At 65.4% G+C, this 54,866-nt stretch carries 56 protein-coding genes and 1 tRNA gene (1 of these 57 running past the window's edge); 33 read left to right on the forward strand and 24 right to left on the reverse strand.

Annotation, left to right across the window (positions count from 1 at the left end; all coding sequences use genetic code 11):
* Positions 1 to 221: the 5' portion of a DUF128 domain-containing protein gene (locus DIC75_RS04030; protein WP_250986713.1), read on the reverse strand. The gene continues 526 nt to the left of window position 1, outside the view; the window shows 221 of its 747 coding nt (coding positions 1-221); the start codon lies at positions 219 to 221; the stop codon falls past the left edge of the window.
* A 205-nt stretch (positions 222 to 426) separates the two neighbouring features.
* Between DIC75_RS04030 and DIC75_RS04035 the strand changes: the two genes are divergently transcribed.
* Together DIC75_RS04035 and DIC75_RS04040 are read left to right on the forward strand one after the other, a co-directional pair.
* Positions 427 to 1,392: a hypothetical protein gene (locus DIC75_RS04035; protein ID WP_250986714.1), complete on the forward strand. Its 966-nt coding sequence runs from the start codon at positions 427 to 429 to the stop codon at positions 1,390 to 1,392.
* 6 nt (positions 1,393 to 1,398) lie between these two features.
* Entirely contained in the window at positions 1,399 to 2,718 is a 1,320-nt protein-coding gene (locus DIC75_RS04040; RefSeq protein WP_250986715.1) for an FAD-dependent oxidoreductase, read from the forward strand.
* Between the two features lie 15 nt (positions 2,719 to 2,733).
* Here DIC75_RS04040 and DIC75_RS04045 read toward each other — a convergent pair whose 3' ends face one another.
* Positions 2,734 to 4,356 carry a putative manganese-dependent inorganic diphosphatase gene (locus tag DIC75_RS04045; RefSeq protein WP_250986716.1) on the reverse strand — a complete coding sequence of 541 codons (1,623 nt, stop codon included), beginning with the start codon at positions 4,354 to 4,356 and terminating at the stop codon, positions 2,734 to 2,736.
* Between the two features lie 130 nt (positions 4,357 to 4,486).
* Here DIC75_RS04045 and DIC75_RS04050 point away from each other — a divergent pair, with 130 nt between their 5' ends.
* The 12 genes from DIC75_RS04050 (at position 4,487) to DIC75_RS04105 (ending at position 15,905) form a co-directional block, all read left to right on the forward strand.
* Positions 4,487 to 5,623, forward strand: a complete 1,137-nt coding sequence (locus DIC75_RS04050) for a COG1361 S-layer family protein (protein ID WP_250986717.1) — start codon at positions 4,487 to 4,489, stop codon at positions 5,621 to 5,623.
* The gene (locus DIC75_RS04055; protein ID WP_250986718.1) at positions 5,620 to 6,294 is read left to right on the forward strand and encodes an ABC transporter ATP-binding protein; all 675 of its coding nucleotides are present in this window, start codon (positions 5,620 to 5,622) and stop codon (positions 6,292 to 6,294) included. The genes DIC75_RS04050 and DIC75_RS04055 overlap by 4 nt, the downstream gene beginning before the upstream one ends.
* Positions 6,294 to 7,493, forward strand: coding sequence for an ABC transporter permease (locus DIC75_RS04060; RefSeq protein WP_250986719.1), 1,200 nt, complete (start codon positions 6,294 to 6,296; stop codon positions 7,491 to 7,493). The genes DIC75_RS04055 and DIC75_RS04060 overlap by 1 nt, the downstream gene beginning before the upstream one ends.
* Before the next feature lie 16 nt (positions 7,494 to 7,509).
* Positions 7,510 to 8,703, forward strand: coding sequence for an ABC transporter permease (locus DIC75_RS04065; RefSeq protein ID WP_250986720.1), 1,194 nt, complete (start codon positions 7,510 to 7,512; stop codon positions 8,701 to 8,703).
* A 94-nt stretch (positions 8,704 to 8,797) separates the two neighbouring features.
* Positions 8,798 to 9,052 carry a DUF3303 domain-containing protein gene (locus DIC75_RS04070; RefSeq protein ID WP_250986960.1) on the forward strand — a complete coding sequence of 85 codons (255 nt, stop codon included), beginning with the start codon at positions 8,798 to 8,800 and terminating at the stop codon, positions 9,050 to 9,052.
* A gap of 323 nt (positions 9,053 to 9,375) precedes the next feature.
* A complete protein-coding gene (locus DIC75_RS04075; protein ID WP_250986721.1) occupies positions 9,376 to 10,554 on the forward strand; it encodes a hypothetical protein in 1,179 nt (392 codons plus the stop codon).
* A 58-nt stretch (positions 10,555 to 10,612) separates the two neighbouring features.
* Entirely contained in the window at positions 10,613 to 11,263 is a 651-nt protein-coding gene (locus DIC75_RS04080; protein ID WP_250986722.1) for a MarC family protein, read from the forward strand.
* Positions 11,264 to 11,266: 3 nt separating this feature from the next.
* Positions 11,267 to 12,241, forward strand: coding sequence for a phosphatase PAP2 family protein (locus DIC75_RS04085; RefSeq protein ID WP_250986723.1), 975 nt, complete (start codon positions 11,267 to 11,269; stop codon positions 12,239 to 12,241).
* A 32-nt stretch (positions 12,242 to 12,273) separates the two neighbouring features.
* Positions 12,274 to 12,864 (forward strand): flagellin, encoded by a 591-nt coding sequence (locus DIC75_RS04090; RefSeq protein WP_250986724.1) that lies wholly within the window; start codon positions 12,274 to 12,276, stop codon positions 12,862 to 12,864.
* Between the two features lie 47 nt (positions 12,865 to 12,911).
* The gene (locus tag DIC75_RS04095) at positions 12,912 to 13,367 is read left to right on the forward strand and encodes an NfeD family protein (protein WP_250986725.1); all 456 of its coding nucleotides are present in this window, start codon (positions 12,912 to 12,914) and stop codon (positions 13,365 to 13,367) included.
* Between the two features lies 1 nt (position 13,368).
* Positions 13,369 to 14,460, forward strand: a complete 1,092-nt coding sequence (locus DIC75_RS04100; RefSeq protein ID WP_250986726.1) for an SPFH domain-containing protein — start codon at positions 13,369 to 13,371, stop codon at positions 14,458 to 14,460.
* A gap of 182 nt (positions 14,461 to 14,642) precedes the next feature.
* Positions 14,643 to 15,905, forward strand: coding sequence for an ABC transporter substrate-binding protein (locus DIC75_RS04105; protein ID WP_250986727.1), 1,263 nt, complete (start codon positions 14,643 to 14,645; stop codon positions 15,903 to 15,905).
* Between the two features lie 162 nt (positions 15,906 to 16,067).
* Here the strand turns inward: DIC75_RS04105 and DIC75_RS04110 are convergent, their stop codons facing one another.
* A complete protein-coding gene (locus DIC75_RS04110; RefSeq protein WP_250986728.1) occupies positions 16,068 to 17,399 on the reverse strand; it encodes a site-2 protease family protein in 1,332 nt (443 codons plus the stop codon).
* A 40-nt stretch (positions 17,400 to 17,439) separates the two neighbouring features.
* Entirely contained in the window at positions 17,440 to 18,069 is a 630-nt protein-coding gene (gene rnhB, locus DIC75_RS04115; protein ID WP_250986729.1) for a ribonuclease HII, read from the reverse strand.
* A 53-nt stretch (positions 18,070 to 18,122) separates the two neighbouring features.
* On the opposite strand from rnhB, the gene DIC75_RS04120 reads away from it, so the two are divergent.
* Entirely contained in the window at positions 18,123 to 18,788 is a 666-nt protein-coding gene (locus DIC75_RS04120) for a potassium channel family protein (RefSeq protein WP_250986961.1), read from the forward strand.
* Here DIC75_RS04120 and DIC75_RS04125 read toward each other — a convergent pair.
* A complete protein-coding gene (locus tag DIC75_RS04125) occupies positions 18,780 to 19,976 on the reverse strand; it encodes an NAD(P)/FAD-dependent oxidoreductase (protein ID WP_250986730.1) in 1,197 nt (398 codons plus the stop codon). The genes DIC75_RS04120 and DIC75_RS04125 overlap by 9 nt on opposite strands.
* Positions 19,966 to 20,142 carry a 4Fe-4S binding protein gene (locus tag DIC75_RS04130; protein WP_048104707.1) on the reverse strand — a complete coding sequence of 59 codons (177 nt, stop codon included), beginning with the start codon at positions 20,140 to 20,142 and terminating at the stop codon, positions 19,966 to 19,968. Before DIC75_RS04130 ends, DIC75_RS04125 begins: the two co-directional genes overlap by 11 nt.
* Before the next feature lie 188 nt (positions 20,143 to 20,330).
* Here DIC75_RS04130 and cbiT point away from each other — a divergent pair, with 188 nt between their 5' ends.
* Genes cbiT through DIC75_RS04170 form a run of 8 tightly spaced genes read left to right on the forward strand, consistent with a single transcriptional unit; the run spans position 20,331 to position 26,001 of the window.
* Positions 20,331 to 20,861, forward strand: coding sequence for a precorrin-6Y C5,15-methyltransferase (decarboxylating) subunit CbiT (gene cbiT / locus DIC75_RS04135; protein ID WP_250986731.1), 531 nt, complete (start codon positions 20,331 to 20,333; stop codon positions 20,859 to 20,861).
* Positions 20,852 to 21,469: a cobalt-factor II C(20)-methyltransferase gene (locus DIC75_RS04140; protein ID WP_250986732.1), complete on the forward strand. Its 618-nt coding sequence runs from the start codon at positions 20,852 to 20,854 to the stop codon at positions 21,467 to 21,469. The genes cbiT and DIC75_RS04140 overlap by 10 nt, the downstream gene beginning before the upstream one ends.
* On the forward strand, positions 21,462 to 22,178 hold the full coding sequence (locus DIC75_RS04145; protein WP_250986733.1) for a cobalt-precorrin-4/precorrin-4 C(11)-methyltransferase: 717 nt from the start codon (positions 21,462 to 21,464) through the stop codon (positions 22,176 to 22,178). Before DIC75_RS04140 ends, DIC75_RS04145 begins: the two co-directional genes overlap by 8 nt.
* The gene (gene cbiG / locus DIC75_RS04150) at positions 22,175 to 23,047 is read left to right on the forward strand and encodes a cobalt-precorrin 5A hydrolase (protein WP_250986734.1); all 873 of its coding nucleotides are present in this window, start codon (positions 22,175 to 22,177) and stop codon (positions 23,045 to 23,047) included. The genes DIC75_RS04145 and cbiG overlap by 4 nt, the downstream gene beginning before the upstream one ends.
* The gene (gene cobJ, locus DIC75_RS04155) at positions 23,016 to 23,810 is read left to right on the forward strand and encodes a precorrin-3B C(17)-methyltransferase (RefSeq protein WP_250986735.1); all 795 of its coding nucleotides are present in this window, start codon (positions 23,016 to 23,018) and stop codon (positions 23,808 to 23,810) included. The genes cbiG and cobJ overlap by 32 nt, the downstream gene beginning before the upstream one ends.
* On the forward strand, positions 23,758 to 24,438 hold the full coding sequence (locus DIC75_RS04160; protein ID WP_250986736.1) for a precorrin-8X methylmutase: 681 nt from the start codon (positions 23,758 to 23,760) through the stop codon (positions 24,436 to 24,438). The genes cobJ and DIC75_RS04160 overlap by 53 nt, the downstream gene beginning before the upstream one ends.
* Positions 24,419 to 25,432, forward strand: coding sequence for a cobalt-precorrin-5B (C(1))-methyltransferase (locus DIC75_RS04165; RefSeq protein ID WP_250986737.1), 1,014 nt, complete (start codon positions 24,419 to 24,421; stop codon positions 25,430 to 25,432). The genes DIC75_RS04160 and DIC75_RS04165 overlap by 20 nt, the downstream gene beginning before the upstream one ends.
* Entirely contained in the window at positions 25,429 to 26,001 is a 573-nt protein-coding gene (locus tag DIC75_RS04170; RefSeq protein WP_250986738.1) for a cobalt-precorrin-7 (C(5))-methyltransferase, read from the forward strand. Before DIC75_RS04165 ends, DIC75_RS04170 begins: the two co-directional genes overlap by 4 nt.
* 3 nt (positions 26,002 to 26,004) lie before the next feature.
* Here the strand turns inward: DIC75_RS04170 and DIC75_RS04175 are convergent, their stop codons facing one another.
* The 3 genes from DIC75_RS04175 to DIC75_RS04185 form a co-directional block, all read right to left on the reverse strand.
* The gene (locus tag DIC75_RS04175; protein WP_250986739.1) at positions 26,005 to 26,328 is read right to left on the reverse strand and encodes a transposase; all 324 of its coding nucleotides are present in this window, start codon (positions 26,326 to 26,328) and stop codon (positions 26,005 to 26,007) included.
* Positions 26,329 to 26,416: 88 nt separating this feature from the next.
* Positions 26,417 to 27,352 carry a DNA adenine methylase gene (locus tag DIC75_RS04180; RefSeq protein ID WP_250986740.1) on the reverse strand — a complete coding sequence of 312 codons (936 nt, stop codon included), beginning with the start codon at positions 27,350 to 27,352 and terminating at the stop codon, positions 26,417 to 26,419.
* 127 nt (positions 27,353 to 27,479) lie between these two features.
* Positions 27,480 to 28,583 carry a DNA-methyltransferase gene (locus DIC75_RS04185; protein ID WP_250986741.1) on the reverse strand — a complete coding sequence of 368 codons (1,104 nt, stop codon included), beginning with the start codon at positions 28,581 to 28,583 and terminating at the stop codon, positions 27,480 to 27,482.
* A gap of 176 nt (positions 28,584 to 28,759) precedes the next feature.
* Here DIC75_RS04185 and DIC75_RS04190 point away from each other — a divergent pair, with 176 nt between their 5' ends.
* Together DIC75_RS04190 and DIC75_RS04195 are read left to right on the forward strand one after the other, a co-directional pair.
* Entirely contained in the window at positions 28,760 to 31,183 is a 2,424-nt protein-coding gene (locus DIC75_RS04190) for a PAS domain-containing protein (protein WP_250986742.1), read from the forward strand.
* 155 nt (positions 31,184 to 31,338) lie between these two features.
* Positions 31,339 to 33,477 (forward strand): SpoIIE family protein phosphatase, encoded by a 2,139-nt coding sequence (locus DIC75_RS04195; protein ID WP_250986743.1) that lies wholly within the window; start codon positions 31,339 to 31,341, stop codon positions 33,475 to 33,477.
* Between the two features lie 214 nt (positions 33,478 to 33,691).
* On the opposite strand, the gene DIC75_RS04200 is transcribed toward DIC75_RS04195, so the two are convergent.
* The gene (locus DIC75_RS04200; protein ID WP_250986744.1) at positions 33,692 to 34,534 is read right to left on the reverse strand and encodes a cache domain-containing protein; all 843 of its coding nucleotides are present in this window, start codon (positions 34,532 to 34,534) and stop codon (positions 33,692 to 33,694) included.
* Between the two features lie 91 nt (positions 34,535 to 34,625).
* Positions 34,626 to 35,342 (reverse strand): small multi-drug export protein, encoded by a 717-nt coding sequence (locus DIC75_RS04205; protein WP_250986745.1) that lies wholly within the window; start codon positions 35,340 to 35,342, stop codon positions 34,626 to 34,628.
* Positions 35,343 to 35,455: 113 nt separating this feature from the next.
* On the opposite strand from DIC75_RS04205, the gene DIC75_RS04210 reads away from it, so the two are divergent.
* A complete protein-coding gene (locus DIC75_RS04210) occupies positions 35,456 to 35,722 on the forward strand; it encodes a hypothetical protein (protein WP_250986746.1) in 267 nt (88 codons plus the stop codon).
* Here DIC75_RS04210 and DIC75_RS04215 read toward each other — a convergent pair.
* Positions 35,697 to 36,950, reverse strand: coding sequence for a hypothetical protein (locus tag DIC75_RS04215; protein WP_250986747.1), 1,254 nt, complete (start codon positions 36,948 to 36,950; stop codon positions 35,697 to 35,699). The genes DIC75_RS04210 and DIC75_RS04215 overlap by 26 nt on opposite strands.
* Before the next feature lie 119 nt (positions 36,951 to 37,069).
* On the opposite strand from DIC75_RS04215, the gene DIC75_RS04220 reads away from it, so the two are divergent.
* The gene (locus DIC75_RS04220) at positions 37,070 to 37,618 is read left to right on the forward strand and encodes a diacylglycerol/polyprenol kinase family protein (RefSeq protein ID WP_250986748.1); all 549 of its coding nucleotides are present in this window, start codon (positions 37,070 to 37,072) and stop codon (positions 37,616 to 37,618) included.
* Between the two features lie 75 nt (positions 37,619 to 37,693).
* Entirely contained in the window at positions 37,694 to 38,377 is a 684-nt protein-coding gene (locus DIC75_RS04225) for a hypothetical protein (protein ID WP_250986749.1), read from the forward strand.
* Positions 38,378 to 38,390: 13 nt separating this feature from the next.
* Here DIC75_RS04225 and DIC75_RS04230 read toward each other — a convergent pair whose 3' ends face one another.
* The 6 genes from DIC75_RS04230 to DIC75_RS04255 form a co-directional block, all read right to left on the reverse strand.
* On the reverse strand, positions 38,391 to 39,389 hold the full coding sequence (locus tag DIC75_RS04230) for a cation diffusion facilitator family transporter (protein WP_250986750.1): 999 nt from the start codon (positions 39,387 to 39,389) through the stop codon (positions 38,391 to 38,393).
* A gap of 75 nt (positions 39,390 to 39,464) precedes the next feature.
* Positions 39,465 to 40,964 (reverse strand): pyruvate kinase, encoded by a 1,500-nt coding sequence (gene pyk, locus DIC75_RS04235; protein ID WP_250986751.1) that lies wholly within the window; start codon positions 40,962 to 40,964, stop codon positions 39,465 to 39,467.
* A gap of 113 nt (positions 40,965 to 41,077) precedes the next feature.
* Complete coding sequence (locus DIC75_RS04240; RefSeq protein WP_250986752.1) at positions 41,078 to 42,283, reverse strand: energy-coupling factor ABC transporter ATP-binding protein; 1,206 nt, start codon at positions 42,281 to 42,283, stop codon at positions 41,078 to 41,080.
* Entirely contained in the window at positions 42,280 to 43,056 is a 777-nt protein-coding gene (cbiQ, locus tag DIC75_RS04245; protein WP_250986753.1) for a cobalt ECF transporter T component CbiQ, read from the reverse strand. The genes DIC75_RS04240 and cbiQ overlap by 4 nt, the downstream gene beginning before the upstream one ends.
* A gap of 39 nt (positions 43,057 to 43,095) precedes the next feature.
* Positions 43,096 to 43,395, reverse strand: coding sequence for an energy-coupling factor ABC transporter substrate-binding protein (locus DIC75_RS04250; RefSeq protein WP_250986754.1), 300 nt, complete (start codon positions 43,393 to 43,395; stop codon positions 43,096 to 43,098).
* On the reverse strand, positions 43,392 to 44,084 hold the full coding sequence (locus tag DIC75_RS04255; RefSeq protein WP_250986755.1) for an energy-coupling factor ABC transporter permease: 693 nt from the start codon (positions 44,082 to 44,084) through the stop codon (positions 43,392 to 43,394). The genes DIC75_RS04250 and DIC75_RS04255 overlap by 4 nt, the downstream gene beginning before the upstream one ends.
* A gap of 131 nt (positions 44,085 to 44,215) precedes the next feature.
* On the opposite strand from DIC75_RS04255, the gene DIC75_RS04260 reads away from it, so the two are divergent.
* Positions 44,216 to 45,547 carry a cobyrinic acid a,c-diamide synthase CobB gene (locus tag DIC75_RS04260; protein ID WP_250986756.1) on the forward strand — a complete coding sequence of 444 codons (1,332 nt, stop codon included), beginning with the start codon at positions 44,216 to 44,218 and terminating at the stop codon, positions 45,545 to 45,547.
* A gap of 49 nt (positions 45,548 to 45,596) precedes the next feature.
* Here the strand turns inward: DIC75_RS04260 and DIC75_RS04265 are convergent, their stop codons facing one another.
* Positions 45,597 to 46,232 (reverse strand): cupredoxin domain-containing protein, encoded by a 636-nt coding sequence (locus DIC75_RS04265; RefSeq protein WP_250986757.1) that lies wholly within the window; start codon positions 46,230 to 46,232, stop codon positions 45,597 to 45,599.
* A 262-nt stretch (positions 46,233 to 46,494) separates the two neighbouring features.
* Here DIC75_RS04265 and DIC75_RS04270 point away from each other — a divergent pair, with 262 nt between their 5' ends.
* The 3 genes from DIC75_RS04270 to DIC75_RS04280 all read left to right on the forward strand — a co-directional run bounded on the left by DIC75_RS04270 (position 46,495) and on the right by DIC75_RS04280 (position 49,883).
* Entirely contained in the window at positions 46,495 to 47,343 is an 849-nt protein-coding gene (locus DIC75_RS04270; protein WP_250986758.1) for an aldo/keto reductase, read from the forward strand.
* A 109-nt stretch (positions 47,344 to 47,452) separates the two neighbouring features.
* Positions 47,453 to 48,664 (forward strand): MFS transporter, encoded by a 1,212-nt coding sequence (locus DIC75_RS04275; RefSeq protein WP_250986759.1) that lies wholly within the window; start codon positions 47,453 to 47,455, stop codon positions 48,662 to 48,664.
* Positions 48,665 to 48,734: 70 nt separating this feature from the next.
* A complete protein-coding gene (locus tag DIC75_RS04280) occupies positions 48,735 to 49,883 on the forward strand; it encodes a CPBP family intramembrane glutamic endopeptidase (RefSeq protein ID WP_250986760.1) in 1,149 nt (382 codons plus the stop codon).
* Between the two features lie 53 nt (positions 49,884 to 49,936).
* Here DIC75_RS04280 and DIC75_RS04285 read toward each other — a convergent pair whose 3' ends face one another.
* The 4 genes from DIC75_RS04285 to DIC75_RS04300 form a co-directional block, all read right to left on the reverse strand.
* Complete coding sequence (locus DIC75_RS04285) at positions 49,937 to 50,593, reverse strand: CDGSH iron-sulfur domain-containing protein (RefSeq protein WP_250986761.1); 657 nt, start codon at positions 50,591 to 50,593, stop codon at positions 49,937 to 49,939.
* Positions 50,594 to 50,840: 247 nt separating this feature from the next.
* Positions 50,841 to 50,927 (reverse strand) — tRNA-Ser (locus DIC75_RS04290).
* Positions 50,928 to 51,017: 90 nt separating this feature from the next.
* A complete protein-coding gene (locus DIC75_RS04295; RefSeq protein ID WP_250986962.1) occupies positions 51,018 to 51,938 on the reverse strand; it encodes an RNA-guided pseudouridylation complex pseudouridine synthase subunit Cbf5 in 921 nt (306 codons plus the stop codon).
* A gap of 5 nt (positions 51,939 to 51,943) precedes the next feature.
* A complete protein-coding gene (locus DIC75_RS04300; RefSeq protein WP_250986762.1) occupies positions 51,944 to 52,624 on the reverse strand; it encodes a uroporphyrinogen-III synthase in 681 nt (226 codons plus the stop codon).
* A gap of 89 nt (positions 52,625 to 52,713) precedes the next feature.
* Between DIC75_RS04300 and DIC75_RS04305 the strand changes: the two genes are divergently transcribed.
* Positions 52,714 to 53,925 (forward strand): tripartite tricarboxylate transporter permease, encoded by a 1,212-nt coding sequence (locus tag DIC75_RS04305; RefSeq protein ID WP_250986763.1) that lies wholly within the window; start codon positions 52,714 to 52,716, stop codon positions 53,923 to 53,925.
* 8 nt (positions 53,926 to 53,933) lie between these two features.
* On the opposite strand, the gene DIC75_RS04310 is transcribed toward DIC75_RS04305, so the two are convergent.
* Positions 53,934 to 54,857 (reverse strand): calcium/sodium antiporter, encoded by a 924-nt coding sequence (locus tag DIC75_RS04310; RefSeq protein WP_250986764.1) that lies wholly within the window; start codon positions 54,855 to 54,857, stop codon positions 53,934 to 53,936.
* Positions 54,858 to 54,866: the final 9 nt, after the last annotated feature.

Here is a 54,866-nt window from a genome sequence, read left to right on the forward strand (position 1 = left end):
CCGTCGACCTGCTCCCCCGGCCCGGCGACCAGGAGCCGGTCGCTGATGGTGATGCCCGCTGTGTGGGCCTCTTTCATGATGGAGAGCGTGAAGTCGAGGTCCGGGCTCTCGATGAGCGAGAGGTTGTAGATGATCGTCCCGGTGTCCTCCTCCGGGCGGTAGGTCACCCTGAGCGCGTACTCCTCGATACGGTGATTGGTGAACTTCAGGGGGACATGCATTATCAGATCTCTCGCACGGCAGGGGAAAAAGTGTTGCCTTCGGAGTCCGGCATATGCGCCCGGCAGGAGGTTCCGGGGCGACCCGGTGCAACCCGGTTTTCGCCGGTTGCGGCTCACACCCGGCGGACTCCCGGGACCTGCCCCCCGGCCCGATCTCCCGCAGAAGGGAAAAGTTGTTCTACCTCACTGTGGTATTGTACGGTGAATGGAGAGTGGGACTCGGGAAAAAGCCCGGAACGTACTGAAGCGGATCCTGATTGCGGCCTCCTACGACGTCGAGGAAGTCGGCGACCCGCTGGATCTCTCCGCAATCGGGAGTGAAGACGCCCTGGTGGTGCTCTGCTCGGACGACCCGGAGACGATTGAAAATTTCGATTCGATGACCTATCGCCTGCGCACCGGCGACGACGACTGGGTCTGCAGGAAACTACTCTTCGCCCTCGATCCGGAGGTGCAGACGGAGGACTGCATCCGGTGGGGTGCGGACGAGTTCGTCCGTTACGCGGGCAGGGCCGCGCTTGCGGAGGTGCTCGGGCAGAGCCTCGTCCTGGATCTCCCCGGACCGGTCCGGGCGATCCGGCGCGAGACGGCGGAGGCCCCGCACGCGACGGTGGAGGAGGGGCCGGCCGAGGGGCCGGAGTTGCCCCACCTCCCGGTGCAGGTCACCGAGAAGCGTGCCTGCGGCATCGCCGGGCTGCACGGGTCGGCGAAGTGCCGGTTCATCCCGTACTGGAACTACCGCTACGTGAGCAACGGCGAGCGCGAGGTGAAGGACCGGCTGATCTCCTTCGACGCCGAAGGAGCCGGGGCCGTCAACGCCATCAACGGCATAAAGATGGAGATCGACCCCGACACCATCGAGCGGGGACCGGTCCCGTTCGGCTCCGAGATCGTGCCCGCCCGGCTCGTGCGGGAGGACGTCGAGGAGCAGCTCGTGCGCGATGTCGTCGACCGGCTCACCCAGCGGGTGCGGTTCCGCTACGAGAAGGGCGATGCCATCTTCTACGAGGAAAAGACCCTCAAACCCGACCGGAACAACATCAGGGTCGAACTCGAGACTGTCTACGTGCCGGTCTGGCAGGTGCGGGGCGGGAGCAAGATCGTCGAGGTCAACGGGTTCACCGGCGAGGTTCTCTTGATGCCGATGGACGAGGGTGTCGAACTGCTGTAGGTAACCATGATCGTTGTCATCGGTGGCGGGCCCGCGGGAAGGCTCGGGGCGATGCATCTCGCGCAGGCCGGGGCGGAAGTCCGGCTCGTTGAGCAGCGCAGCATCGGCGGACAGTGCCTCCACGAGCGGTGCATGACCATCTGCGCCTTGAACGACGTCGCCCGGCTCATCGAGTATGCCCGGACCCAGAAGGACCTCGGGATCCTCGACTCGGTTCCGGCCGTCTCCTACCCGGCGATCCGGAGACGGATCTGCGAGGTCCAGGAGAAACTCTCCTCAGTCCTCGACGTCGAGACCCGCCGGAGCGGGGTCGAGGTCGTCTACGGCGCCGAAGGCCGCCTGGAAGGCAACCGGGTATTCATCGGCGACGAGGAGGTCCGGGCCGACGCGGTCCTCGCGGCCACCGGGTCGCGGCCGGCAGTCCCCGGGTTCCCCGGCACCGATATTCCGGGCGTCTACACCTACCAGACGCTCCCCGCGATGCCCGACCTCCCGCGCCGCATGGTCGTCGTCGGCGGCGGGGTGGTGGCGGCGGAGTTCGCCCACATATTCCGGGCGTTCGGGTCCGAAGTCGAGATCGTCGCCCGGCACAGGCTGCTCGGGGACCTCGATCCGAAGATGCGCTCCGCCGCGCTACGCGACCTCGCCGGGGTTGGCATCCGCGAGCAGGCCGCCGTCGCAAGCATCGAGGGCGGCGCCCGGGTCCGCTCGGTTCTCCTCGCCGACGGCGAAGAACTGGCGGCCGATGCCGTCCTGCTTGCCACCGGACTCGTCCCCCGGTCGGAGTCGCTTCAGGGTCTTGAGAAGGGCCCGGACGGCGCCGTCGTCGTCGACTCGAGGATGCGCACGAGCGTGAAAAATGTCTACGCAGCCGGAGACGTCATCGGCCCGCCCTACCTCACCCCCGCCGCTCGCCGGGAAGGCGTGGTGGCGGCCGAGAACATCCTCGGCCGCGAGACCGTCATGGACTATGAGGGCATCCCCCAGGCGATGAGCCTCCGCTACGACTACGCTTTCGCCACGGTCGGCGCCGACGGGGGCGTCACCCTCTCGGCGCCCGCCCCCGCAGGCCCCGGCTCGTTCTGGGACGTGGCCGGGGGCTGGGCGGGGCTTGCACAGATCCGGGTCGATCCCGGGAGCGGCCGGCTCATCGGAGCCGCTGCCGGTGTTCCCGGAGCATCTACCCTCCTTTCCTACCTCGGCTACCTGATGAAACAGGGCGTCACCGTCGGCGACTTCGACGATATCGTCGAGGTCCACCCCTCGACCGACGGCGTCTACGGGCTCGCCCGCTACGCTGCGGGGATGCTCAAGAAGAAAGAATGAACCGTCCCGGCGGCGTCAGAGCTGCCGGAACATCTGCCCGAACTTCGGGATAAAATCTTTTTTCCGGGACATGACGCCCTCGAGCCGGACGGGCTGGTCCCGTAGGTCCAGTTTGGTGATGCAGGCCTCGTCCCCGGCGGCGAAGAGGTCGCTTGCGTTACTAAAGACGTTCGTGAAGAGGGCGAAGAAGCAGTCGACCCCCATCGTCGTCCGCAGGCGGTCGAGTTCGGCCCGGATCTCCTGTGCGTGGGTCTCTGAGAACGCAAACGACGACGTCATCACCTGCGAGACCATGATGCTCCGGCCGAAGAGGTTGTAGCGCTTCATATCCCGGGTGAGGAGTTCTTCCTTCGGGAGGGCGTCGAGGTCCATGCCCTTCCGGATCAGTTCCGGCCCGAACTCGGCCGGGTCGACCCCTGCGATGTCCGCGAGGTGGTCCGCCGCCCGGATGTCCGCGGGCGTGGTCGTCGAGAGTTTCATCACCATCGTATCCGAGAGGATCCCCGAGAGAAGGAGCCCGGCGGTCGACGGCGTTGGCTCCACGCAGGCCTCGATGAACTTGTTCGCGACAATCGTCGAGGTCGACCCCACGGGGTCGTTGAGGAACCGCACCGGCTTTAAGGTGGAGATCGCGCCGAGGCGGTGGTGGTCGATGATCTCGAGGATGTCCGCCTGCTCGATCCCGTCCACGGCCTGGGAATACTCGTTGTGGTCGAGGAGGATCACCGACTTCTGGACGTCCTGCATCAGCGTCGTCCGGGATATGAGCCCGATGTGCTGCCTCTCTTCCCCGACGACGCAGGCCGTCCTGAACTTGGAGTTCGAGACGACGCTTTTTGCGTACTCGAGCGAGTCCTCCGTCCGCACCGTGGGAACGTCGGTCTCCATGATCATGCTCGCGGGGAGAGAGAGGCTGATCATCTTGCCGACGCTGAAAGCGTCGAGCGTCGTCGCGAGCACCGAGGCACCTCTCGTCCGGGCGGCGTCGATCACCCGCTCGCCCACCGGCGCCCCTTCGGCGATGATGAGCGCGGCGACCCCCGCCGATATCAGGGCGAGCTGGGCCGGCTCGTTGTCCCCGACGATCGCGATGTCGTCGGGCGTCATCCGGGAGAGGGTGACGTGCAGGGCGTCGATCACCGTGTAGACCCGGCCTTCCCCGAGCACCTCGCGCGCCGGCACGACCGTCCGGGCGTCGAGGATGCGGGCGAGGGTCCCAAGCGGCATCGGGACGAGCGAGAGCTGCTCCCGGGGGTTCTTCCGGACGTAGGCCCGGGCGAGGCCGTACTCGCTGACGAGGCCGACCAGGGTCTCGTTCACGTCCGTGATCGGCATGTTCCGCATATCGTAGGTGTCCATCAGGGCGGCGACGTCGACCGTCGGGACGTCCTGCCGGACGCTCCGGGTATCGAGCGGTATATCCGATACGGTGGGCTCGACGCTCGCTATGTAGACCGGAGCCTCGGCGCCGAACGTCTCGAGCGCGAACCTCGTCTCCGGGCTCACCTCCCCGCACCGGGCAGGGATGTACTTCCCCGGTTCGGCGTGGTTCAGGAGCTCGGCGTAGCCGATGACGCTGCAGATGCTGTCGGTGTCGGGCTGCCTGTGCCCGATGATAACGATCTTGTTCTGTCCCATGCTCTCCTCGGATCCCCGGCAGGGGAACGGTTGTCTCCAGAGGTATCGCCCTCTGCCGTCAAAGGTTTTATGCCGGCCCCCGGGCACTGCGGGGGTAACGTTGAAGTAGAGGCTCTCTCCATTCTTCCACGTGGGAACCGATCGTCCCGGCCCAGTTCCGGCCCTGCTCATCCTGGCATGCCTCCTCGTCTCCCCGGCACTGGGAGCCCCGGGAGACGTGACGGTGACGTCCGTCGCGGTCGACCCGGAGGTCCTGATGCCGGGCGATGAGGGTTTCGTCACGGTCGCCGTGCAGAATACCGGCCCCTCGACCGTCCCGCTCGGCGGGGCCCGCCTCTACGAGGACGGTGTCGTCCCGACGGGCGAACCCTACCCTTCGGTCGGGAATATCGGGGCGGGCCTCAGCCGGACGTTCACCTTCGCCGTCCGGGCGGATGCTCCCGACGGGACCTACTACCCCCGTTTCTCCCTCGACCTCCGGGAGAACGGGACTCTCAGCCACCCGGTCCCGGTCCGGGTCGACGGCACCCCGCTCAGCGCGTCGGTGGTCGAAAAACCGGATGCCTTCGTCGAAGGCCGGACGGCCGCCATCACCGTTCTGGTCGGCAACCCCCGCCCGAACGCTGCCTCCGCCGTCCAGGTCGTCCCGCAGGGGCCGGGCTTCTCCGTCACCCCGTCGAGCGCCTTCATCGGCGCCCTCGAGCCGGACACGTCCGGGGCCGTCACCTTCAACCTGACCCCCGCCGCGGAGACGAACGTCACGTTCCAGGTAGTCTGGCGGAACGGCATCAACACCCGCACCGCCGACCTGGTGCTGCCGGTCGCGTTCGGCGAGGACAGGCGGCAGGCCGACCCCGTCATCACCAACGTCGAGGTCGTGATGGAAGGCGACGTATACCGGGCGACGGGCGACGTCATGAACGCGGGCCTCGAGCCCGCGCGGTCGGTGCTGATCACCCCCGGCGCGCCCGCGACCCCCACCGACCCGTTCCGGGTCTACGTCGTCGGGACCCTCGACCCCGACGACATCTCGACGTTCGAGGTGACGTTTACGGCCGGTGCCGGCGTGACCGAGGTCCCGCTCGTCGTCGAGTACCGGGACGACGACGGCAACCTCTACACCGCCGCACGGCCGATCTCGCTTGAGAACCGCACCGGAGAGGAGGAAGGGGATGGCGGGATAGCGGTCCCGGCCGCCGTCGCGGTGGTGCTGATCGTCGCCGCCGGCCTGGTGATCTTCTGGTACATCCGGAGACGGCGGCGATGAACGGCGAGCCCATTCTCAGGTTCGAGGATGTCACCAAGGTCTATCCCCTCCCGGCCGGCGACGTCGTGGCGCTCGACCATGTCTCCCTCACCGTTGACGCGGGCGAGTTCATCGCCGTGATGGGCCCCTCAGGCTCCGGGAAGTCGACGCTCTTAAACATGATGGGCTGTCTCGACGTCCCGACTACCGGGAAGATCTACCTCTCCGGACAGGAGATCTCCCGGATGAGCGATGACGAACTCACCCGGCTCCGGCGGGACCGCATCGGGTTCGTCTTCCAGCAGTTCAACCTTATCCCGCTCCTCTCGGCGGTCGAGAACGTCGAGTTCCCCATCGTCCTTACCACCGGCCGCGAAGAGAGCCGGCGGCGTGCAATCGAGGTCATGCGGGCGATGCACCTCGACGACACCCTCTTCTCCCACAGGCCTGGCGAGCTCTCGGGGGGCGAACAGCAGCGTGTCGCGATAGCCCGGGCGCTCGTGAACGACCCCGACCTCCTCCTCTGCGACGAGCCGACCGGCAACCTTGACACAAAGACCGGGACCGCGATCATGGACCTCCTCGCGGCGGAGAACCGGGAGGGCAAGACGATCGTCATGGTCACCCACGACCCGCGCGTCGCCGGGTATGCCCGCCGCACGATCCGGATCGTGGACGGGAGACTGGCGTGATGTTCTTCTCGTTCGCGGTCAGGAATCTCCGGAGGCACTGGATACGCTCGGCGCTCTCGATCATCGGGATCGTCATCGGGGTGATCGCGATTGCATCCCTCGGCATCATGGGCAACAGCATCAACCTCCTCGTCGCGAACATCATCACCGACGTCGGCGACACCATCGTGATCACCCCGCACACCGCGATCGGCGGGACCTTCGCCGGAGACCCGCGGACAGCGGTCGAGGCCGCCATCCCCGCCCGCGAGGTCGAGGAGATCCGGCGGGCGGTAAACCCGCATCGCACGATCCCGGTGCTCCAGGGAGCGGACGAGGTGGAGTTCGGCCGCGGCGAGAGCGGGTATACCCAGATCATCGGGCTTGCATCGGACGATATCCCCATCCTGCTCGACCTTGAGGGGGGGCAGTATCCCCGGCAGAACCAGGCGGGCGCGCTCGTCGGGACCTACCTTGCCGCGGAGTACGGCGTAGCCCCGGGCTCGAGGCTCACGATCGGGAACGAGAGCATCCGGGTGGTCGGCGTGCTTGCAGAGCGCGGGTTTGCCGCCGACATCAACCCGGATTATGCGATCGTCGTCCCCGACGGCTGGTACGAGAGCCATTTCGGGACCAGAGACGCCTACCCGCTGGTCATCGTCCGGGTCGGCGATGTGGAGCAGATCGACGCGGTGAAAGAGGCGATCGAGAACCGGATCAACCGGCGCGAGGAGATCGTGGACGTATTCGACTCGCGCGACATGCTCCGGCAGTATGAGGAGATCTACCAGCAGATTACGGCGTTTCTCGTCGGGATCGGAGGGATATCCCTCATTGTCGCCGCCGTCAACATCTTAAACGTCATGTACATATCGGTGACCGAGCGTATCCGGGAGATCGGCGTCATGAGGAGCCTCGGGGCGCTGCGGCGGGAGGTCCTCCGGATGTTCCTCTACGAGGCGATGATCCTCGGGCTCATCGGAAGCGTCATCGGCGGCATCGTGAGCGCCGCCTCCGGCTACCTGATCAGCCTCGCCGCGGTCGAGGTCTTCACGGCCGGGACGACCTTCGGTGAGAACTTCACGGTCTTCGACCAGAGCGCGGTCGGGTTCATCGTCTTCGGGATGGCGTTCGGCATCGGAACCAGCATCGCCGCAGGGTTCTACCCGGCCTGGATTGCCTCGCAACTGGCCCCGGTCGATGCTATGCGGAAGAAATGAAGAGGTGTGATGGGGTATGATCTTTCTCGATCTCGCGGTGCGCAACCTCAAGCGGCACAAAGTCCGCTCGTTCCTCGCAACGGTCGGCATCATCATCGGTGTGATAGCCATCGCCTCTCTCGGCATCATGGGGAGCAGCCTCTCGGTGCTCTTCGGGGGGCTGGTCTCAGATGTCAGCGACACCGTGCTCGTCACCCCGCACCTCGCTGCATCGAGCGGCGACCCGTTCGACCCCAGAAACACCCTTGCCGCGCGCATCTCCGAGAGGAACCTGGGGTTGATAGAGAAGGCCGCCGGGCAGCACCGCGTCATCCCCATGATTCTCGCGTCGGATCGGCTGCAGGTGCGGGATGCGGGGGGCTACGTGACGATGTATGCCCTGCCTGCAGAAGATATCCCCTTCCTGCTGCAGCAGGAAGCCGGGATCTACCCCCAGGGAAGGTCGTCGGGGGTGATGGTGGGCTCGCTCCTTGCCGATGAACTCGACCTCCACCCGGGGAGCCGCATCGAGGTCGGGGGCGAGAGCGTCCGGGTCGTGGGGATCGCGGCGGAACGCGGCCTGGGCATCGATATCAACCCCGACTATGCCCTCATCGTCACGGAAGACTGGTACACGGAGCGGCGCGGGGAACAGGACTACAGCCGGGTCGTCGTGAAGGTCAGCGATCTCTCGGAGATCGAGGGGGTGAAGGCCGCCATCGACCAGCAGATCAACCGCAGAAAGGAGGTCGTGGACGTTTTAGACTCGCGCGAGATCCTGGAGATCTACTACGAGACCTCCGACGCCATCAACATCTTCCTTCTCGGCATAGGCGCGGTATCGCTTCTCGTCGCCAGCGTGAGCATCTTGAACGTCATGATCATATCGGTCACGGAGCGAACGGGGGAGATCGGGCTGATGCGGAGTATCGGGGCGCGAAGGAGGGAGGTGCTCTTCATGTTCCTCTACGAGAGCCTGTTCCTCGGGATCGCGGGAAGCCTCGTCGGCGGCCTCGTCAGCATAGCGGTCGGCTACTACGTCAGCGCCTCGGTAGCGGAGTTCTTCACCGGCTTCGCCGTGTCGGGAGGGGTCGGTATCCCCATCTCCGTGGTGATCGGCTACGTCGCCTTTGCGATGGCGTTCGGGACGGCAACCAGCATTCTCGCCGGGTTCTACCCCGCGTGGAAAGCGGCGCGCCTGAACCCCATCGAGGCACTTCGCTACGAGTGACGGGTTTTTGCCGGGTGCGGTCCGGGGGTGAGGGGTCGCCCCCCCGGTGCAGGCTTTTTATACCCGGGGCGATATGGGGGAGCCGGTGAAGACGATGCTGTTTGTCCTGTGGTACCAGTTCGAACCGGAGCACGCCCATCAGGTCCTGGAACTCTGGAAGCACTTCCAGTACCCCTCCGATGTGAAGATCCATAACCGCTACCTCCTCATCGGGAGGCACATGTCGGTTGCCGTCTTTGAAGCGCCGGACGAGCGCTCTATCTTAAAGATCACCGCGCCGTTCAGCTCGTACGGGGTTGCCCACGTCGCACCGGCAATGTCGCTCGAAGAGGCGATCAAGACAGTCTGATCGGGACGCCGGGCGGCACCGCCGCCCCACTATTTTCCTTCCCTGCAGGGCCGTCGCATGGTTCCCGTCCGGGTTCTCCCGGAACGCAGCCGTCTCCCCACGACAGGGTTGCCGCCCCCGGTTCCCGGCACGATCCCCCCGGGGCCCACCGCGGGGGTGACCCCGGCGATGCCCCTTGTGGTGATGAGACCATGCGTAATTTCATAGTCCAGGAGACCGGAAACTCTATGAGCACTTGTAGGATGATAGACTTCCCTGTCAGGAAGTGCTCCGACCTCCATCCGGTCCTCAATACGATAGCAATACCCAGCTGTGTGAAACGAATGTTGCAGATGATTACGTGGCTCGACAAAAACTTCAGCTCGCTTCAGCCGACGCGAGCGGTCATCATGAGAGCGCTGCGCCACCTGCGCCCTGCGGATCGAAAGAAACTCTTCTCCGAGGATATCCCCGAGATGCGGACCGCCGAAGGGCGGTGGTTCGAGGCGATCGTCTACGAGATGATCCTCGACCTATCGCTCAAGACCGACCTCATCCTCTCTGTCGTGGCCCGGGGGGCCGACGGTCCCGGAAAGGTCCGGCGCGCGCAACTCGGCCAGAACGGTCTGTTCTACTCGAACATCGGGGATATCAAGGTCCGGGGAAACGGCCAGGATCTCGCCGAAGTCGACATGATGCTCGTCGACCACACCGGGGCACTGACGTTTGGCGAGATCATCACTTCTCCTGCCGACTTAAAAGAGTTCGAAGCGGAGATTCGCTACAAGAAACAGCTCTTCGGCTATCTCTACGGGCAGCCGACCGTGCCGTTCCTCCTCATCTCCTCGGTTGACATCTCCCGGACGGCCGTCGTCCGCCGTCTTCTGCGGGAACCCGACAACGCCCTCCTCACCACCCCCACCTGTGAGGACTTGAAGGCCCTGATCCGCCCCCGCGACATGAAGCGGAGCCCGACCCGCCAGATCCGGCACAAGAAACTGGTCTCGATCGCCGATATCCCCCCGCGTCGGCCGTTCGATTACAAGAAACTGCACGACGAGCGGATGCAGAGCATCATCGCCGCCGTCACCACCCGGCGGGGCGTCGGGGAACTCGGCACGCCGGACGAGATCCCGCCGATCGTGAAGAAAGTTCTCTTCGGCGGGCTCTACCCATCCGCCCTCCGGATGCTCGATGCCCGCTACCCTATCCGCATCAAAGGGAAGACCTACGACCCGGATACGATCCAGAAGCAGTTCTCGAAGGTCATCCTGGCGGTGAACATCCCGGATTACCGGCCGATCATCTACCTGCGGACGCGCAACAAGAAAGAGTACCTCAAGATGGTGCCCAACCGGACGGGCGGGTTTAAGTTCGAGAGCCGCCGGACGCCCCACATGGCCGGGTTCTTCCTCTGGCTCGAGTCCGTTCAGCCGTCGCTCGGGGCTGAACTGACGCGGGAACTCCTCGACGCGTTCCCCGCGGTCCACGTTCCCGAAGCGGCGCCGACCGGCAAACCGTAAGGTACCTATGTGCCCCGGTTCCATACGCCCTCATGGTCCTGGAGTACGGTGATCCGGAATGGATCTGATGACGCAGGTCGCCGGGTTTATCGGGCTCATCCTGGTTGCGATCGCGTCGATCACCGCGGTGATGAACCCGGCCTCCACGACTGCGGTTTACACGGCGCTCACCGAGGGGATGAGCCGGAGCGAGCGTCAACAGGTCATCACAACGGCACTCCGGATATCCTTCACCGTCCTCGCGTTCTTCGCCCTCACCGGGCAGTTGATCTTCTCGGTCTTCAACATCACCGTCCCGGCGTTCCGGATCGCCGGGGGTATCCTGCTCGTCACCGTGGCGACCGGGATGCTCGGTTCGCGCGGCGAGTCCTACCGGGCCGCGGACCTGGAGAATATCGCCGTCGTCCCGCTGGCCTTCCCGCTCTCGTGCGGCCCGGGAACGATCACGACGGTGATCCTGCTCGCATCCGACCCCGGGAGCCCTTCGGCCCTGGTCGCCGTCTTCATCGGCATCATCGCGGCCCTCGGCCTCTCCTACGTCGGGATGCTCTACGGCCCGTGGATCTTTGCCTTCATCGGGGAGGGAGGACTGCGGGTCGTCCCGAAACTGATGGCGATCATCGTCCTTGCGATCGCCGTTCAGTTCATCATCAGCGGGATCGCGGAGGCGATGCCCCAGCTCTTTGCGAACGTCGACTTTGGCGGGTAGAGTATGGCGGACATCCAGATCACACTCATCCAGACGCTCCAGGCCCAGGCGGCATGGCTCGAGGCCCCGATGCGGCTCTTCTCGTTCCTCGGGCAGCCGGAATTCTACCTGCTCGTCATCCCGATCCTCTACTGGTGCTGGGACCCCCGCCTCGGGCTCCGTCTCGCCCTCCTCATGGGGATATCGGGCGGGCTCAACGAGGCCCTCAAAGTCGCATTCCATCTCCCCCGCCCCTACTGGGTCAGCCCGGAGGTCAGGGCGCTCGGGAGCTACCCGTCGTTCGGGCTGCCGTCCGCGCATGCTCAAGGAGCGGTGGCGCTCTGGGGCCTGCTCGCCTTCGACGCCCGGCGCCGGTGGTTCTGGGCCTTCGCGGCCGTGATGGCATTCCTCATCGGTGGATCCCGGGTCGTTCTCGGGGTCCACTTCCCGACCGACGTCGTCGCGGGCTGGGCGGTCGGCGTCGTCGTCCTCCTCGGCTTCCTCGCCCTCGAGGAGCCGGTGGGCCGCCGGGTCGCCGCCCTCCCGCTCTCCCGGCAGGTGCTCGTCGCGTTCGCCGGTTCCCTCGCGCTGGCGCTGGCCTCGTTTGCCGCCCTCGCGGCACTCGGGGACTGGCAGGTTCCCGCGTCCTGGGCGGCGGGGGCGCTCGAGCGATCCGGGGAGCCCATCCACCCGCTCTTTCTCCGGGACGCCGTCACGGCATCGGGGCTCTTCTTCGGGTTCGCTGCAGGTGCGGCCGTAGAGCACCGCCGGGGAAGCATGTGCGCCGTCGGGAAGGGGTCCGTCCGCCTGCTCCGCTACATCTTCGGGATCGCCGTGACGGGGGCGATCTGGTTCGGGCTCGGACTCCTCGTCCCGCCTGACCCCCTTGCCGCCACCTACCTCCTCCAGTACCTCCGGGCCGCCGTTGCCGGTGCCTGGGTCTCGTTCGGCGCTCCGGCGGTCTTTGCCCGCACAAACACGCTCCGGGGCGGAGAGTAGGGGTATATATCCCCTGCAGGCGAGGATCCTGTATGGATCCGGCGGACGGCGGTCTCACGGTGCTCGATGGGGCTATCCTCGGTGTCGTGACGGTCCTGCTCGCCGCACTTCTGCTCCACGCCCCGGCCGTTCCCCCCGCCCCTCCGGCAGGCCTCGTCTGCTCGGCCCTCGAGGAGACCGGGGGATGTCTGGTGGTCTCCGGCGACGTCTACGGCTACGCGCTCGCGGGCGGGAGCGTCGACGGCACCGACCCTTCACGGATGGGGTCGATCTCCTGCAGTGTCCGCCTCTTCGTCGGCGATATGGGGAGCGTCGATATGAGCCGGGCCACGGTCGAGATCGCCACCCGGGACCGGACCGAGCGCCCCGGGAGGACCACGGAGACGCCGGTAAGGCCCGGGAACTGGACGATCGTCCGGATGGGGCACACCGTCCCGTTCCGGCAGGCGGACGACGATTCCCTCCTCGAGCCCGGGGAGCAGTTCGACCTGCTCGTCTACCCCTCCCGGCCGCTTTCACCCGGCGAGCCGTTCCGGCTCAGCATCATCCCGCCCGGCGGCGTCCCGCTCACGGTCGAGCGGGTCGTGCCGCCCCGGATCACGCCGGTGATGGATCTCGGCTGAAATCGTTCTTCAGCATGCTTTTATAGCCGAAAGCCGACTCACTCCCCATGCTTGCAGAGGGGATCGCTCTCGGCTGGGTGCTGATCGTGCTCGGGGCGGTGCTGCTTCTGGTCGAGGTCTACCAGCCCGGGTTCTTCATCGCCGTTCCCGCGACGGTCCTGATCATCCTCGGGATCCTCCTCCTCGGCGTCGATATCCTCAGTTCCCCCACCGGCCTCATCGTCGGGGTTCTTGCGGCGATCGTTGCGGCGTCCGTCACTGTCTGGCTCTACGGCCGTCTCACGCCGGGGCGGGGGCCGCCGACGACGCTCTCCCGGGATTCGCTCATCGGCCTCGAGGGGACAGTGATCACCCCGGTCGATCCGGAGACCCTTGCGGGGAAGGTGCGGCTCGGGAGCATGGAATGGAGCGCCCGTTCCGCGTCGGGAGAGATCCCGGCCGGGAGAAGAGTTATTGTCGTACGCTCCGAGGGGGTGCACGTCATCGTGAAGGAGGTTGTGTAACATGCTTTTAACCGGACAGATTCCGTGGACCGGGTTGATCACGGTCTTTCTCATCATTGTCATCATCATCATCTTCGCCCGCGGCGTGGTGATCGTGCAGCCGTACGAGCAGGGGCTCCAGATACGTCTCGGGCAGTACATCGGGAGGATGAACCCCGGATTCAGGTGGGTGGTCCCGCTGATCACGGTGGTCAAGAAACTCGACCTCCGGACCGAGGTGATGGACGTCCCGCGGCAGGAGGTGATCACGAAGGACAACTCACCGACGAACGTGGACGCGATCGTTTATGTCCGGGTGATCGACCCCGAGAAGGCCTACTTTGAGGTGATGAACTACCGGTCGGCGACGGTGGCGCTGGCGCAGACGAGCCTGCGCGGGATCATCGGCGACATGGAGCTCGACGAGGTCCTCTACAACCGGGACGTCATCAACGCTCGCCTCCGGGATATCCTGGACCGCGAGACCGATGCCTGGGGCGTGAAGGTCGAGCGGGTAGAGATCAAGGAGGTCGACCCGGTGGGTGCGGTCAAGCAGGCGATGACCGAGCAGACCGCGGCCGAGCGTGAGCGGCGTGCCGCGATCCTCCGGGCGGACGGTGAGAAGCGTGCGGCGATCCTGCGGGCCGAGGGGAGCCGGCAGAGCATCATCCTGGAGGCCGAGGGCGAGCGGCAGAGCAAGATTCTGCGGGCCGAAGGCGAACGGTTATCGAGGATCCTGCAGGCACAGGGCGAGGCGCAGGGGCTGCGCATCCTCTCGGTCGGTGCCCGGCCGCTGGATCGGCGGGCGATCACGGTCCTCTCGCTCGACGCCTTGAAGCAGATGGCCGAAGGCCAGGCGACGAAGATCATATTCCCGTTCGAACTCTCGAGCGTCGTCAAGCAGGCCGCGGAGTACCTCGGCGCCACGGCCGAGGCTCCGGATGTCCCCGAAGGCACGGAGCTGCCTTCCGAGGATATACTCGGGGAGATTCCGGGCCGGGATGTGGTCCGGACCGCGGAGGAGGCGGTAAAGAGCATCGAGACCGATATCAACGTGGAGATGCAGAAGAAGTCGCGGGACCTGATCGGGAAGGGAGAGGAGGAGGGGCTGTAAGGCCCGGATCCTACCTGTTTTTCATCGGACCCGAATTCTTTCGGCTACGGTCCCCGGCCATGAGCATCCTTCAACGCCCGGGAGGTGCAAAACGTTTCCAGGAGGACTGGTTTTCGGTATAAGCCACGGTGCTTCCGATACTAAAACGAAATGGTTATTCCCTATCTCATAAAGTAAATCTTATGAGAAGGGTCTCATCAGCATTCGTGCTTATCATCCTTGCAGCAATCGTCTTTGCCTGCGGGTGCACTGGAACACAGACTTCTACCACGCAAGAGGGGGCCGTGCAGGATATCGTCGTCGGCGCCCTCCTGCCGCTTTCCGGCGATTACGCCGGGGGTGGGGAGGCGAGCCGGGTCGCCCTCGAGGTGGCTGCCAGGGACATCAACGATTACTTCACCGCGATCGAGTCTGACTACCGGGTCGGAATAATCATCGAGGATACAAAGGCCGATCCTGCCGTCGCGCTGGAGAAACTCCAGACACTTGAAAAGCAGGGGGCGGGGATTGTTATCGGACCCGGCACCAGCACCGAACTTGAGGCGATCCGGACGTATGCCGATGAGCACGGGATCTTGATCGTCAGCACCATGAGCACGGCGCCGTCTCTTGCAATTGCTGGCGATAATGTCTACCGGTTTGTGCCGCCGGACACCTACCAGGCCGACGTCGTGGCATACTACCTCAAGGAGCAGGGAGTAACGGCGATCGTGCCGGTATGGCGCGGCGATATCTGGGGCGACGAACTGGAGAAACTGACGACGGCGGCGTTTGCGAGGGGCGGCGGGAAAGTCCTCGACGGAGTCCGGTATGTGCCGGACGAGGAGGACTATGCCGGTATGGCGGCGGACCTTGACGCCCGCGTGGCTCAGGCGATCGCGGCGTACGGGAGTGAGAAGATCGCTGTCTACCTGGTCAGCCTCGACGAGGCGGCGGCGATCATGGAGGCGGCTACAGCGACCGAGAACCTGTCGAAGGTCCGATGGTACGGGTGCGACGGCAACGTCCTCCTCGATGCGCTGGCGACAGGTGAGTCTGCCCGTTTTGCGGAGCAGACGAAGTTTACCGCCCCAGCGTTCTGGAATCAGGACAATGTTGCATCGAATACGGCCATCATCCAGAAGATGCGGGAGCCCCTCGGGCGGCATCCCGACGGTTACAGCCTCGCGACCTACGACGCGCTCTGGGTCGTCGCCATGACCCGGACGCAGACCGATACCAGGGACGCCGCCATGCTGAAGACTGCGTTTGAGAGAACTGCAAGTGAATCCGGCGGACCCCTGTTCGGGCCGGTGAAACTGAACGGTGCCGGCGACCGGTCGACGGCGCACTACACCTTCTGGACAGTGGAGGCCGACGGCGAAGCCTGCCGGTGGGTGCCGACCATCCAGTACAGTTTCTGGTCAGCAGGCTCCCCTCCGGAACTCGAGTGGATCGGCGCCTGAGTGCCGATAACATCCCTGACTTTTTTTGAAACGATATTCCAGAGAGTGCTCTGTCCCTCTTTTCGCGGGATATACGGCCAGGCGTTTCCGGGCGGAGATCCGGCAGACAATGGCTTTGCCGGGCCGGTTTTCCTGCTCAGCCACGATAAAAGAAGAAGGGGTCTACCCCATCGTCAGGAAAAACCGCACCGCCGCGACGATCATCGGCATCGTGATGAGGAGGATCAGCATCACCGTGATGAACCCGCTGATTGAGGCGACGACCCGATGCGCGTACCGGGACCAGCCCCGCCGCTCGAAGAACCGCTCCACCCCTTCCTTCATCATGTAGCCGCCGTCGAGCGGGACGATCGGGATGGCGTTGAACATCCCGACCAGCAGGTTGAACCACCCGGTCCAGAAGAAGAGGTGGACCGTGCCCCAGAAGAAGGGGAACGGCTCCTCCCAGGCTATCTGCTCGGGGGTGTCGGTGAGCAGGATCGCAAGCTGCTGGGTGTTGCCCTGGATGAAGGCGTCGATCGGGGCTATCGTAAGGTAGAGCGGCGCGAGGAGACCGAGGTCCGCGATGTTTCCGATATGCTCCTTCACCGCGGGCGCGTTGTAGTAATAGACCCCCATGAACCCGGAGTCCCGGTCGCCGCCGAGCACCTCCGGCCACCCGGCAAGGGTGAGCGTGTAGGTGCTCTCGACCCCGTCTTTTTCGGCCGTCACCGTGACCGTATCTCCCGGCCGTGTCCCGTCCATGATCGCCGATACCTCCTCCTGGCTCGCCACCGGGATGCCGTTGATGCCCGTGATGACCGAGTAGCCGGGGAGCCCCGCCTCTGCCGCAGGGAAGTCCTGGTAGACCCCCTGGACGAGCGGGACGGAGAGAGGCGTCGCCATCCCCAAAAGGAGGAACATCGCCGCAAAGCAGGCGAGGCCCATGACGATGTTGTTCGTGATCCCGGCGCCGAACATCCGAATCTTGGGCATTCCTTTCGCCGCTTCGACGTCTGCTTCGTCGGGCTCGACGAACGCCCCTATCGGGACGACGGCGATGAGCAGGCCCATGCTCCGCACCCGCATATCCTCGACCCGGGCGAGGATCGCGTGGCCGAACTCGTGGATGACGATGGTGAGCAGAAGGCCGATGATGACGGCCGCGGTGATCGGTATCGCCTGGTTGACTCCGGGTATCGCGAGGATATTCCGGGGATCGTAGATGCCGGTCGGCTCCGGGGTATGCACCAGATACTGGGGGACCGCGAGGACCAGGGCGAGCGTCATGAAGGCCGAGACCACCACGACCATGACGACCCCGAGCGTCGCGTAAGCCCGGAGCAGCGTCTTGAACTTCCGGAACCAGTCGAAGAAACCGACCCGTTCGGTCTTGATGGCGAGGATAGGGCCGAAGAACATGACGTGATCGCGAAACAGCCCGCGGTCACGGATGTAGAAGGCGATCAGGGCGTAGGCCGCGACGAGAAGAAGGAGTATCTGGAGCCAGCTCATTACTCACGGTTGGCGCGCGGGGGGCATAAAATCTTCCTGGTTATGAGAAATCCCGCATCGTCGTCTGGTAAAGGTTCGTCACCGTCTTCCAGCTCCGGCGGGCGCAGGGCGGCGGGACCCCGTATTCCCGGATGTAGCCCCGGAGGAACTCGATCGTCACCGCGTCCGAGGGGTAACCGCTCCCGATCTTCCCGTACTGCTGCTCGAGTTCCCGGATCGCCCGGTCCCGGGTGACCTTCGCGACGACGCTCGCCGCACCAACGATCTTGTGCCGGGCGTCCGCCCGGTGCTCGGCGACGATCTCGCAGGGGAAGTCGAGGTGGGCCGCGACCGTCCGGCCGTAACGCTCCGCATTCACGTCACAGGCGTCCACGTAGGCAGACTCCGGCCGGAGCCCCGTGAGCGCCTCGGCATGGAGCTCGGCCACGCACGCGTTCATGGTCATCCTGCTCCGTGCATCGTCGATCCCGGCGGCGTCGATCGTGATGATGGCGATCGAGAAGTCGCGGAAGAGGATCTCGTAGAGTGCCTCGCGCTGTTTCGGCCGGAGGACCTTCGAGTCCCGGATGGGGAGGGGCGCAAGGTCCTCGGTCGCCCGGCACCCGACGGCGGCGACTACCATCGGGCCGAGGACCGAGCCTTTCCCCGCTTCATCCACCCCGCAGATCACACCTTCTGGTTTATTCGCAAGGTATTTCAATGCTGACGATTGAATCCATCTGGATGTACACGATCATCGTCGGCCTGGGCGGAATCGGCCGGAATCTAACTGCGATCGCCGTGAACGCCGGTGACTCCGTGGTGGTGATCGACCAGAGCGAGGCGCGTGCGAGCGACGTCCTGGAGCACTACGACGTTCTCGCCATCACCGGAAACGCGACCGACAAATCGGTGCTGCAGGACGCCGGGATTGAGCGGGCGGACGCCCTGGTCGCTACCACGAGCGACGACGCCGTGAACCTGATGACCTGCTGGCTCGCCAAACGCTACAATGTAAGGAACGTCGTCTCGATCGTCAACCAGAAGGAGCATTCGGATCTCTTCAACGAAGTCGGGGTGAAGATCAGCGAGAACCCCGACGAACTGGTGGCGACCCGGCTCTATTACTGGGCGAAGAGCCCGAACCTCCAGCAGGTCGCCTCGATCCCCGGCGGGACCATCTTCGAGATCGTCGCCGACGAGGGCGCGCCCATCGTCGATCACGAGATCCGGGACCTCGAGGTCCGGGACTTCGTCTTCATCGCCATCCGGCGTGCCGGGGGCGACCTCATCATCCCGAGCGGTACCGTCCGTATCCGACCCGGCGATGTCATCACGGTCTTTACAAAAAAGGAAGCGGAAGGGGAGACGCTAAAGACCCTCAACAAACAGTTGATACGGTCAGACTAGAGTATCTCTGAGGGCTTTCAGTTCGAGGAGCATCTTCGGGTTCCGCTTGATCAGTTCCTTGATGAGAGCCGAGACCGAGAACTCCTTGAGGCTGATACTGGCGATCGAGTCTGCGAGGGTGTTGAGTTTTGCATCGTCGAGGGTGATGAAGTATTCTTTGACCTTGTAGTTCCGCTCGAGGATCGTGCCCATCCGGGATGCGCGCCATTCGGTGTCGTAGGGCATCAGCGCCTCTTTCGAGCAGTTGCCTCTCTCGATGCACCTCGAGGCCACCTGGGCGGCGAGCCTTCCGGTATACATGGCGTTCCCGATCCCGCCACCGGTTATGGGATCGACGACTCTTGCCGCATCGCCGATGACCATAAGGCCGTCGGCGACCGTGCAGGCGAGCGGCCGGCAGACCGGAACGCCGCCCGCGATCGCCTCGATAGTCTTCCCGTCCGGGAAGTTCTTCGCGACGAACCGGTCCAGGTAGTCCTTTGCCCGGGACCCGTCACGGCTCTTCCTTCCCGTGATGCCGATCCCGACGTTTGCCGTCCGATCGCCCTTCGGGAAGACCCAGAGATAGCCTTCGGGTGCGATCTCGTTGCCCAGGTAAAAGTCCGTCGAGCCCGCGTCGATATCGATGTCGGTCATCAGGTATTGTGCGCAGCTCATCATCTCCCGGAGGGGGACGGTGGTGTCGAGCCCGGCCCAGCGGGCGAACTGCGCCTCCGTGCCGTCGGCGGCGAGGACCACTTCGGCCCGGATATCGGCCGGCATGCCGGCCGAAAGCACCTTCGCGCCCCGGACCGCCCCGTTCTCCATGATCGGCGCGATCGCCCGGGTCTTGACGACCACGTCCGCCCCGGCCTCGGCCGCCTGCCAGACGAGTTCCCGGTCAAAGACCTTCCGGTCGAGGACGTAGCCGACCTCGTTTCCCGCCCTGTCCTGTTCGAGGCTGACGGAGGTGCCGTTCGGGGCGATGAGCCGGGCACGCTCGATCTCCGCGGAGATCCAGCGGGGGTCGGGCTTGATGTATTCCTTTAAGAGTTCTTTGCCGATCCCCTCCGCACATCGGACCGGCGTGCCGATGGCGGGACGCTTCTCGATGATGCAGACCGAGTTGCCGGCTTCTGCCGCCGTCTTCGCGGCAAGAGCACCGGCGGGGCCGCCCCCGATGACGAGAATATCGTAGTTACTCTTCATGGACGACCTCCAGTGCTCCGAGCGGGCACGCCCGCGCGCAGATCCCGCAGGCGATGCACTCCCGCTCAAGGCTGAGGTAGGCGTCGATCAGCTCGAGCGCATCCTCGGGACAGACTGCGACGCAGGTGCCGCAGTATCCACACTTATCTCGGTTTATCCTGAGCATTGTACTCATAATGTTGTCGTCCTCGCAAAAACCTTTATGCTCCTCGCTTCAGTTGCTGCACCGGAATCCCCGTCCGGAAGCTGGATCGATGCCCGGTCGTCCCGCGCCGCCCAGGCCCGGGCGCCGAGACGCCTCACTGCGCTATTTAATAGAAGTTAGCACAAATTAATCTGGGTATTGTGAATGTTATGGGGCTGAAGGGTGGACCAACGCAGGACGAAGTCATGGCCGTCTCGCTCGCGAAACTCGACATCCGCCCGGGCGACCGGGTGGCCGATATCGGGTGCGGGACCGGAAAGGTCGCCGTCGCCGCATCGAAGACGGCGGAATGTGTCTACGCAATCGATAAACGGCCGGAGGCGATCGCCTGTGCCCGGCAGGAGGCGGCTGCCGCCGGAGCCGGGAACATCGAATTCTTCGAGGGCGATGCGGTGGATCTCCTCCCGGGGCTGGGCCGGCTCGACGCCGCCTTCGTCGGGGGATCCCGCCGCCTGCCGGAGGTCCTCGACCTTCTCGCCGGGAACGTGCGGGGAAGGATCGTCGTGAACGCGGTGATGGTCGGGACGCTTCAATCGGCGATAGAGAACATGCAGCGCCTCGGGATCTTCGTGGAGGCCGTCCACCTGCAGGTCTCCCGGTCGGCCGGCATCGCCGGCGGGGTGATGTTCAAACCCATAAACCCCGTCTACATCATCGTCGGAGGTGCGGGATGCTCGTAGGCGTGGGGCTCGGGCCCGGCGACCCGGAACTCCTGACCCTGCGGGCGGTCAGGCTTCTCTCCGAAGCGGCGACGGTCTTCGTCCCCGGAAACCTCGCCTACGACCTGGTGCGGTCTTACCGCCCGGATGCCGTCGTCCTCAACTTCCCGATGACGAGCGACGAGGCCTACATCCGAACGTGCCTCGAAGAGAACGCCGACCGGATCGCGCCGCATGCGAAAGACGGCCTTGCAGTCTTCGGGATCATCGGGGATCCGAATTTCTACTCGACCTTCTCGCGGCTCTGCGAGGTGATTGCCGGCCGCTACCCGGAGGTCTCGTTTGCGACCGAGCCCGGGATCAGCTCCATCACCGCGTTCGCCTCGGTGGCGAACGTCCCGGTGGCCGGGGGGTTCTTCGTCTCGGACGGGAACGGGCCTGAGTCGCGGATCTTCATGAAGGTCCGGCGGCCGGCGGCGCTCGCGGCCTCCCTCTCGGAGGAGGGCTACTCGGAGTTCGTCCTCGTGGAGCGGATGTTCATGCCGGAGCAGCGGGTCTACCGGGGGGACGACCTCCCCGAGAAGAGCGACTACTTCTCGATCCTCTTTGCGAGGCGGTCCCGTGCATAAGTTCTACATCGTGGGCGCGGGACCGGGGGCGCCCGATCTCATCACCGTCCGGGGGATGGATCTCCTCCGGCGGGCGGACGTCCTCATCTACGCGGGGTCGCTCGTGAACCCGGCGCTCGTGGAGGAGTCGGGCGCTGGTGTGAGACTCGACAGCTGGGGGATGGCGCTTCCGGAGATCGTCGGTGCGATCGAAGAGCACGTCCGGGCGGGGAGACTCGTCGTCCGGCTCCATTCAGGTGACCCGGCTCTCTACGGCGCGATCGTCGAGCAGATGTCGGAACTCTCCCGGCGCGGGATCGAGGCCGAGATCGTCCCCGGGGTCTCGTCGCTCTTTGCGGCCGCGGCGGCCCTCGGGACCCAGTTCACGCTCCGCGACGTCTCCGAGAGCCTGATCGTCACCCGCCCGGCGGGGGCGACGCTTGAATCGGACCTGATTCCCGAGTTCTCGCGGCTCGGGCAGACGATGGTGGTCTTCCTCGGGACCGAGCGGATGGAGGAGATCCTCGCCCGGGTGGAGTGCCCGCCCGATACCCCGGCGGCGGTCGTCTACCATGCCTCCTGGCCCGACCAGAAGGTCGTCTTAGGGACGGTGGCCGATATCGCGGCAAAGGCCCGGGCTGCCGGGATCGAGCGGACGGCGCTGATCGTCATCGGGAAGGTGGTGGAACCGGCAACCTCAGGGTTCGGGAGGTCGGTCCTCTACTCATGACCGGGACAGTCGTGATCGCGCTCGAGCGGTTCCTCCCCGACGCCCGCCGGATAGCGGGCTCGCTCGGCGCCGATGTCCTTCCCTACGGCCCGGATGCCTTCAGGGCGGCGTTTGCCGGCTACACCCGGATCGTCGCCCTGATGTCGGCCGGGATCGCCGTCCGGGGGATTGCCCCCCTCCTCGCCGACAAGTGGCGGGACCCGGCGGTGGTGGTGGTCGGGCCGGACCTCCGCTACGCCGTCCCGGTCGTCGGCGGGCACCACGGCGGAAACGACCTTGCCCGGGAACTCGCCGTCCTCGGGATCGAGCCGGTGATCACGACCGCGACCGAGACCAGAGGGAGGGAATCGGTCGAGGGCATCGCCGCCCGGTCGGGGTGCGATATCGTGAACCGCGATTCAACCCGGGCGGTGAACGCCGCGATGCTGGACGCCGACGTGCCCCTCTACGCCGTCACCGGACCCGGGATCGTCGTCGCGGGTCCGGGGGTCTCCCTCCTCGTCCGGAAAGGGGAGTACGTCGTCGGCGTCGGGTGCCGGAAGGACGTCGGGGCGGCCGAGGTGGGAGAAGCCGTCCGGCAGGCACTCCGGAAGGCCGGGATCTCCCCCGACGCGGTCCTCGTCTACGCGACGACCACGAAGAAACGCGGGGAGGCGGGGCTTCTCGAGGCCGTTCTGGATCTCGGCGGCAACCTTGTCTTCTTAGACGACGAAACACTGAACGCACAGGAGGCCCCATCCCCCTCGCGGGCCTCCCTGATCGGGCTTGCCGGGGTCGCGGAACCCGCGGCTCTCGCGATCTCGAAGCGCAAAGTTCTGGTTCTTGCCAAGCAGACCTATGGGAGTGTTACCGTTGCAATCGCACGATAATGAAGGAAGACTGTATATCGTCGGCACCGGTCCCGGCGACCTGCTGCAGATGACGCCCCGGGCGTTAAAAGCCCTCGGCGAGGCCGACTGCGTTATCGGCAACGGATTCTATCTCGATCTGGTCGAGCCGATGCTCGCCGGAAAGGAGGTCATCCGGAGCAGCATGGGCCGGGAGGTCGACCGGGCGGCAAAAGCGCTCGTCCTTGCCGAAGACCGGGTCGTCGCGATGGTGAGCGGCGGCGATGCCGGGGTCTACGGGATGGCGAGCATCGTCCTCGAGGTGGCCGAACGGTCGGGCTCGACGGTCGAGGTCGAGGTCATCCCCGGCATCACGGCCGCGGTCTCGGCGGCGGCACGGCTCGGCTCGCCGCTCTCGGGCGACTACGTCACGATGAGCCTCTCGGACCTCCTGACGCCCTGGGAGGAGATCGAGCGGAGGCTCGACCTTGCGTTTCGGATGCGGGTGCCGGTCGTTCTCTACAACCCCCGGTCCCGGGGGAGGCCGCACAACCTTGATGCGGCGGTCGGGATCGCCCGCCGCCACCTCCCGGACGCGACCCCGGTCGGGGTGGTCAGGAACGCCTACCGGGAGGGGGAGGAACGGCTGATCACGACGCTTGGGGAGTTTAACGACCACTTCGCCTTCGTGGACATGCACTCGATCGTTTTTATCGGCGGAGAAGAGACGAGGATCTGGAGGAGTGAGACTGATGGGAGAGGAATCATCACGCCCCGGGGATACCACCGGAAATACGTATACTGACCTTGCGGCGGTCACGCCGGAGGCCTACGCGATAGCGAGCAAGAGCCGGAACCTGGCCCGGGAGAGGGTGGGAAACGCCACCCCCGAGGACCGGATCCGGCAGCGGTGCTCGGTCGCGGTCGGCGACTTTGCGATGGCCGACCTGATGCGCTTTGCCGGCGAACCGGTCGAGGCGGGTATCTCTGCGCTCGGGCGGCAGGCACCGGTCATCACCGATATCCGGATGGTGCAGGCGGGAATCCTGAAACGGGGGCATGCAAGCGAGATCCTCTGCGCCCTCGATTACGGGGAGGACATCGCACGCGAACGCGGGATCACCCGGACGTCCGCGGGGTTTTTTGCCCTGCAGGACCGGATAGAGGGCGCGATCGTGGTGATCGGGAACGCCCCCTCGGCGCTTCTTGTCGTCTGCGAGATGGTCCGGGCCGGAGTCCGGCCGGCGCTGGTCGTCGGGACCCCGGTGGGGTTCGTGAACGCGGCGGAGTCGAAGGAGGCGCTCCGTGCCCTCGACGTGCCGTCGGTCACGAATGCCGGCACCCGGGGCGGGACGCCGGTTGCGGTGGCGGCGATAAACGAGATCATCACGATCCTCGCCGAGCGTGCTGGCCATGCGGGACCCGGTTACTGACTTCGAGTACCCCGACGCGTGGGTGGCGGCCTGCCGCTCCCCCGACCTCCTCCCCGACGTCGAGCGGGGTCTCGCGGTCCTGACGGCGTCGGGATCGGTGCTTCGCCGGGGGTTCACGACCGGGACGACAGCGGCTGCGGCCTGCAAGGGGGCGGTCCTCTCGCTCGCCTTCGATACCATAGAGGAGGTGGGAGTCACCCTTCCCTGCGGGATTGCGGTCAGGCTCCCGGTAGACGCCTACCGGGGGCGGGCGTCGTGCTGGAAGGACGCCGGGGACTACCCCTCTGACGTGACCGCGGGGCTCGAATTCGTCGCGACCGCGGTCCCTTCCCTCTCAGGTGGGGTCCAGTTCGTCCCCGGGGAGGGTATCGGGAGTTTCGGCCGCAACACCCGTCGCCACCTGCAGGGGACGCCGGCGATCAGCGCCCCGGCGCTCGACTGCATCCGGCGCTCGATCAACGAGGCGGTGGACGAGGCGGACCTCCACGGGACGACGGTCATCCTCACGATTCCCCGGGGGGCTGAGGTGGCCCAGAAGACGCTGAACCCGAAGATAGGGATCCTCGGCGGGCTCTCAATCCTCGGGACGACCGGGTTCGTGGAGCCCTGGGACGATCACATGGTGGAGGGGGTGCTCGACCGTATCACCCGGGCTTCCGGGGGGATCGTGCTGACGACCGGGCGGCTCGGCCTGCGCTACTCGCGTCTCCTCTTCCCGGAGCACGAGGCGATCCTCGTCGGGAGCAAACTCACGGAGGCGCTCCGGGTGACCGACGGCGACGCGGTGATCTGCGGGCTCCCCGGCCTGATCCTGAAGTTCATGAACCCGGACGTCCTCGAGGGGACCGGGTGCGTGACGGTGGAGGAACTCTCGGCGACCCCGCTGTGGGAGGCAGTGGCCCGCCGGGAGCTTCGCGCGTTCCAGGTCCGCTACCCCCACGTCCGGGTCGTGATCGTCGATCGTGACGGCCGGGTCATCGGAGAGTCACCGTGAAGGTCGTCGGCGTGGGCTGCGGCCCCGGTATGCTGACCGCGGAGGCTGCGAGCGCCATCGCGGGCGCGTCGATCATTTACGGCTCGGCCCGGGCGATTGCGCTTGCGCACGATGCCATCCCGCCGGGATGCGAGGTGCATGAGATCGCGGATTACCGGAGCCTCCGATCCCTCCCGTCTCACGCGGTCGTCCTCTCGACGGGGGATCCGATGCTTGCGGGACTCGGCTACCTTCCGGGCGAGGTGGTCCCGGGGATATCCTCTCTCCAGGTCGCCTTCGCCCGCCTGAAGATCCCGCTGACGAAGGTGGCGGTCGTCTCGGCCCACGGGAAGGACCATGCCCGGGCCGTCGCGGAGGCCCGGGAGGAGGTCATCGCGGGCCGGGTCGTCTTCCTCATCGCCGATCCGACCTTCTCGGTCGGGGCGTTCGCGGCCGCCCTCCCGCCGGAGACCCGGCTTGCCGTCTGCGAGGACCTCGGCTACGCGGCAGAAAGGATCACTGTCGGGACGGCGACAGAACCCCCGGCGCCCCGGGGCGACCTCTTCGTGGTGGTGGCGGGGGCATTCTAGCCTCTACGGCACGGGAGACCGGAGGTCCTCCGCGGCGCATCGTGCGGCCTCTCCCTTCCGGAACTCGTAGCCGGCCCGGAGGAGGTCGAGAAAGATCGCCTGGTAGGCCCCCCGCTCGCAGAGCTCGAGGTGGTAGCGGTGCACCGTCGATTTCGTCCCGTACGTCGCCGGCACATCGCTCCAGGTGCACCCGGTAGTGAGGACGTACAGGACACCGTTGAAGAGGTGCCGGGGATCCCGACGGGGCCTCCCTATATGGGGCTTCTGGCGTGGGAGGTGTCTGCAGACGATCTCCCAGAAGTCATCGTCGATCTCCCGGAATGCCATGGGCCTCGCATATCCGCAGAGGGTATTATAGTTATGGGATGGTCCCGGAACGAAGAAGAACGGGTTTCCAGGGACCCTGCATCGGACGCTATCGCTCTGGATCGTGCGGGTCATAGTTCGTGACGATGATCTCGCGGATCTCTCCCCGCTTCGTCCCGTCGCAGTTGATCGTCCTTCTCGCCGGAACCCGGTCTATGCGGTATCCGGCGTAGAGCTCATCGAAGAACCCGTCGTCCGGGTCGGTGTTCTTCGGGTCGGAGTTGCTCAGCATAAGTCTCGCGCCCTTTGCGTCGCACCGTGCGTAGAATGCCGCGAGACGCTTCTGTTCCTCGTCGGAGAACCTGTTCTTCGAGTACTGCGTGAACGACGACGTCCGGTTCAGGGGCCGGTACGGCGGGTCGAAGTAGACGAAGGCATCCTCCGAGATGCAGGGTTCCGACAGCGTGAAGTCGCCGAGGTGGACGGTCGTATTCCGGAGCGCGACGGAATCGGCCCGGAGCACCTCTTCATGCAGGACCGTCGGGTTCCTGTACCTGCCGAACGGGACGTTAAACCCGCCCCGGGAGTTTACCCGGTAGAGACCATTGAAGCACGTCCTGTTGAGGAAGATGAGTTGACCGGCCCGTTCTATCCAACCCTCACCGTACTGCCCGAAATCGATGGCGCCCCGCTCGCGGTTGAACGCATCCCGCACGGCGTAGTAGTACTCCTTCCGCCCGGGATCGTTCCTGGGCAGGAACTCGTCTGAGACGTCGCTTAAGTAGTCGATGAGGGCGGAAACATCGTTCTTCACGACGCTGTAAGCGAGGACCAGTTCCTCGTTGATATCGAAGAGATGACACTCCCTGAACTCAAAGACGCTGTTGAAGTGGAAGTAGACCGCTCCGCCGCCCATGAACGGCTCGACAAAGACCGGGAGGGTCCCCTCAGTGAGTTCGCGGGGGACTCTCCTGGTGAACGCATCGAGCAGTTGCGCCTTTCCGCCTGCCCACTTGAGGAACGGTCGTACGGTGGGTGTTGCCATCGGTCTCTTCCATCCGGCATGAATCGCGGTATCGACAGAAATTTGTTCTGAAACACGTTAGCGTTGTCTATATCCTGCGACCGTGTTCCCTGTTACATCCTCGCACCACGAAACCATCGGCCCGGATTCAGACGCCCTTGCCGCTCCCCCCTCTTCCCGGACCGGTCTGCCTGCTGCCCGTCCGAACGCCCTGAATCTTGAGCATCTTCTCGATGGACCACCGGCCCCGGCCAAGTTCTCTTCCCAGTATCTCGACGGCCTTCCTCTTTGTCTCGCCGGACTCGACGAGCCCGGCGAACCGGGAGACCAGGATCTCGCGGTCATCGTCCGTCCAGGGCAGGCCCCGGTTCTCCTGCCCCCCGGTCTGCGGGGCTCTCAGCGACGGCAGCAGGTATCCCTCGCCGGTATTCCGCAACTCTTCGATCTTTAAGTCGAATACCCGGCCCGAGATCTCAAACCCGGTCGCCCGGCGGTTGAGGCCGATGGCCGTCCTGGCGGTCGAGAACCCGCCAAGGAACATATCGCAGACAAGGTCGCCCTCGTTGCTGCTGTACTGTATCATTTTCGCGAGCAGTTCTGTGGGCAGTTCGTTCTTGTTCTTCGCCTGTCCCGGTTTGTACTCGCGATTGATGCACCAGACATCTTCACGGTCGCGGTAGTTCAGCGATCCGTTGTCCTGGGCCTTCTCCCCGGTCCCGTAGCGCGACTCCAGGTTGAACGTCCTCTTACCGCCTGGCTTTTCGTAGAAGAGGATGTGGTAGTGGGAGGAGACGTACTTCCGGCTGGTGTAGACGCCGAAGTTGTACCGCCAGATGATATGATTGACCTCGCGAAGATCCGTCTGTCGCAGGGCGTGGAGTATGTGGTAGAGGTTCGTATACCCGGAAACGATGTAGATTGACCCGCCCGGCCTTAATACCCGTGCGGCCTCCCGGATCCAGTTCCGGCTGAACGCTCCGTAATCGGATGCGGGAACCTCGACGTAGCCCCCGACGACGAACCTCTCGTCCCTGTTGTAGTGGTGATGCAGCCGGTCGCCGTTGATGCCGTACGGGGGATCGGTGACGATCAGGTCGACCGAGTCGTCGGGGATACACGCTCGTGCCCCCACGATGCAATCGCCGTTGTAGAAGATGTTGCCGTTGACCTCCTCCAATCTCATGCTCTTCTCCTCTGCGGGCTTTGCGAACGCTTCTCTGGCGGTATGTTTGCGGGCTGCAACGTAAATCACGTTGGCTGTACGAGCATAAGATATTCGCTATAATTACGCTTCCTGCCGGGGGGCGTCTTCCTTTGAGTGCCAGGGTTCGTGTGAGACGTGTTCCATACCCACGAGGTCGGGAGGTAGCATTAATACACTTCAGGCGAACCCAAGCTTATTACCAGCAACCAGCCCCGGGAGTTCGGATGGCGCCACATTCAGGAGAATCAGAGAGTTCGTCCCGCACCGGAGCGGGAGAGAGAGGGCAGCGGGCCTCTGCGGCGGGAGAGCGGCCGGTCCATGAACGCATGGCAGACCTCCTGGCCGAGAACGAGGCGCTCCGGCGCGAGAACGCCACGTTGCAGTCGGTGAAGGATGCCCTGCAGGAGAGCGAGGAGCGCTACCGGCGGCTCTTTGAAGACGATCTCACCGGGGATGTCATCACCGCCCCGGATGGCCGGATACTTGCCTGCAACCCTGCGTTCGTCAGGATATTCGGGTTTGCCTCCGTGGAAGAGGCGCTGAACACCAATGTCCGGGACCTCTACGAAGACCCCCGTGACCTGGACCGGCTCCAGGAGCACGTCCGGAGGGAGGGGAAGGTCGAGAACGAGGGCAGGATCCGGAAACGCCGGGACGGCACCCGTATCCATGTCGTGGAGAACGTGATCGGGCGCTTCGGTTCGGACGGCGAACTGCTCGAGCTTCAGGGCTACATCTACGACGACTCGGAGCGTAAACGGGCGGAAGATGCCCTGCGGGAGAACATGGAGTGGTACCGGCATGCTCTTGATAACCCGCTCGTTGGGTACGCTCACTGCGAGATCATCACCGATGCTGCCGGAAAACCCGTCGATTATGTCTACCTTGAGGTTAACAGGGCGTTCGAGCAGTTTACCGGGCTTGCGCGGGAAGATGCCCTGAACCGACGGGTGACCGAGCTTCTCGCCCCCGAAGAGGTTGCCGGTATCATCGCGATCTACGGGAGCGTGGCGTTGACGGGCGAATCGACGACGTTTCAGTATCCGGTGCCGACTCTTTCGAAATGGTTCGAAGTCACCGCGTTCTCGTATCAACGGGGACGTGTTACAACCTTCTTCACCGACATCACCGAGCGGAAACGGACGGAGGAGGCCCTCCGGGAGAGCGAGGAGCGGTGCCGGCGGCTCTTTGAAGACGATCTCACCGGAGACTTCCTCACCGCCCTGGATGGCCGGATACTCGCCTGCAACCCTGCGTTCGTCAGGATATTCGGGTTCGCCTCCGTGGAAGAGGCGCTGAACACCAATATCCGGGACCTCTACGAAGACCCCGGGGACCGGGACCGGCTCCTTGAGCGCCTCCGGGGGGAGGGGAAGGTCGAGAACGAGGGCAGGATCCGGAAACGCCGGGACGGCACCCGTATCCATGTCGTGGAGAACATGGTCGGGCGTTTCAGTGTGGACGGCGAACTGATCGAGACCCAGGGTTACGTCTACGACGACTCGGAGCGCAAACGGGCGGAAGAGGCTCTCCGGGAGAGCGAGGAGCGGTTCCGGGCGGTTCTCGAAAATTCGCTTGACGCGGCCTACCGGCGCAACCTGCAGGCGGACCGCTACGACTACATGAGCCCGGTCATCGAGGAGATCCTCGGCTTCACCCCGGAGGAGATGGCTGCGATGAGCCTTGAAGAGATCGTGGACCACATTCATCCCGACGACCGCCTGCCGGTGGATACGGAGCTTAACACCGCCGCCGCTTCGGGAAGGGGGCTCCTCGAGTACCGGTTCCAGGCGAAAGACGGCCGGTACCGCTGGCTCGAAGATCACTTCACGGTGATCGCCGACCCGGGCGGCCGGCCGCTCTTCCGGGGCGGGATCGTCCGCGACGTCACCGAGCGCAGGCGGACGGAGGAGGCAATCAGGCGCCACGCCGAGGATCTCGCCCGTATCCACCGGGATCTTGAGTCCGCTCACCGGGAGACGAACCTCTACCTCGATATCCTGACCCACGACATCGGGAACACCGAGAACGTCTCGAACCTCTATACCGAACTGCTCATAGACTCCGTGAAGGGGGAGGCGGCCTGTTACGTGGCAAACCTGAAGCGGAGCATAGCAAAGAGCATCGAGATCCTCGGGACGGTCTCGAAGATCCGGCGGATCCATTCCGGACCACCCGGGCTCCGGCCGACCGATCTCGACGCGGTCATCAGGGCGGAGATCGCTCACTTCCCGGATATCCCCATCTCCTACGAGGGCGTTCCCCGGCAGGTCCTTGCCGACGACCTTCTCTGCGAGGTCTTCACGAACCTGATCGGCAACGCCGTAAAGCACGGGGGTCCCGGCGTCGCCGTAACCGTTCGGACGGAAGAAGAGGACGGGTTCGTCCGGGTGACGGTCGCGGATACAGGCCGGGGCGTCCCGGACGACCAGAAAGAGGAGATCTTCCACCGCTACGAGAAGAAGCAGCGGGGCGTGGGCGAGGGGCTCGGGCTCTACCTCGTGCAGATCCTCATCGACCGCTACGGCGGCAGGATCTGGGTCGAGGACCGGGTGCCCGGCCGTCCCCGGGGAGGAGCGGCGTTCTCATTCCTGCTCCGGGAGGCGGATCCGGTGCCGGATCGTTCCCCCTCCGTCTGCGTGACGTAGACCGTGCCGTCGTCGCCGGTCGTCATGGCTCCCGGGGCGTAAGTCCGGCCTGCCGTCTGCCGGCATTGAAGAGTCGTTATGTCCGATAATCTGGCAGAAAGGGGAGCGCTCGATCCAGAACGCATATCATCCTCTCCCTGCGAATAATCATACTGATGAGCGAGAGCGAGCAGGAGCACCGCCGGATCAGGATCTCGGTCAGGACCAAGTTCCTCCTCGTATTCCTGGGCCTCTCCACGGCCGCTCTTCTCTTTGCCGGAACTCTGGCCTTCGTGCAGATGGACGACGTCAGCTGGTACGCGCTCGAGCGGAGCACCGATCTCGGGAATCGCGCGATAAACGACAGTACCACTGCGCTTGAGCGCAACGCCGAGGAGTCGCTTCTCCGGCTTGCGCAGGATCAGGCCTACATCAGCAACATCGTCTTCGAACAGGTGAGCGGGGACCTTGAGGTCATGGGGCGCTACGCCGCAACCGTCATGGAGAACCCGTCCATGGTCCGGCCGAGGTACTTCTACCTGCAGGACGAGGAGCCGGAGGACCGGCGTGCAACCTCGGTCCTCTTCCTCGCGCCCGGAATCGAGGGCGATCTCCCGGAGGAGCGGAACGCAGCGGGGGTGATGGACGACATCTTCATCCCCGTCTCCGCGACGAACCGGAACCTGGCAAGCGTCTACGTGGGTACCGGCTCCGGGATGGCGATGATCTACCCCTGGACGACCGGGTTCGACGCAAATTTCGATCCACGGCTCAGGAGCTGGTTTTCCCAGGCGAACGAGACGGGAGGAACGGTCTGGTCCGAGCCGTACGTCGACCTTCTCGGGAACGGCCTGATGGTGACCTGTTCACGGCCGGTCTACGACACGGAGAGAGGCTGGGTCTGGGTGGTCGGCGCGGACGTCACAATCGAGACGATCAACCAGCAGATCATCGGCACCCAGGTGGGCGACCGGGGCTATGCCATGCTGATCGACCAGCACGGGAACGTCATCAGCCGGCCCGGCCTCACCTCGGGGGATATGCGGTGGGACGGGTCGTTCGTCGCGGAGAACCTCCTTGCAAGCGAGAACCCCGACCTGGTCGCGGTCGCCGGGAAGATGACCTCGGGGGAGACCGGGGTCGCCCGGGTGGGGTTCGATGACGGCGAGCGGTTCATCGCGTATGCTCCCGTCCGGAGCGTGAACTGGAGCGTCGGGGTGGTGATGCCGGTCGACGAGGTGCTCGCGCCGATCCGGACGACCCGGGAGAGCATCCTCTCAGCATCGGAGGATACCGCGATGCACATCAGCAGCCAGCAGGATCGGATGAAGACCGTCTTTACCGGGGCGTTTCTCGCCCTGCTCGTTGTCGTCGCTCTCCTGACCCTTGCCGTCACCCGGCACATCACCCGGCCTATTGAGGAGTTGCAGAAGGGTTCCGAGGCCATAGGGAGAGGCGATCTCACATGCCGGGTGAACGTGGAGACCGGGGACGAGTTCGAGGATCTTGCCCGCTCCTTCAACCGGATGGCAACCGAGCTCCGGGGGCATATCGAGGATCTCCGGCGGACGACTGCAGAGAAGGAGCGGATAGCAAAGGAGCTCGAGATAGCAAAGGAGATCCAGCAGAGTATCCTGCCCGAGTCCGCGCCGGTGCTTCCCGGGTTCGATCTCGCGGGCTTCAACCTCTCCGCCCGGGAGGTGGGCGGCGACTTCTACGACTACATCCCCGTCGGGGAAGGCTGCTGGGGCGTCGAGATCGCCGACGTCTCGGGGAAAGGCGTTCCGGCCGCCCTGTTCATGGCGCTCTCGCGCACCCTCGTCCGGGCGAGCGCCTCGCAGAACCTGGACCCCGCCGGGTCGATCCTTGAGGCGAACCGCTACATCTGCATGGATTCAAAGACCAGCATGTTCGTCACGCTCTTCTACGGTATCCTGGATACCCGGAAGAGAACCTTTTCCTACGTGAACGCAGGGCACAACCCTCCGCTCCTCTTCAGGGCGGGATCGAGCGAGGCGACCCTCCTCATGGGCAAGGGGATCGCACTCGGGATCTTTGACGAGATCGAGCTGGAACTCGTGCAACTCCAGTTGAACCCGGGCGATACGGTGGTCTTCTACACCGACGGGGTGACCGAGGCCACGAACGAGCGTGACGAGGAGTACGGTATGGAGCGGCTTACAGCACTTATCTCGGGACTGCTGGACCGCGGGGCGCGGGAGATGATCGATGCGATCGTGGAGGACGTCACCGCCCACGCCGGTAACCAGCCGCAGTTCGATGATATCACTCTGGTGGTGCTGAAGGTCGGGTAACGGGGTGCGGTGAGCGGTGCCGGAAATCTGGCGTTCCCCGTCCCTGTTCAAACCTCTCGCGGGCGGCGCCCTGCAGGTTTCAGCCCCTTCCAGTGCCACGTTGATACGGCATTGTTCACCCCGGATGCCGCCACGGATTCTTCCGGCAGCGGCCGAACCCGCAGGGGGACAGACGGCCCGTCAGAAAAGGGAGGGCATGAGATGCCCTTATCTTCTACTCAACCGCCCGGATCACCGCCACGCGCCACTCGACCCCGTGGAGCCCGGCCGTCGTCCAGGCAATCTCCTTCTGCACCGTCTGCCCGCCGTCGGCGGCAAACCTGTAGGTCGCGGTGCCGTACCGCTCGTCGGCGACCCGGCGGGCCACGTCAAGCAGCTCCGGGTAGTCCGCGTAGAGCGGGTCCTCAAACGTCATCCGTCCGACCTGGGCCGGATCGGTGTCGTAGAGCACCCGCCCGTCCGTCTGGACGACCATCACCTGGTAAGGGGTGCCGTTCGCCGCCGGGCCGGCGACGCCGCCGATCAGGTCTTCCGGCCGGAAGACGACGGCGGCAAACCCGGCGAACCGGCTCTCGTTCGTAAATATCGGCGCCGTGATGACCGCCGCCGGGAAGCCTTCCGCGACCGTGATCACCTCGCTCATGATCGGCCGCTTCGTTGCCAGGATGTGCCGGACGTGGTCCTGGCCCCGGATGTCCGCGCCCTCGGCGCCGCGGTATGCCGCCGGCTCGGCGGCGACGATCGTGCCGCCCGCGTCGACGGCCACGCAGTCGGCGATCGACGGATCGGTGGCGGAGAGGTTTGCGAGGATCCCGCGGGCGGCATCGTCGTTGAGGTCGGTCTCCCCGAGGTCGAACGCCGCGTATGCCAGGCGGTCGTCCAGGCCTTCGAGCGCCGCGGTGATCTCGGACTGCAGGCGGATAAGGAGCGCCGCGGCATCTCCGTCGGTTGCGGAGGCGGTCGCCGTCGCCGACTGGTCCGGTGCCGCGCAACCGGCGCAGGCGATGGCCAGAACCGCCAGAGCGGCGACGATCCATGGGTGTAATTGAGAACTCATCAAAATCCCTCGATACAGGAAAAAAGGAGGGCGGGAAATTTAAGGCCTGCGAAATTGCCCCTGTTTAATTGAGGCAGACAGCGGCGTATCGTCACCGGGGCGTCCGTTCCCTGAGCCTCTTCTCGTGCATCCGCCACCCGATGATTGCGGCCAGAACTGCGGTGACGATCGCGGCCAGGATGCCGATACCGAGCGCCGGGTTCTGCCGGTAGACGTCCAGGAGCACGTCGGCCCCGAGGGCGATGATGAGGCTGGAGGCGATCGACCCGGCGCAGACGCAACCAAAGACCCGGGCCTTATCCAGCCCGAGCAGCCGGCCGACGATCGCCCCGTTCATCGCCCCGGTCCCCTGGAGGGGGAAGAAGACGAAGAGGACGAGCCCGATCGTCGAGAATCGCCGGAGCCAGGGCTGGGTATCGGTGTAGTTCCGGCCCGCCGTCATCCCGCTCTCGAGCAGCCGGCCGACGAGCGGGATCTTCAGCGCCAGGTCGAAATTCCAGACGACGAAGAGGGAGACGGCCACGTCGAGGAGGAAGATCACGAGCGTGACGAGCCACCAGGGGTAGCCCATCAGGATGGCGATGGGAATGATCGACTCCTTCCCGGCCGGGGGGATGAAGTAAGCAATGAGCAGACCGGAGAGCATCAGAAACTGCTGGTAGGGCTCGATCAGGTAGAGCGTCGCAAAGATGGCCGGGATGATGGCGAGCGGGAGGATGAACTTCAGGGGGCCGGTGAGGTAGGGGTTTGCGAGGAGGGCCTTCCAGCTCCCCGGTTCGGGCATATCGGTCGTATGGTCCGCGGTCATGGCTCGATCTCTGGACGGCGAGATACTCAGTTCAGGTTTGGGGTTTCCGGATAAATACGTTATCTGCGCTGGTTCCAGCAGGTTCAAATTCATGTAGTGCGAGGATAGGGAGCATGGTTCCCGTTCCTGTTACCCGACCTCCCCGGACCCTCTCTCCCGTCGATGCCGGCACCCGGGAGAGCGCTCTATGCACGATCGCAAACGTCGGGACCGCGCTCGAAACCCTGCGCGAGGTGAGAAAGCACGTCCGCGGCGACCACAAACGGCGCCTCGACGATGTCGCGGTGATCCTCCGGGTGGTCGCGCTCGAAGCCCAGGCAACCTACGCGATCACCGATGACGAGGCCCGGGCGTTCATCCGGAACTGCCGTTCAAGATGAGGTCGCCGGGCAGCACCGGTTCGGCGAGGACGCGGGCGAAGCGTTCCCACCGGTCCGCCCCATCTCCGACGTAGTCCCGGACGAGCCGGTAGCCTTCGCTCAGGGCCACCGGGTAGGCCCCGAGTTCCTCAATGACCCGGAGGCGGGCCTCCGCCGTCTCCGGGTCGAGGAGCAGGACGTCCCGGAGGAGCCCGCACGCGTCCTCACGCGAGAGCGCACCGTCGAGCAAACCCCGGGCCACCCGGGTATTCCCCGAGAAGGTCAGGTCCGTGGCCGCGGTGCTGACGGCATCCACGAGAGCGGCATCTGCCGGGTCGAACCCGGCCAGCGGGAAGAGGACCTCCTCCCGGAACCGCACCCGTTCAGGGCCGGGAAAGATCATCTCCTCCCCGAACCGGGCGGCACCTTCTGCGACCGTCGCGAGCGGGACGACCGAGTGCTCGATCCAGCCCCGGGCACGGACGAGGGCCGCCTCCCGGATCGTCCACATGGTGTGGTGGCCGGGGTAGCCCTCGCGGCAGGCGTGGGTGAGGGGCCGGTCGATGGTGACCGGCAGGTCGGCGTTCACCTGAACGAGGCTCGTCCCGTCGCCGAGGTAGCGGTTATAGGCCTCCCACGGCTTCCCGGTGACGTATGCGACCTCGAGACGTTCTCCCGCCGGGAGCGGCAGGTGTTCTGCAGTCCGGCGGCGGCTTTCGGCAAATGCGGCTGCAAAGACCCGTTCCAGCCGGTCGGGCGGGATGACGAACGAGTCCATGAACGCCCGGTAGCGCCCGGCAAGGTCGCCGGTTCCGGGAAGACTGGCATCGAGTGCCGCGTGGAGTTCCTCGTACCAGGCGGGGTCGTCCTCCGGCGGCGGAACCCCGAAGAGCGCCTCCGCCTCGGCATCGAAGGCGAGGCTCTTTCCCGCGAGGAGCCCGGCGCGGACTTCGAGCGCCCGGACCATGCCCTGGAGGCAGGCGTGGCGCATGCGCCCGGCGTCCCCCAGCCGGTCGGGGTCGATCCGGTCCAGGGTCGCGAGGAGGTCGGCGGCGTACCCGGCGATGCGATCCGGCGGGACCGTGACCGTGAGCGCCTCCTCACGCACGGCCGCCGGACCGAAGTAGGCGTCCACATAGCTCGGGTCGTGCGCGCCTAGCCAGAGCACACACTTGACATAAAACCGTGCGACGGCATCCATATCTCCGGTATCGGCGGCATTCTCTCCGGTGTGGGTTGAAAACTCCATCTATCACGTCTCGGGGAAAACGTGGGCTTCCTGGCTACTTAACCGGCGTGATCTGCATCAACTCTTCCCCGGCTCCGCCTGCAGAGGGTTTAACCGGTTCCGCGCCAACCTCTGGTGTGATGAACGAGTCGCTCCGGCAGGTCGTCCACCTCGTCTTCGGCCTCGGGATCGCGGGATTTGTCCTCTTCTTCGACCGCGACCTCACCCTCTCCGTCCTCATGCTCGCTCTCTTCGTGGGATTCATCCTCTCCGACGCCGTCTCACGGGGCTACACCGTCCCGGTCGTCTCGGCGTTCATCGCGAGCCTTGAGCGGCGGGATGCCGTCCCGGGCAAAGGAGCCCTCTTCTTCGCGCTCGGAGCTCTCTTCTCCCTCGTCTTCTTCAGTAAGGAGGTCGCCTTCATCGGGCTCGTGGTGCTCTCGCTCCTCGACAGCGTCACCACCCTCGTCGGCGTCCGGTTCGGCAGGACCCGGATCTACAACCACAAGTCCCTCGAGGGGACGCTTGCCGGGGTGGCGGTGACGGCGGCCGCCCTCTGTCTCTTCGTCCCGCCGGCGATCGCCTTCGCGACGGCCGCGGTCACGGCCTTCGCCGAACTGGTGAGCCCCGTCGACGACAACCTCGTCATCCCGGTCGTTGCCTGCCTTGTCCTCACGGTGCTGCTCTGAAGCCGTTGAACCGCCCGGTTCAATTATTGTATAAAAGATCATCCCGAATCTCCCGGTATCCAGAGGTGAAGATCGATGAAACGCATCATTGCAGCAGTCATGATCGTCTTCCTCCTCCTCCCCGGGTTCGCGGCCGCCGCTTCCGGGAACGGCAGCCCCGGGGGAGAGCAGGTCGGGAACAGCGAGACGAACGTAACACCGGGGGGAGAGCAACGGGTGGGGACGGAGGAGAATACGACCCTCCGCGCGGAAGAGAACGTCCCTGACAGGCAACGGGTGAGGACAGGAGAGAACGAGACCGCCGGGGACCGGGTGCGGGCTTCGGAGAATACGACCCTCCGGGGGGGAGAGAACGTCCCTGACCGGGACCGGGACCGTGTCCGGCTCGCAGTCCACGCCCTGCTCGGCGCTGAGAACCGGACCGGCGGCATAGGAGCGAACGTCTCCGCCATCGCCCGGGAGGTTAACAACTCGGTCCAGAAGACCTTCGAAGCCGAAGAGCAGATCCGGACCCGGCACGGTTTCATACGGTTCCTCTTCGGGGGTGACACGGAAGCCGCCCGGCTGATCGAGGAAGAGGCACAGCAGAACCGGGAGCGGGGCACGGAACTCCGGCGCCTGATCGAGAACTGCACCTGCGACGACGGAACCCGGGAGATGCTCCGGGAGCAGGTCCGGACGATAGAGCAGGAGCAGGACCGGCTGAACGCCCTTGCACAAGAGGAGATGCAGAGTCGGGGCCTCTTTTCCTGGCGGTAAGAAACTCCAACTCTTATTCCCGCTCTTTTTGTCCCCCGCAGAGCGCGAGCCGGTCGCACTCCGGGCAGGTGGTGAAGACCCCGCAGGCGGAACAGTCCTCGCCGGTGCAGGGCTGGACCCTGATAGTGACGCTCGTCCGGGGGAACTCCTGCCGGACATCGTCTTCCACGCGCTTCACGACCCCGTACGCCTCTTCGAGGGTCGCGGTCCTCGGGACGACCAGGTGGAAATCCACGAACCGGTTCGGCCCCGACCGGCGGGTCCGGAGCCGGTGGAAACTGATGACGTTCGTGCAGTGCCCGCTGATGATCTCGCGGATCCGGGCCTCTTCGTCGGCGGGAAGGCTCCGGTCGACGAGGTCCTCGAACGAGCGCCGGATGAGGTCGAAGGCCGCCCGAAGGATGATGGCGGCGACCGCGAGCGCGACGAGCGAATCGAGCACCACGAGACCGGTCAGCCGGATCAGGACGAGCCCGGCCACGACCCCGACGGAGGTGTAGACGTCTGTGCGCAGGTGCCAGGCGTCGCTCTCGAGCGCGATCGACTCGGTCTTCTTCGCCACTGTCATCAGCCGGGAGGAGACGTAGGTGTTTACCCCGGCCGAAAGGAGCATGACGGCGATACCGAGCCCGAGCCCCTCGACGTTCAGCGTTCCCTCCCCGCCGAGGAGGTTTCTCACCGCTTCGTTGATGATCAGGGCGGCGGCCGCGAGGATCAGGACCGCCTCGAGGAGCCCCGATATACTCTCGTACTTCCCGTGCCCGAAGGTATGGCACTCGTCGGGAGGCCGGGCCGACTGCCTGACCGAGAAGTAGGCGATAACTGCGGCAATCAGGTCGATGGCGGAGTGGATCGCCTCGGATATGATGCCGACCGAGCCGATGGCGAGACCGACGGCCAGCTTCGTCACCACAAGAAGCGTGTTCGATGCGACCGAGAGGCGTGCGGTCTTCTCTTTGAGAACACCATCCTGGCCCGAAACATCCCGTTCCCCCGGAACGACCACTCCCATGCTTGATGAGTGTTCGCCCTCCACCGGGATAGGGTTTGTCGTCCCGGAGGCCATTCTCCCGGAGGCAGCCTTCCCTCAATCGACCGTGAGAATGATGAGCGAGTCGGTCCCTTCGCGCCCGGGGGATACCCCTTCGGTGAGCACCACGCGCTCCCCGGGCCCGATAAGCCCCAGGTTCCGGATCGAGTCGAGGATCGCCCCGTGCCAGTACTCCTTCTCGCTCCGGATCAGGAACGGGCAGACCCCGTAGGAGAACGCCAGGAACTTAAGGGTGCTCGGATTCCGGGTGAACGCGAGGATCCAGGCCTCGGGTTTGAACCGGGAGATGTTCCGGGGGGTGCTCCCGGAGCGGGTGGGCGTCAGCACGAACCGGATGCCGAGCGCGTCCAGCGCCTCGATGACGTTTAAGGAGACGACGTCGTTGACGGTGATCATCTCCCGTCCCTTCCCGTGCCTGAAGTAGTCGAGCGGGCCGCACCCTGCGCCGACGCTTGCGCGCTTCTCCTCGGTCGAACGGGCGATCTTCGCCATCATCGCGACCGTCTCGACCGGATACTTCCCGATGGACGTCTCCTCGGAGAGCATGACGGCATCCGTCCCGTCGAGGATGGCGTTCGCGACGTCGGTCACCTCCGCCCGGGTGGGCCGGATGTTGTCGGTCATCGACATCAGCATCTGGGTGGCAGTGATCGCCGGCCGGCCGAGGATGTTGGCCTTCTGGATGATCCGTTTCTGTACAGCGGGAACCTCTTCGATGGGAGTCTGGACCCCGAGGTCGCCCCGGGCAATCATGACCCCGTCGGACTCCCGGAGGATCTCATCGAGGTTTGCGAGCGCCTCCTGCCGCTCGATCTTTGCGATCACCCGGATGGATTTCCCGGACCGGGCCGCGTACTCCCGGGCCTTCAGGATATCCTCCGCCCGCTCGATGAAGGATATGCTGAAGGTGTCGAGCCCCTCGGCAAGCCCGAACTCAATGCACTCGAGGTCGCGGTCGGTCACGGCGCTGACCGCGAGGATCCCCCCGCCGCCCACGAGGCTCATTCCCTTGCGCGAGAGGAGGGGGCCGCCGATGACCACCGTCGCCCGGACGTCCGTGCCCGCGATCTCGTCGACCCGGAGCTGGAGGAACCCGTCGCTGAGGAAGATGGTGCTCCCCCCCGAGACCAGCTGTGGAAACTGCTCGAAGTCGACGGGGATCCGGGAAGGGTCGCCCTGCACCGGGGCGGGGGTGAGGGTGACGGTCTCCCCCTTGCGAAGTTCCATGGGCTCTTCTGCGAGGTCGCCGATCCGGATCTTCGGTCCCGGGAGGTCGAGCAGGATCGTGATGGGGAGCCCGATATCCTCGGCCGCGGCCCGGACGTTCCGTATGTTCTCCCGGTGCTCGTCGAACGTTCCGTGGGAGAGGTTGAGCCGGGCGACGTTCATGCCTGCCCGGATCATCCGGACGAGCACCTCCCGGGAGCGGGATGCGGGCCCGATGGTACATACGATCTTTGTTTTATGGTCGGGCAGGCTCATCCGCTTCCGTTTCGCCTGCTCCGAGATCTGCTGCAGCACCTCTTCGAGCATCATAGAGTACCCTCGGGTACCGGCACCGGATTAACCTTCGCCCGTGGGGTTCTGGGGCCCGGAGAATAAATAGCGTGCAGGGGTTAGGAGCCTTTCCGGGGGCAGGTACGCCCCCATCACTCCGGGACGCTCTCCCTGCCGGGTCCGGGGCTCACCGGCCCCTGCACCGGGGTCGCCTTGAGCGCCCGCCCACTCTCGGCACTGTATTCCCCGATACGGCGATGGACGTGCTCGACCATGCCCCCGGTGGTGATGATGAGCGAGTTCTCCCCGATGAGGGCTTTTAAGATGCACTTGTCGATGACGCCGTAGGTGTAGTCGAGGAGGATCCGCTCCCGGTTGGCGAACTCCTTGGCGCGGGTGCCCATCGCCCCGACATGCTCGACCACCCCCTGCTCCACGAGCACTCGAAGCTCGTCGCCGCCGGTCCGGTCGGCGTTGCAGAGGTAGATCTTCCCGGGCTCGTCCCGGGCCGGGGCGTGGCCGTGCATCTCCCGCTCGATCCGGTCGGTGAACTCGAGTACGCTTTTTGGGGGGACGCCCCGGTCGATGACGCCCCGGAGACCGAGCTCGTTGTAGAGGTCGAGGAGGGCGGGCGGTTTCAGGCGTGCGGCCGCGAGGAGGCCGTGGTCCGAGAAGACCTCCTCCGGAGGCCCCCGGGCGAGGACGCTCCCCCGTTCCATGAGGATGACCGAGTCGGCCCAGCGGTAGGCAAGTTCGACATCGTGCGTCGATATGAGCACCGTCCGACCGCCGGAGGCGAGTTCGTCGAGGAGTTCCATCACCTCCTCCGAGCTTGCCGGGTCGAGGGTGTTCGTCGGTTCGTCGAAGACCAGGACCGCCGGCTCCATCGCGAGGATACCGGCGATGGCGACCCGTTTCTTCTCGCCCCCGGAGAGGTGGTGGGGCGGCCGCTTCTCGTAGCCCCGGAGTCCGACGTACCCGAGCGCGTCCCGGACCGCCTGGCGGACGGCGTCGGGGGGGAGGCCGAGGTTCACCGGCCCGAAAGCCACGTCCTGCTCGACGGTCGGGGCGATGATCTGGACGTCGGGGTTCTGGAAGACGAACCCAACCCGGCGGCGGAGGTCCCGGAGACTCCGGTTGTCGTAGGCAAGCGGCCGGCCGTCGAAGCGCACCTCGCCCGAGGCGGGCCGGAGCATGCCGTTGAGCATCAGAAGAAGCGTCGACTTCCCGGCGCCGTTCGGGCCGACGAGGGCGGTCTTCGATCCGGCGGCAATCCGGACGCTCACCCCGGCAAGCGCGGCGGGGCTGTTCTGGTAGGTGTAGGTGACGTTGTCGGTTTCAAGCAGTGGTGTCGTCATACGAGGACCAGACCTCCGGTGGAAAGCGAGACGCCGAAGACGGCCGAAAGATAGAGAAGGGTCGTTATGATTGCGATGAAGGAGACCGGCCGGGAGTCGCCCGGGATGCCGAGTTTGCCGTCGTAGCAGCGTGCGTCCATCGCAAGGATCAGGGCCTCGCCGCTCTCCCAGGTCCTGAGGAAGAGGGCTCCTGCGAGCATCCCGGACGACTGCACCGACTCCCGGAACCGGCCGTAGCCGAGGCGCATCACCTGCGATCGGTAGATCTGGCCGGCCTCCTCGATGAGGATGAAGATGAACCGATAGGTGAGCATGGCGAGATCGATGAAGACGGCGGGCACCCGGAGCCTCCTGAGGATATCGAAGACCTCTGTCATCGGCGTCGTGAGCGCGATGAAGTAGAGCGAGCACATGCCCCCAAAGACCCGGGCGAGGAGGAGGAGGGCGAGGTTCGCGCCGTCCGACGTGACCGCGAGGGGGAGGCCGGGGACCTCGAGAAGCACCGCCCCGCCGGCGGTGATGAAGAGGATCACGGCGATGCTCATCACCGAAAACGAGACCGGGACGAGGAGAAGCCGGGCGTAGAACCGTGCGGGGATCTTCGCGAGGGCGAGGACGGCGGCGCTCATCGAGGCCGCGACGAGCAGGGGGGCGGCAGGATCGGACGACGAGACGCAGAGGAGGATGCTTGAGACCCCGAGAAAGAGTTTGAGGCCCGGGCTCGTCTGCCGGAGGCCGTTTTGTTGGGCAAAGTCTTCGAGCACCTCGTACATTTGCGTTCTCCTATCTGGTTTGCGTGATTACCACAAAAATCAGGCGGTTTTCCTGCTGCCCTGCCAGTAGCCGAAGACATAGCCGATGATCACGGCGCCGATGGCGGCCTGCAGGGCGAAGAGGAGCGACTCAATCTCGCCGCTCGGGGGTGCCCAGAAGGGTTCGGTCCAGGGCTCGTAGCCGGAGGCCTCGATGAGGTCGGCGGCCTCGCCGTCGGCACCGCCCCAGGCCTCCTCCCCGTCGCCGAGGCTGGCCTGGATCGCGGCGTCCTGGAACAGGAAGACTGCGGCAAAGACGATGATGAGCGCGGCGACCGCGATCTCCATACCGTGCTTCATGCCGCGGCCTCCTGGAGTTTTTTGACGGTGCTCTCGGAGAGGAGATTCAAACGGGTGAGGATCTCGGGCTTGAGCTGGACGATATACTTGAAGACGAGCATGATGACCGCACCCTCGACGATGGCGAGCGGGACCTGGGTGACGGCGAATATCGCGGCGAAGGCCGAGAATGCTCCGAGGAATCCGGCGGTTCCCGGGAAGGCGAGGGCGAGCTGGACCGAGGTGACGACGTAGGTGGAGAGATCGGCAAGGGCTGCGGCGCAAAAGACCGTCGCGTAGGTGTTTGCGCCCGCCCGTGTTCCGGCCTTATAGATGAGGTAGGCGACGGCGGGCCCCGCGATCCCCATCGAGAAGACGTTCGCCCCGAGGGTGGTGATCCCGCCGTGCGCGAGGAAGACCGCCTGGAAGACGAGGACGATCAGCCCGAGAACGGCGGCGATGCAGGGGCCGAAGAGGACGCCGCCAAGCCCCGTCCCCGTGGGGTGGGAGCAGCTCCCGTTGAACGAGGGGAGTTTGAGCGAGGAGAGAACGAAGACGAAGGCGCCTGCGACCGCAAGGAGCGGCAGGGCTTCCCGTTTCTCCTGTACGAGTTTGTTGAGCTGATACAGTCCGATAATAATGAAGGGCAGGGAGACAAGAAACCAGACCTGCCACCAGGGGCTTGGTAAGAATCCTTCCATGATGTGCATGATAATTAACCTCAGACTGCCGTGCCGGCGCGCCATCCAAATTTACTTGTTTTAATGTAAATTAATTTGGTGTATGCTGGTTATCCCCGGTCATATTTATCTTCTGCGGTATTCAACATTACAGGAACGTTATGCGCTCGATTCCACGGATCGTCATCGCCGGAACCCACAGCGGCTGCGGCAAGACAACGCTTGCAAGCGGCCTGATGGCGGCGCTCGTTACCCGGGGGCTCGCCGTCCAGCCGTTCAAGGTAGGCCCGGACTTCATCGATCCCACGCACCATTCGGCCATCTGCGGCCGGACCTCGCGCAACCTCGACCCGTTCATGATGGGAGAGGCGGGGGTGCGGGAGACGTTCTTCCGGGCCTCTGCCGGAGCCGATGTTGCCGTCGTCGAGGGCGTGATGGGGCTCTACGACGGCCTCGACGGGACCGATACCGCGAGCACGGCGCACGTAGCAAAGATCCTCGATGCCCCGGTCCTCCTTGCGGTGGACGCAAAAGGGGCGTCACGGAGCGTCCACGCGACTATCCGGGGCTACGTTGGGTTCGATCCGGGGGTCCGGGTCGCCGGGGTCGTCTTCAACCGGGTCGGGAGTCCCCGTCACCGGGCGCTGATCGAGGCCACACAGAGCCTCCCGGTCTACGGGTGGGTCCCCCGGCGGGACGACCTCGTGGTCGCGAGCCGGCACCTCGGACTTGCGATGGCGGCCGAGACCGGGGCGATGGGAGGGTTCGGTGCGGTGGTAGAGGAGTCCTGCGATCTACCCGGTATCATGGACCTCGCACGGTCGGCCCCGCCCCTCCCGGCGCCGGCGGATGTCTCGTGCCGGCCCGAGGCGGGGGTTCGGATCGGCGTCGCCCGCGATGCGGCGTTCTGCTTCTACTATCCCGACAACCTCGACCGGCTTTGGCAGGCCGGGGCGGCCCTGGTCTTCTTCTCACCGATGACGGACCGGCTCCCGGACGTGGACGCCCTTTACTTCGGGGGAGGTTACCCGGAGCTCCACGCGGAGGCACTCGCAGCCTCCCGGTGCCGGGAGGACGTGCGCCGGGCGGTCGACGACGGCATGCCGGTCTACGGCGAGTGCGGCGGGCTCGCCTACCTCACGGAACGGCTTGCGACCGCCGAGGGCGACTACCCGATGGTAGGCGTCCTCCCCGCGGCGACGGAGATGACGGGCCGCATCCAGGGCCTCGGCTACGTGGAGGCCCGGGTGGTCGGCGGAGCGCCGGTCCTTGCGCCGGGATCCGTCTTCCGGGGCCACGAGTTCCACTATTCACGCCTCGACTGCGCTTCGGACGCCCGGTTTGCCCTGGAACTCCTCCGGGGCCGGGGGATCGACGGCGGCCGGGACGGACTCGTCGTGCAGAACGCGGTCGGGCAGTACACTCACGCTTACTTCCCGGAGGGGTTTGCCGGGACGCTGGTCCGGGCCGCCGGGGCATACCGGCGGGGGTAAGGGAGTGTCATAGGCTCCCTTACGACCGCCGGTCGGGGAAAAATAAGGGTTAGCCGGTGACGATGACTTCACCTTCAATCCCGGTCGTCAACGACTGGTAGGTGTAGTTGCCCACGCCGTTGAAGGTGTAACTGTACGAGTCGCCCGGCTGGAGCAACCCGGAGTCGAAGAATCCTGATGCTCCGGTCGCCGATACGGTCTGATTCGTCGAGGCGTCGTTGGTCCATCCCACCGTGGTGCCCGCGGGGACGGTGATCGTGTCCGGCACGTACCCGCTCTCGGTGATGGATACGATCTCGTCAGCGATGAGTGCCGCCGGCGTTCCCGGCGGGGTCTCCGTCGCGCCCGGGGCGAGGGTCGTTTCCGTTGCCATCGGTGTTCCGTCTCCTGTCGGCGTTGTTGCCGTTGTCATCGGTGTCTCGGTCCCCACCGGGGTTGTCGCGGTTCCCATCGGGGTCTCGGTCTCCATCGGGGTTTCGGTCGCCATCGGTGTCTCAGTCGTCATGGGCGTCCCGGTTTCCATCGGGGTTTCGGTCGCCATCGGGGTTTCAGTTTCCATCGGGGTCTCGGTGAGTCCCGGTGTTGTACCGGGGGTCACCGTCTCGTTACCCGCTGGCTGTACACATCCTGCGATCATGATGCTCGCGATCACCATGAGGGCAAGGATACCAAACATGCTCTTCATGTGGTGGACGATGCTTCTTGGCGTAAATAAACTTTACCCCCGGCCGGAAAACTCAAATACGGGACGTAAAACCCTCACAGAAACGTTATGCCCGTTCATCCCGATATCGGGGCGGTACCCGATACTCTCCAGGTGATAACGCTTCCTACCGGGAATTTCAGGCAGGACAGGGGATTATCCGCCCGTATCGGGGACCCGGCGGATAACTCTTCCCCCCGCTCCGGCTGAAGGTATTTATACGCGGGCACGGATAGGGTGGCCCATGGCCGGACTGGAGAAGCGCAGGTTCGGGAAGACCGGGCGGCAGGTCACCTCCGTGGGGCTCGGGGGCGAGGGGATCCTCAGGACGTACGGGCGGCATGCGGAGGCAAACGCCGTCATCATGGAAGCCCTCAATCAGGGGATCGCCTACTTCGACTCGGCGAAGGCCTACGCGGGGAGCGAGGATTACTACGGCGAGGTCTGGGTGAGTCGTCCCGACCTCCGGGCACCCGTGTTCCAGGCCAGCAAGTCGGCGAGCCGGGCACACGCGGACGCCGAGATGGACCTCCAGGAGACCCTCCGGCGGATGGGGATCGAGACTCTCGACCTCTGGCAGATCCACGACATCCGGACGTTTCCTGAGATCCGGGAGATGGAGGGGCCGGGCGGCGCCCTCGCGGCGTTCGTCGAGGCGAAGGAGATGGGCATCGTCCGGCAGATCGGGGTGACGGGACACCACGATCCGGACGTCCTCTCGCATGCGGTGGAGAACTGGCCGGTCGACGCCGTCATGATGCCCGTGAACCCGGTGGAGGGAGCGCTCGGGGGGTTCCTTGATGCGACGCTCTCCGCTGCGAGGGACCAGGGGGTCGCGGTCATCGGGATGAAGGTACTCGGCGGGTCGAACTACCTCGTCCCCGATGCGGGGGTGACACCGGATCTCCTCGTCCGGTACGCCCTCGCCCAGGACATCTCCGTTGCGATCGTCGGCTGCTCGACGCCCGCGGAGGTGCAGGCGCTTGCCGCCGCCGGGCGGAGCGGCTCCCTGCCCGACGACGAAGCGGGGGCGCTCGTCGAAGCGTTCCGGCCCTATGCCCGCGAGCTCGCGTATTACCGGGGTTCCCTGTGAGGCGGCCCCGGCAGAACTTCTTCTGTTATCGATATATGCCGGCGACGCCAACCTACGGGGAGAAAGCGGCGCACCGGGGCGTCGGAGTGCCGCGTGGAGATGAATCGCCATGACAACCGGGGAACCGCACAGGTTCCGCACCCTCCCCGACCGCATCGCCGCATCCCCGGATGCAATCCTCGTGCTGGTCGTGCTCGTCATCTTCATGGACATGATGATCTACGGCCTCCTCATCCCGGTCTTCCCGCAGTACGCCCCCCGGCTCGGGGTGGACGAATCGGTCATCGGGGTCGTCTTCGGGATCTACGCCGCCATGCTCCTCCTCTTCTCCATCCCGATGGGCCTCCTCTCCGACCGGGTGGGCCGTCGACCCCTCATCGTCGTCGGGATGCTCCTCCTGGCTCTCGCGACTGCTCTCTTCGGCTTCTCGACCACGGTCGCGCACCTGATCGTCGCCCGGGCCGTCCAGGGGGTGTCGGCCGCGGCCACCTGGTCCGCGGGGCTTGCACTCCTCGCCGATACCTGCGACCCTGGCAGGCTCGGGGAGAAGATGGGGGTAGCGCTCTCGGCGGTCGGGCTCGGGACCGTCCTCGGGCCGGTCGTCGGTGGGCTGCTCTTCGAGTACGCGGGCTACACAGCGACCTTCCTTCTCCCGGCGGTGCTGGTGGCCTCCGTCGGCCTGCTGGTCCTCGCCGTCCCGGTGCGCACCTGCAGGCGGGAGGGCGGTCGGGGGCGGCCGGGGATGCTGCCCCGGGGTCCCCTCCTCCCGCTCGCCGCCTGTGCGGCCGCGATCGTGATGGTCTCCGGGACCTACGGCGTCGTGGACCCCTACCTCCCGGTCTACCTGCACGCCACCTTCTCGGCGTCCCCGGCGACGATCGGCCTCGTCTTTGCGGTGCTGGCGGTTGCCGCCGCAATCGCCCAGCCGGCTGCAGGAAAGATCTACGACCGGCACGGGGGCAGCCGCTACCTCATCGGCGGCGGGCTCCTCCTCTCGGGGGTCGCGAGCGTTGCCGCCATGCAGGCGCCGACCCTCGTGCTCGTCGCCGCCGCCGTCTTCGCGCTGGGGATCACGCTGAGCTGTGCCCTGGTGCCGGCGATGCCGATCCTTGCAGACATCTACCGGGGCCAGGGCTCACAGGGCGCCGCTTACGGCATGTACAACACCTTCTTCTCCGTAGGGCTCTCGGCAGGGCCGTTCGCGGGAGCCATTCTCGCGGGCCGGTTGCCGCTGCCGGCAATATTCCTGCTGCAGGCAGCGGTCCTCGTGGTTATGGGGGCGCTCGGCTGGCTTGTCATCGGGAGGCTCGGATGGCGGTGAGCGTGCGCTACGTTCATCGTCCCGCCGGGCCAACGGGGATCGCATCTCCGACCATCGAATCGAGGAAACCATGTCGTTAGAATTCTGCCGTCGTCACGCCCCCGAACTGCTGATCGTCTTCTTCGGCCTCATCTTCCTGGTCGCGGCCTCCGGGATCGCCGGCGGGGAGGCGGGCTCGTTCCTCACCTCTGCGCTCGACGTGGCGCTCTTCGTCGTCCTTGCGATGCTCGTCTACCTGGCCGAAAACCGGCACCGGGCGTTCCGGTGGGCTGCCGGCGCCTGGCTCCTCGTCCTCATCGGCGGGCTTGCGGCCGCCACGGCGGGGGTCGGGGTCATCGGGATCATGCCGGCGGAGATGTTTGGGGCCGGGGAGCTCGATCCGGAGACGATCGACCCTGCCCTGGCCGCGGAGGCGGCCCTCCTCCTCCTCGGCGTCCTTGCAGCCGCCCTTGCAAGCCTCATCGGGTTTTCCCGCCGGTTCAGGGTATGGCTCGCCCGGTACCTCCCGTTCGACCCGGATTCGCTCCTCCATACGGTTGCGCTGGTGGTCATCCTTGCGATGACCCTCATCCCGCCGGTGCCGCTCATGGTGACGGGGACTCCGCCTTACCTCTCGCCGCAGTTCCTCGACCTCCTGATCGAGTCCGGGGATCTCCTCGCGGACACGGTCACGCTGAACGCCTACACCCTCTTCTGGACGCTCGTCGGCTCGTTCTTTATCGCCGGGGCGTTCGTCCGGCGGACGCCCCGTGAGACTCTGGAGCGCCTCGGGCTCGTCCGGCCGACGGGAAGGGAGATCGTTCTCGCCGTTGTCGGGGCGTTCGCGCTCGTCGTGGCGTTCCACTTCATCGACCCGGTGCTCGCCGCGCTTGTAGACTTGCTCGGCCTCCCGGTCACCGACGTCGATGCCGTCAACCTGCTCTTTGCGGGAACCCTCACCCTGCCCGGGATCGTCATGGCGTCCATCGCAGCGGGGTTCGGCGAGGAGGTGAGCATCCGCGGCCTGCTTCAGCCCCGGTTCGGCATCCTCCTCCCGGCGCTTCTCTTCGCATCGCTCCACGCGTTCCAGTACAGCTGGGACGGCCTCATCTCGGTCTTCCTTGCGGGGATTGTATTCGCCTATATCCGCAGGTACACGAACACCACGACGTCGGCGATCGCCCATACCGTCTACGACCTGGTACTGTTCTCCCTGCTGATGGCCGGGATATCGTTCTAAAAGAGATCCGGGGCTTCATTTTTCAGTGATGCTCCACAGTCGCGTTCCGGGTCTCAACCTTCAATATGGCGTCCATCACAGAACGGTTTATTTCGCGATCTCCCGCATCGGCAGAGTGTAACCCGGTTCCTGACCGTGTAGGGTCTTCCATCCGCGGACTCGACAGGGATCCCGCCGCGGATCCAGAGCGGCCCATGTTCGCCTCTGGCGGGATTCTCGACCACGACGATGGATCTTTCAAAAACGGGCTCGACCGCCTCACCGGTCCTGCGGTCACGGAGAACGAGCCGGCCGGAAGGACAGTTACACGCTTCATCTATTGCCGTGTTTCGGGCGTCCGGGATATGAGACTGTTCCGTGAGGTTCCAGATCCCTCCGGCCCGCAGGCAGAACCGTGCGTGTACGCAGAGTTCTTCATAATCGGCCAGTTCCAGTTCCGGCCCTCCGATGACGGTGGGGTTCTGGAGATACGGTTCATCCCCGGCGGTTTCGGTACCGTTAAAGTGAATCTTCGCATGCGTCCCGTCGCAAAAGGGTTTGTTCTTCGAATGCCCGCAGCGGCATAAGGAATACTGTTCCTGCAGAGGATACTCCCGTACCTTCTGCCATGAACGGCAGTTGCTCTCGTCATCGTGGGCGATCTCCATCACCATGAGCGGGACACTCCCGGTCACGATGTATGGGCCGTTTCTGCTCACCTGGACCTTCATGGTGCCTTCTCCTGCGCGTTTCTGGCGATTCGCACAGTTGTTCTCTCTTTATGGTGGGGTGGTAGACGTACCTGGAACTATCATGAAGGTTTCGACAAAGGTGTGGTCGGACGGAGCGGGTGCGTGGACCACCTGGCAGGATGAAAGTCACGGCCTCCCCGGGCCGGTGCGGGGGTTGAACCCATGATGAGGGGTCAGAGAGGCGAAATTTAACTGTCTGGCAAAAGAATCGAACTGGTTTTCAAAACGCTGAGGGGGAGATTTGAACTCCCGAGGGGCTCAACGCCCCACGGGCTTTCCAGGCCCGCGCCCTACCGGTCTAGACTACCTCAGCAATGTGCATCATTAGTTGGCGGCATATTCTATTAATAATATCTCCCGGCAGGCGTTTCCCCACGAGCCGGGAAGGACATCATGAGCGTCCTTACGCCCCGGGCTCTCTGGCGTGCGCCTTCCAGCCGCGGGGGTAGGTGCCAGGAAGCATCAGGACGGCGACGGGGGCGACGACGAATCCGGGCTCCCCCGGTTTCAGCGCCGGCGAACCGACGAGGGCCTTCCCGAGCCCTACGAGTTCGCCGCGCTCCGTCGTGATCGCGACCGTCTCGCCTTTCCCGAATCCGCCCTCCTTCGCCGTGACCCCCACCCCGGCGAGCACCGCGCCGTGGCAGACGGCGTCGACCGCGGTGTCGCGGACGACGACCTTCGGGAGATCGGCGACGGCGGCCGCCGGCGGGAGGATCATCCCCCGGAGAGGTTCGGGATCGCCCTCCCGGGCCGCTGCAGCGGCATCCGCGAGTTCATGAAGCGTTACGGCGGCGGTCTCGTCGAACGAGCCCGAGCGTATCCTCCGGAGTTCCTCCATATGGGCGCAGACCCCGATCGCGTAGCCTAGATGAACGCAGAGCGTCCTGATGTAGGTTCCGGCATCGCACCTGACCCGGAAGAGGACGAGCCTGCCGACCATGTCCAGGATCTCGATCTCCTGGATCTTCCTGATCCGGAGGCTCCTCTTCACCGCGCTCTTTTTTGGCGGCCGCTGGTAGATCCGGCCGGTGAACTCCGCCGCCACCCGGTACACGGCCTCCGGGGAGGCGTCGCCGTGGAGCCTCATCAAGCAGACGTACTCCTTGTTGTGCGAGAGGAGGACGGGGGCGAGCCGGACGGCTCCGCCGAACATGACGATGAGCACCCCGGAGACCTGCGGGTCGAGCGTCCCGGCGTGGCCCACCCGTCGCCCGAGGATATCCCCCACCCAGGCGGTCACCTGGTGGCTGCTCGGCCCCCGGGGCTTGTCGACGACGACGATCCCGGACTCAGGGATGGAGTAGTCTTCCTGGTCGGTCAACTGTCTCACCTGCCTTCCTGGTGGCGGTTCAGCGCCTCAAGGGTTCCTGCGAGCGACCCGTCACCGACGACCGCCGGGGGATGCCCGCCGGCCCGCATCGATTCGGCGGTGATATCGCCGATGGCGAGGAGGAGGAGGTCGTCGCGGGGCCGCCACCGTGCCTCCCGGTAGGACATGGCGCTCGTGAAGAGGACAGCATCGGCGCCATCGAGCGCGAGTTCGGTCCCCGTAGGGACGAGGGCATAGACCCGCTCCTCACGGACAGTTCCCCCTGCTGCGGCGATCGCCGCAAGAAGGCCCGGGTTCGGGACGTCTGCCCGCGGGATCCCGACAATCCGCCCGCGGAGCCAGTCCCCGAGGTAGGGGACGAAGTCCCGGGAGTAGAACGAGGGGAGGACCTCCGCCTCGATCCCCGACTCCCGAAGAACCTCGGCGGTCTTCGGCCCGATCGCGATCACCCGGGGCCACCGGTCGAGTTTCGGCCCGACGATCGCGGCAGGGAGGGCGCTTGAGAAGAAGAGGCAGTCGAACTCGCCGCGGTGGACTGCCTCGACGAACGTGTCGACCCGTTCAGGCCGGAGTTCCGCCCGCAGCGGCGAGACCGTGTAGCAATCGTGGCCGTAGGAGGTGCAGAGGGCGCGGTCTCCCGCCGCCTTGTTCTCGAGCCGGGTAATGGCGATCTTCATCGCTACAACCTTCGTCCCGGTGGAATATGACTGTATCGTGGGACACGATTCGGTTGGTTTATCCCCGGCCGTTCCAACCGTTAATTAACGTGCTCTTCGGTATCGTGCTGGGGGCTGCCGTCGGTATCGGCTGCGGCGCCGTGAGCGGCCTCGTCCCCGGTATCCACGCAAACACCATGGCGGGTGTCCTCCTCTCGCTCCAGGCACTCCTGCTTGCCTGGTTTGATCCGTTGGTCATCGCCTCCGCGATGTTTTCCACCCTCGTTACGCACACGTTTCTCGATAACGTCCCGGGCACCTTCCTCGGCATCCCCGACGCCGACACATCGCTTGCGGTTCTCCCCGCGCACGCCCTCTGCCTCGAAGGGCGGGGAGAGGAGGCCGTCCGGATATCGGCCCTCGGGAGCGCCGCCGGCGTCACCCTCTCGCTCCCTCTCGCGCTGGCTTTCGTCCTCTTCCTCCCCGCCCTCCAGCCGGCGATCGACTGGGGTATCGGCCTCGTCGTCCTCGCGGTGGCGGGCTACCTCATCGTCGTCTCCGAGTCGCCGGGCTGGGCGCTCGGGGTCTTTTCGGTCTCGGGGGTCCTCGGGCTCTTCTCCCTCGGCTACTCCTTCCTCGCCTGGCCGGCGGGCGGCGAGTCCGGGGTGCTGATGCCTCTCCTCTCCGGGCTCTTCGGGATCGCGGTCCTCCTCAAGGCGTCGCACGGGGCCATGCCCGCACAGCACTTCACAGGCATCGAACTCCCCCGGGGTGCAATCCGGCGGGGCTCCCTGCTCGGTTCGGCTGCCGGCGCTCTCGTCGGCTGGCTCCCGGGCCTCTCGAGCGCCACGGCAAACGCACTTCTCACCTCGGTCGTCGGCTATGACTCCAATCCCCGGGAGTACATCCTTGCGACCAGCGCCGCGAACACCGTGAACGCCTTTCTCGGGCTTGCGGCGTTCTACGCCATATCCCGGACGCGGAGCGGGGTGATGGCGGCGATATCGGCGCTCGAGGAGATGCCGCCGGCCACCGCCGTCCTCCTTGCGGGCGCGATAGCCGCTGTCGGCGCCTACCTTCTGACCGTTCTCCTCTCGTCGATGGCCGGATGGTTCGGGGGCGTGAACGTCACGAACCTCAACTACGGCGTCATCGCCTTTGTCGTCCTCCTCTCCCTCTTCCTCTGCGGCCCGTTCGGGGGGCTCGTCCTTCTGCTCGCAACGGCGGTCGGCTATGTGCCGACTCTCGTCAACATCCGCCGGGTCTACTGCATGGGCGCGATCATGGTTCCCGTTATGGCCTACTCGTTCGGCCTTGCCTGATCGCCGCGTCAGACAAGCCCGAAGAGCAGGCCGATATATCCGGCATATGCGAGAAGCATCACGAGCCCCCACCCCCGCCGCACCTGCACCCGGGAGGAGAAGAACGGCAGGATGGCGACGGCAAACCCCAGCATGACGAAGACGTCGGCATACGAACCCACCGGTATCGGCAGGACGATCGCTGCGCACCCCATTACGAAGAGGACATTGAAGGTGTTGCTGCCGACGATGTTCCCGACCGATATCGCGCCTGCACCCCGCACTGCAGCGGTGAGGGACGTGGCGAGTTCCGGGAGCGATGTGCCCACGGCGACCATGCTGACGCCGATGACGAACGGGCTGATCCCGAAGGCGACGGCGATCCGGGTTGCGGACTCGACCAGCAGCCAGGAGCCGAGGATGACCGCGATAAGCCCGCCGCCGGTGAGGAGAACGTCGCGGATGCCCCGGCTCTCGAACGTCTCCTCTGTGACCACCCCCTGCCGCCACAGGACTGCCATGGTGAGGGCGAAGGCCCCGAGCATCGTGATTCCGGCGGGAAGGTCGAAGACGCCCCGGAGGGCGAGGAGCGCAAAGGCGACGACGGCTGCAAGCATCACGGCGACCTGTCTCATCCCGTGCGTCCCCTCTTGGAGCGCTTCGGGGTTGACGACGGCCACGACGGCGAGGACGAGGGCGATGTTCGCCACAGTGCTCCCGACGATATTCCCGAGCGCGAGGTCGGGCTCCGCTGCCGCGGCGGCCTGGAGGTTCACCACGAGTTCCGGGAGGGATGTCCCGAACGCGATGACGGTGAACCCGATCAGCGCCGGCGAGACCCGGTACCGGACGGCAAGCCCGCTCCCTCCGCCGACGAAGAAGTCGGCTCCCTTGATGAGGAGAAGGATGCCGACGACGAACTCCGGGAGGGAGGCGGCTACCTGCGAAAGCATCGTTGCAGA

It is taken from the genome of Methanoculleus oceani (assembly GCF_023702065.1).
In the GTDB taxonomy this organism is placed as follows: domain Archaea; phylum Halobacteriota; class Methanomicrobia; order Methanomicrobiales; family Methanoculleaceae; genus Methanoculleus; species Methanoculleus oceani.

What these genes read in the sequence shown, in the direction of transcription:
- DIC75_RS04280 (WP_250986760.1), top strand. Translation starts at nt 48,735, where the DNA reads ATGTCGTTAGAATTCTGCCGTCGTCACGCCCCCGAACTGCTGATCGTC.
- DIC75_RS04300 (WP_250986762.1), bottom strand. Translation starts at nt 52,624, where the DNA reads ATGAAGATCGCCATTACCCGGCTCGAGAACAAGGCGGCGGGAGACCGC.
- DIC75_RS04035 (WP_250986714.1), top strand. Translation starts at nt 427, where the DNA reads ATGGAGAGTGGGACTCGGGAAAAAGCCCGGAACGTACTGAAGCGGATC.
- DIC75_RS04310 (WP_250986764.1), bottom strand. Translation starts at nt 54,857, where the DNA reads ATGCTTTCGCAGGTAGCCGCCTCCCTCCCGGAGTTCGTCGTCGGCATC.
- DIC75_RS04140 (WP_250986732.1), top strand. Translation starts at nt 20,852, where the DNA reads ATGCTCGTAGGCGTGGGGCTCGGGCCCGGCGACCCGGAACTCCTGACC.
- DIC75_RS04085 (WP_250986723.1), top strand. Translation starts at nt 11,267, where the DNA reads ATGGCGGACATCCAGATCACACTCATCCAGACGCTCCAGGCCCAGGCG.
- cbiG (WP_250986734.1), top strand. Translation starts at nt 22,175, where the DNA reads ATGACCGGGACAGTCGTGATCGCGCTCGAGCGGTTCCTCCCCGACGCC.
- DIC75_RS04160 (WP_250986736.1), top strand. Translation starts at nt 23,758, where the DNA reads ATGGGAGAGGAATCATCACGCCCCGGGGATACCACCGGAAATACGTAT.
- DIC75_RS04130 (WP_048104707.1), bottom strand. Translation starts at nt 20,142, where the DNA reads ATGCTCAGGATAAACCGAGATAAGTGTGGATACTGCGGCACCTGCGTC.
- DIC75_RS04100 (WP_250986726.1), top strand. Translation starts at nt 13,369, where the DNA reads ATGCTTTTAACCGGACAGATTCCGTGGACCGGGTTGATCACGGTCTTT.
- DIC75_RS04105 (WP_250986727.1), top strand. Translation starts at nt 14,643, where the DNA reads ATGAGAAGGGTCTCATCAGCATTCGTGCTTATCATCCTTGCAGCAATC.
- DIC75_RS04055 (WP_250986718.1), top strand. Translation starts at nt 5,620, where the DNA reads ATGAACGGCGAGCCCATTCTCAGGTTCGAGGATGTCACCAAGGTCTAT.
- DIC75_RS04205 (WP_250986745.1), bottom strand. Translation starts at nt 35,342, where the DNA reads ATGACCGCGGACCATACGACCGATATGCCCGAACCGGGGAGCTGGAAG.
- DIC75_RS04095 (WP_250986725.1), top strand. Translation starts at nt 12,912, where the DNA reads ATGCTTGCAGAGGGGATCGCTCTCGGCTGGGTGCTGATCGTGCTCGGG.
- DIC75_RS04080 (WP_250986722.1), top strand. Translation starts at nt 10,613, where the DNA reads ATGGATCTGATGACGCAGGTCGCCGGGTTTATCGGGCTCATCCTGGTT.
- DIC75_RS04070 (WP_250986960.1), top strand. Translation starts at nt 8,798, where the DNA reads ATGCTGTTTGTCCTGTGGTACCAGTTCGAACCGGAGCACGCCCATCAG.
- DIC75_RS04120 (WP_250986961.1), top strand. Translation starts at nt 18,123, where the DNA reads ATGTACACGATCATCGTCGGCCTGGGCGGAATCGGCCGGAATCTAACT.
- DIC75_RS04190 (WP_250986742.1), top strand. Translation starts at nt 28,760, where the DNA reads ATGGCGCCACATTCAGGAGAATCAGAGAGTTCGTCCCGCACCGGAGCG.
- DIC75_RS04090 (WP_250986724.1), top strand. Translation starts at nt 12,274, where the DNA reads ATGGATCCGGCGGACGGCGGTCTCACGGTGCTCGATGGGGCTATCCTC.
- pyk (WP_250986751.1), bottom strand. Translation starts at nt 40,964, where the DNA reads ATGATGCTCGAAGAGGTGCTGCAGCAGATCTCGGAGCAGGCGAAACGG.
- DIC75_RS04270 (WP_250986758.1), top strand. Translation starts at nt 46,495, where the DNA reads ATGGCCGGACTGGAGAAGCGCAGGTTCGGGAAGACCGGGCGGCAGGTC.
- DIC75_RS04040 (WP_250986715.1), top strand. Translation starts at nt 1,399, where the DNA reads ATGATCGTTGTCATCGGTGGCGGGCCCGCGGGAAGGCTCGGGGCGATG.
- DIC75_RS04265 (WP_250986757.1), bottom strand. Translation starts at nt 46,232, where the DNA reads ATGAAGAGCATGTTTGGTATCCTTGCCCTCATGGTGATCGCGAGCATC.
- DIC75_RS04210 (WP_250986746.1), top strand. Translation starts at nt 35,456, where the DNA reads ATGGTTCCCGTTCCTGTTACCCGACCTCCCCGGACCCTCTCTCCCGTC.
- DIC75_RS04285 (WP_250986761.1), bottom strand. Translation starts at nt 50,593, where the DNA reads ATGAAGGTCCAGGTGAGCAGAAACGGCCCATACATCGTGACCGGGAGT.
- DIC75_RS04045 (WP_250986716.1), bottom strand. Translation starts at nt 4,356, where the DNA reads ATGGGACAGAACAAGATCGTTATCATCGGGCACAGGCAGCCCGACACC.
- DIC75_RS04220 (WP_250986748.1), top strand. Translation starts at nt 37,070, where the DNA reads ATGAACGAGTCGCTCCGGCAGGTCGTCCACCTCGTCTTCGGCCTCGGG.
- cbiQ (WP_250986753.1), bottom strand. Translation starts at nt 43,056, where the DNA reads ATGTACGAGGTGCTCGAAGACTTTGCCCAACAAAACGGCCTCCGGCAG.
- DIC75_RS04215 (WP_250986747.1), bottom strand. Translation starts at nt 36,950, where the DNA reads ATGGAGTTTTCAACCCACACCGGAGAGAATGCCGCCGATACCGGAGAT.
- DIC75_RS04125 (WP_250986730.1), bottom strand. Translation starts at nt 19,976, where the DNA reads ATGAAGAGTAACTACGATATTCTCGTCATCGGGGGCGGCCCCGCCGGT.
- DIC75_RS04230 (WP_250986750.1), bottom strand. Translation starts at nt 39,389, where the DNA reads ATGGGAGTGGTCGTTCCGGGGGAACGGGATGTTTCGGGCCAGGATGGT.
- DIC75_RS04065 (WP_250986720.1), top strand. Translation starts at nt 7,510, where the DNA reads ATGATCTTTCTCGATCTCGCGGTGCGCAACCTCAAGCGGCACAAAGTC.
- DIC75_RS04250 (WP_250986754.1), bottom strand. Translation starts at nt 43,395, where the DNA reads ATGAAGCACGGTATGGAGATCGCGGTCGCCGCGCTCATCATCGTCTTT.
- cobJ (WP_250986735.1), top strand. Translation starts at nt 23,016, where the DNA reads ATGGGAGTGTTACCGTTGCAATCGCACGATAATGAAGGAAGACTGTAT.
- DIC75_RS04275 (WP_250986759.1), top strand. Translation starts at nt 47,453, where the DNA reads ATGACAACCGGGGAACCGCACAGGTTCCGCACCCTCCCCGACCGCATC.
- DIC75_RS04075 (WP_250986721.1), top strand. Translation starts at nt 9,376, where the DNA reads ATGTTGCAGATGATTACGTGGCTCGACAAAAACTTCAGCTCGCTTCAG.
- DIC75_RS04175 (WP_250986739.1), bottom strand. Translation starts at nt 26,328, where the DNA reads ATGGCATTCCGGGAGATCGACGATGACTTCTGGGAGATCGTCTGCAGA.
- DIC75_RS04255 (WP_250986755.1), bottom strand. Translation starts at nt 44,084, where the DNA reads ATGCACATCATGGAAGGATTCTTACCAAGCCCCTGGTGGCAGGTCTGG.
- DIC75_RS04200 (WP_250986744.1), bottom strand. Translation starts at nt 34,534, where the DNA reads ATGAGTTCTCAATTACACCCATGGATCGTCGCCGCTCTGGCGGTTCTG.
- DIC75_RS04110 (WP_250986728.1), bottom strand. Translation starts at nt 17,399, where the DNA reads ATGAGCTGGCTCCAGATACTCCTTCTTCTCGTCGCGGCCTACGCCCTG.
- DIC75_RS04225 (WP_250986749.1), top strand. Translation starts at nt 37,694, where the DNA reads ATGAAACGCATCATTGCAGCAGTCATGATCGTCTTCCTCCTCCTCCCC.
- DIC75_RS04165 (WP_250986737.1), top strand. Translation starts at nt 24,419, where the DNA reads ATGCGGGACCCGGTTACTGACTTCGAGTACCCCGACGCGTGGGTGGCG.
- DIC75_RS04180 (WP_250986740.1), bottom strand. Translation starts at nt 27,352, where the DNA reads ATGGCAACACCCACCGTACGACCGTTCCTCAAGTGGGCAGGCGGAAAG.
- DIC75_RS04240 (WP_250986752.1), bottom strand. Translation starts at nt 42,283, where the DNA reads ATGACGACACCACTGCTTGAAACCGACAACGTCACCTACACCTACCAG.
- DIC75_RS04195 (WP_250986743.1), top strand. Translation starts at nt 31,339, where the DNA reads ATGAGCGAGAGCGAGCAGGAGCACCGCCGGATCAGGATCTCGGTCAGG.
- cbiT (WP_250986731.1), top strand. Translation starts at nt 20,331, where the DNA reads ATGGGGCTGAAGGGTGGACCAACGCAGGACGAAGTCATGGCCGTCTCG.
- DIC75_RS04260 (WP_250986756.1), top strand. Translation starts at nt 44,216, where the DNA reads ATGCGCTCGATTCCACGGATCGTCATCGCCGGAACCCACAGCGGCTGC.
- DIC75_RS04060 (WP_250986719.1), top strand. Translation starts at nt 6,294, where the DNA reads ATGTTCTTCTCGTTCGCGGTCAGGAATCTCCGGAGGCACTGGATACGC.